Raw genomic sequence first — 52230 nt, forward strand, 5'->3', positions numbered from 1 at the left:
TGGCGCGACGGTGGGAACCGGAGCCCCTCGCCGCGTCGCTCAGCTTCTTGCCCTCCGTCCTGACCTGCACGTAGTCCCGATCCGTGGAAACGTCCCTGGACGGCTGGCGCGCGCCACGAAGGGCGACCTTGATGCGGTGGTGCTCGCTGCGGCAGGGTTGAACCGGCTGGACCTGATGCCCCAGGAGCACGAGGTGCTCGACCCGACGACCTTCCCTCCATCCCCGGGGCAGGGCGCGCTCGGCATCCAGGTCCGTGTCAACTCCCCGGCTGCCGAGGTGTTGGCGAAGGCCGGAGACCCGCTTGTCGACGTGTGTGTGAGGGCCGAGCGTGCCCTGCTGGCCGAGCTTCACGGCGGCTGCTCCGTGCCGGTGGGTGCGTGGGGGCGAATCGGTGCTGACGGCCTGCTGTACCTGACCGCCGCCGTGACGTCGCTGGACGGCACGAAGCAGGTCAGGGCCGACGGGGCAGGGCCCGCCGAGGACCCCGAGAAGCTCGGGGCCAGCATTGCGGCCGACCTCATCGTTCACGGTGCGGCCGGCATCCTGGCTGAGATCAGGAAGTCTTGAGGCCGCGGGCGATGTCCAGCGCGGCGTAGGTGATGATGCGGGTGGCTCCCACCCGCTTCAGGACCGTGTACGCCTCGACGAGGGGCTTGAAGTCGCGTTCCCCGTTGTCCCGGAGGTCGGTCAGGCGCAGGTATTCGCCGCTGACGGAGAAGGGGACGAGGGGAACGGGGATCTTGTCCTTGAGGTGCACGAGGGTGTCGACGGTGTGCAGGGCGGGTTCCGTGAGGATCATGTCCGCACCCTCGTCGACCATCTGGCGGGCCACGTGCACAGCCTGTTCGGGCTGGTTCGGCGCGATCTGGAAGGCGCGGACCCCTGAGCGCGGTGTGGCTCCCATGGAGGTCCTGAAGCCCTCGTAGAGCGACGAGGCGAAGATCAGGTGCGGCATGATGCCGACGTTGTGGTGCCCGGCGCGGTCGAGTTCCTGACGGACTCGGCGCACGGAGCCGGGGATCATCGCGGCCGGGCCGACGATGTCCGCACCGGCCTCCGCCTGCATGACGGCCTGGAAGCCCAAGGCTTCGATCGTCTCCTCCACGTCCATCCGGCCGCCATTGCCAGCGAGCCAGCATTCCCCGGTGTCGTTGTGCTGGCAGACGCACGTCTCCGTCATGACGAGCACCTTGGGGGCGGCCTTCTTGGCGGCGGTAATGGAGCGGGCCATCAGGCCGGTGGGGGAGGCGTGCTGCGATGCCCGCGCGTCCCTGAGCTTGGACCCGGCGAAGATCTTCACCGACGTGATGCCGGCCGATTCCAGGGCCTTGACCGCCTCGGGCAGCTCCTTGACCGTCATCGTGGGCATGGACCGAGACTTGGTGTCGTCCTCCTCGCGCATGAGAAGGACCATGGCGAGGTCGCCCGGGGTCAGGCCCGGATCTTTGAGAAACTCACGGACGGCTAAGCGGTGGGCGGGCATTGCTCCTCCTGCAAGATCAGACTGGATGACTGCGTGGGGGGCACGGCCCGCCCCGGCCGACGCTGCCCGCTCCGAGGGGGATGTGTAGCGGAGCGGGGTGGGCATGCCGGCCGGGGCGGGTGCTTGGGGTGGTGCTAGGCGGCGAGGATGTCGCGCGCGTCGAGCGGCTCCGCAGTGTCGCCGTCGCCCGGGTCGCCCGTTTCGGGGGTCTCGGGGGTCTCGGTGTCGGAGTCCACCTTCTCGACCTCGGGGGTGTCGGTCTCAACGGTTGCGGGCATGGAAGCCCCCCTCTCTTTCGTCGGTCCCGGCCCGGTTGGGCGCGGGGGCGCGTCCGTCGCCACGGACACGCCGCCGCCCTGGGTGGGCATCCGGCCGTGATGGAGTGCCGGTGCCCCGGGAAGTCCCCGCCAGGGCGGAAGCTCTGCGATGTGTGGCCTACCGGGGGATGACGGTGCCGAGGAACAGGGCGGCCAAGACGCCCATGACGGCCAGGTAGGTGTAGACGCCGTGGGCCAGGGCCGGGTGCTCCTCGCGGATGGCCCGCAAGGCGGCGAAGCCCGTCTTGCCGTGCGCCTGGGCCCGGAAACCGAACGCGCTGATCTCGACGTAGGTGACGTCAGGCGCACTGTCGGCGGCGCCCGCCTGCTCGAACGCGAGGTCCGCGATGTCGTAGGGCTCGAAGCGCCTCTGCATCTTCAGATAGGCGAGCAAGCGGCGCGGGGTCCAGAAGGCGGCCATGGCAAGTGTTCCTTTCGGTGGGGCTTACGCGGCCAGGTCTTCGACGTTGACGCGCGTGACGTCCGTCAGTTCGACGACCATGGCCGCGCTGATCAGCGCGTGGAGGCGGGTGTCTCCGTACGGGACCCAGGCGTCGCCCGGGTGGCAGTACCACCCGCCCTGCACGGGCCGGTACAAGGAGCCGACGGCCCCCCAGGCGCGCGGGTCGGGTGTGCGCACGGCGGCGAAGGTGGGCTCGTTGGCAAGGTGCGGGCACTCGGCGATCGAGCGCACCGCGCAGGGCTCGCACAGCGGCGGCATCTTGGTGAGGGACTTCTCCGGCCAGGTGGCTGGGGACCGCTTGGTGCGCCAGTCCAGGAACAGGACGCCGTCCTCGTTCTCGCTCGCGGGTTCCTGGCAGACCTGGCACAGGAGATCGAGCATGCACTCGTACTGCCGGCCGGGGTGCATCTCGTCGTACAGGGCCCGCCCCTGCTGGGGGGAGGAGGAGACCCGCCCGATGAGGACGCCATGAGGGTCTCGGTCCTCGGGTCGTTCATCCTTGTAGGCGATGTGGAGCTGCGGCCGGTGCCGCAGGACCAGATCGCTCTCAAGGCCGGGGATCTCGCTGTCCCACGCGGCGACGTACGGAACGACCGCCGGGCGGGCAAGCGGTCTGCTAGGCACCGACGGCCTCCTTCTCGGCCGCCTGCCAGCCCTCGCGCTCCAGCAGGGCGAGCAACTCGCAGGCCGTGACCGCCGCGTGTCGAGCGAGGCGCCTGTTCGACCAGACGGGGTTGGCGGTGGCAGTTCGCGCCCTCTCGATCATCTCGCGGACCACGATGCGCCCGGTGTCCAGGAAGCCGTCCGCAGCATCTGCGAGGGCGTCGAGGAATCCCTGCATGGTCAGGACAGTCGCGTGGAGATCCTCATCGCGGACCTCGTCAAGGTGGCTGCTCAGTACGTAGTTCGACGTCTGCCAGACTGCCTCGGGCGTGATCCGTAGAGGGCTATCCCCTTGATCCAAGACGACCTGCCGACGCAAGCCGTCCAGGAACCTGCGTAACGTGTCGTTGTCCTGAGAACCCTCGGTCAGGTCGCCGCGCTGGGATGTGTCCCAGATCCAGGACTCGCCCGGCGTTCGGCGCTCGGCGCCGACGCTCGAACCGGCAGTGCGGCGAAAGAGGGTGAAGGTGCGCGGCTTCGCGTGCTTGCCCATTACCCAGCCACCCCCAGCGTGCACCAAGTGCGGGTCCCGTCTCTGCCCCACTGGTCCGAGAAGGCGGCTACGAGGACAAGGCCGCGGCCCCCTTCCTCGTGTGGACCGGGGGTGCGCTTCTTGGGCTGCCCCTCTTCCGAGTGGTCGTCAACCTCGATGAGGACCAGGCCCGAAGGGCTCCAGGAGAGCAGGAAGTCGATGTTTTCAACTTCGGCTCCGGGCTTCCGGTGCTGAATTGCGTTGGTGACGAGTTCGCTGACGAGGAGCTGGACCGTCTGAATGGTGTCAGGTTCGATGCCGCCGACTCGGTTGAGGTGAGCCGCAGCGAGCCTGCGCATGTGCTCGACGCGCCTGGGCTCGGGGGCGAAGGTCGCGCTGAGCTGACTCGTCCGCGCGGGCGGGCGGAGGCCGGCATTGCGGACGGAGGGCGGCGTCATACATCTGCCCTCGTGACTTCGACGGCGCTGGGGGCGTCCTCGTCGGGCTCGTCGAGGTAGTTGGCGAACTTGGCGATGGTCGCGAGCCAGGCCCGGAACTCGGCCTGCTCGCCCGGCGTGCTCGCGATGTGCGCGACGGTGGGGGCGATGACGCCCTCGACGCTGTTCTCGCGGAGGAGCCTCGACGCCTCGAACCAACCAGGCCGTTCACGCCGGGAGCGGGTTACCGCGCCGGTCTCGATGATGACGGCGTTGTCGGGGACGATGAAGTCACGAGCTTCTGCGAACGCTCGCAGGCTGGCCGCCACGGGGGCGGTGTCCGCGCCCTCGGGCAGGTTGGCGTAGAGGAGTACGCGCGTGCGGTCGGGGAACCCGCTCGCAGCGTCAGCGATGTTGCGTCGGCGCTGTTGACTCGCGGTGGTCCGTCTCATGTACCAACGGTGTCGCAACCCCGAGGACTCGGGAAGTAACACCTCGTAGCACTAAGCGAAGTTGCGCAGCCCCCGGTGACACGAGCCGTATCACCGAGGGCAGTTGGGTGAAGAAAAGTGCTACGTGGCGTATCACTACGCCGAGTTCGGTGCAGGCATATGCCAGTCTACAGAGCCGTCTTGAGGGTCGCGGGCGCGTATCCGTCGGCGGCGACGGCCGGCACGCCGATGAGTTCGGAGACTCGGCGAAGACGGGACGTAGAGGCGCTACCGATCTTCTGGACGATCACGCCGGGCAGAGCTTGGTGTCGGGACCATTGCGGCGCGTCGTGGAGCACGCCCTCCAGCGTGTCGAGTGCCTTGTCGTAGAGCTTCGCGTCCGCCTGAGCCATCGCCACGTCGAGCTGATACCGGTTGCGGGCCGCATCGGCCAGGCCCTCCAGGTGGACGGGCTTCACCGACTCGATCAGCTTGAGAGCCTTCCCCGGCTTGCCGATGGTGACGTTGATGCCGACCGCCTGGGTCGTCGCGGTGTGCGGGCCGAACCGGGCGCCGTGGAAGTCGCGTTCGCGTCCGAGGCGGGCTCCCACTGCATGCAGGCGAGAGAGGTAGTCGCCAGTGCGGTCGGTGTCCTCCAGGCGTGCGGCTGTGACGGCGCAGTGGTTCAGCAGGTTGCCGTAGACGGTGAGTCGCTCCGGGCTCTGGTCCGAGTAGCGGGGCTCGATCTCGTCGGCGGCGACGGCCGCGACCTCCATCGAGCGCTGAAGCCGTCCGTCACGGAGGTAGACCCAGGACCGGGCGGAGTCGACCCGGGCGGTGCGCAGTGGATCACCCGCCGCCAGCGCGGCATTGCGTGCGTGCCCGATCGAGGAGTAGGCCAAGTCCCGTGCGCCGAAGAGGTTGGCCACACATGCAGCGATCTGGTAGCCGTCCGAGAGGTACCCGAGGACCGGGTGGGCGGCGTCTCCGTCGAGAGTCCGCGCGGTGATCGCCGCATCGCGAAGCAGCGGCCCCAGGATGGCGCCAAGCTCGCGGTAGTTACCGGCCCAGTAGAGAGTCCAGGCCCTGTCCGTCGCGCGCGACAGCTCGTCGACCAGCACTGGGTCGCAGTCCGCGGGGAGGAAACCCGCCGCCGTGTCGTGGACGCTGGACGAGATGTGGCGCAGGGTCGCTCGGTCGTCGTGTCCCATGGAGCGCCGAGGGGCCTGCTGGCCGAGGATGACGCTGGTGTCGACGCTGAGCGCATTGGCGATCTTGAGCAGTGTCGGGAGGGAAAGGCGACGGTTCTGCTCGGCGGCCCGGATCGTAGGGAGGGCCAGGCCCGTCTTGTTCGCGAGCTGCTCTTGCGACATCCCCTTGCCGCGCAGGATCTTGATCCGCTCGCCGTTGCTGTAGTCACTCCATTGGGGCATTCCCGACTCCAAGTCCGTTCAAGAACACGCGCCTGTATTTGAACGGTACCCGGATGGGAGGGGTGTACGGGCAGCCAAGCCCCCAGCCGTTGTGGAGGGCTGGGAACTTGGCTTCTGTGTTCGAATCCGGATAGGCGGTCAGCTAGCGCCGACGAGGGTGTCGTATCCGTCGACGTAAGGCTGGCCGTTGAGATGGGCAGCGAGCTTCCCGACGCCGCGTTCGATCCGGTACCGAACGGCGCGGTCCGTGATGGAGTCGCGAGCAGCAATCAGCTCGTCCGGCCAGTCCAAGGCGTACCGCAGGAACAGGGCCCGACGTTCGCCTCGGGAGAGGTCGCAGGCGTCCCACGCCTGCCGGATGTCGGCGAGGTGGGCGAAGAGCGTGCCGGCCGTCCTGGGGTCCGTGGTGCCCCTGGGCATGTCCGCGTCCGGTGCCGTGGGATTGCGGATGCCGTATGCGGCTGCCGCGTCCCACACGGCCGGGAGGAGGTGTTCGACGAGGCGCCGCTCGTACCCGCTCACACTCGCTCCCCGTCCGAGTCTGCGCGGGCGGCCTCGTAGGAGACGTGGCGTGCACGGTGTCGGGCCTGGGTCTTGATCTGGTCGGTGAGGTCCAGGACGAGCCGGTGGTGCAGGACGCCGGGTCCCAGCCCCGGGTCGGCGAGGCAGCCGCGCACCATGTCCGCCTTCGTCGCCAGGAGGAGAAGCGCCTCCTGGAACGCGTCGTCGTACTCCATCGTGAGCCGGGTCCCATATCCGTCCGCGACCCGGCGGGCAGCTCGGCCGGCAATCCCCTCGGTCTCGCGGGTGATGACGGACCAGTCCGCGGATTCGGTCACCGGACCACCTCCTTGACCGGGACCGCTCCGTCCTTGGTGACCATGACCATCAGGCCCGGGGCGCCACGGGTGCCGGTACGGTGCCGCCACCATGTGCTCTCGGACTCCAGGGCCGGTACCTGGATGAAAGTCCGGGGCCCGTCGGTGTCGACGAACTCATGATGGAGATGACCGGCCAGCAGGACATCGGCCTGGTGCATGGCGGAGGTCTTGTCGAAGGACTGCCCCTTCCACCACTCGAAGTGCTTGCCCGGCCTCCACTGATGTCCGTGGGCGTGGGCGATGACCGTCCCGGAGCACTCGACCACCACGGTCAGCTCGTCGTTGTCCGGCACGAAGACCTCGACGTGCTCGTAGTCCTCACCAGCCAGGGACAGGGCCTCCGCGACCGAGATCAGGGCGTCCGTGTCGTGGGAGTCGTCGTACCGCGTGACGCCGCGCCCGTTGGGGCGGACGGCCTCACCGTGGTTCCCTGGGACGGCAACGACGGTCAGGCGGGAGGCGTACGGGGCGAGCTTCAGGACGGCGTGCGCCATCAGGCGCCGGGTGAGGCGGATCTGCTCGGTCAGGGTCAGGCCGGTGCGCCAAGTGTTCGCGCCGTTCTGGCTGACGAAACCCTCGATATGGTCACCGAGCCAGCAGAGGTGGACGTGGTCGATGGTGAAGCGCAGCCGGTACTCGGACAGGAGGTCCGCGGCCTTGTCGATGCAGTCCATCGCCCGGCGGAGGGTGCCCTCGGGGCCGTCGCCGTCAACCTTGCCGAACTGCATGTCCCCGAGCGCGACCACGAACGTCCACTCGCCCTCGGTGTCCACAGCGGTGCGGACGGAGGGAGTGTGCTGGTCGAAGACGGCCAGCAACTCGTCGACATCGAGACGATGGGGCGGCGCGTGCTTCCTGCGGGTGAAGGAGAAGCGGGCGCTCACGCCGGGCTCGCCGTTCGGCATGGTCCACTCGCTCGACCGGAAGCCGGAGACCTCCCAGTCGCCGGGATCAAGGCGGTGAGCGCGCAGGACGTCGGCCGCCGATGAGTCGGGGTCCATCTCGGCCGGGCCGCGCACCGTGACCTCGGCGGAGTCTCCGGAGACCTCGATCCGTCGGGTGTAGTCGCGGTCGGGGTCGGCCTGGCGGGCGGATATCGCGGGTGGGGTGGGGGTGGTCAGAAGGTCGGCCAGCAGCGTGTCAGTCACAGGTTAACTAAACCTCCGTGAGGGATCGTCGGTAGGTGCGGATGGTGGAGGCGGACACGCGATGCCCGTGCTTGCGCAGGACCAGCGCGAGCCGCTCGGCCGATGAGCCGTCCAGCAGGCGGATCGCCACCGATTCCCGCTCTGCGGGCTCCAGCTCGTCGTAGATGCGCTGGAGGGTCGGGCCTGGGTTGCCGGGCAGGGCTTCGCTCACTCGCTCTCCTTGTCGAGGGACTCGACGGCCGCCACGGCGAGGGCAGCCAGGCGGACGAGTCCGCTGCGTACGTGCGCAGGGTCCCGCTCGGCCAGGGCGCCGAAGAGCCCGGCCAGCAGGGTGGAGTCCCAGCCGGGTACGCCGTCCAGGTCTCGGCTGATGTCGACGGAGCGCCACCGGTTCGCCTCGCGCTGGTGGTGATCGCGGCCCTTGTGTGGATGCCGGCCGCCGCCGACGGGGACGAGGCGGTCGTCGATCAGCTTCCGGGCGGCTCGGACGTCGGCCAGGATCGCGGTGACGGGTGCCGGCCGACGGGTCTTGGTCTGGGTCACGGCTGGCCCTCCTTGGCTATGTCGAGGAGGGTCTGAGCGCCTCCGTGCAGGTAGGTCTCGGTCACATCGCCGACCCGCAGGCGCATCGCCCTGGCGGAGCGGGGGAGGGCGCGGCAGACCTTCGCGGTGAAGTCGCTGCCCGCGTCGTCAGGGTCGCCCCACACGCGTACGACGTTGAAGCCCGCCAGCATGCGCCGATGGCGTGGGAGCCAGAGCGCGGCGCCGGGGATCGCCGTGGCGTACAGCCCGATCTTCCGCAGGACGATCCGGTCGAGTTCGCCTTCGGTGACGTCGATGGTGTCCGCGGCCTGGTGGATCGAGTCCACGCCGTACATGCGGGGCGGGTCGTCCTTGAGCGAGTTGTACTTGCCGTGGAAGTGGGCCCGGTGATCGTGCTCTTCGAGGCAGCGGAACCGGAGGGTAAGAGGGTGGCCGTCGTGGGCCAGGTACGGAATCGCGAGCATCCCGCGAAAACGCTCGTGCCCGGGGAAGGCGTCGTCACCTACGACGCCAAGCCGGTACGTATCCGCCTCGGCCTTTCCGATCCCGCGATTGAGAAGGTACCGCGCGGCGTCCGCCGTAAGTGCTGCCTGATAGGTGCTCGTCGCCTCCTCCAGCATCGCTCGTTGCGAGGCCGAGAGAGGCTGCAAGGGACTTGGCTCCGACAAAAGCTATCTCGTTCCCGTTGACGGTCGTCTCGTAGTGGATGATGAATTCGTAGCTGTCTCCGCTCGCCTGGCAGGAGTGGCATTTCCACAGCTGTCGGTCGAGGTTGTAGGAGAAGCTCGGCGTCCTGTCCTCATGGAAGGGGCAGGGGGCCATCCCCGTGGCCCGCTCGGGGTTGTAGTCGACGTCGTAGTGGCCGAAAACCGCTTCGAGGGCAGGTTTCTCCTCGCGGTCCCCGTCGTGACCTCGGTCGACTCGCCTGAAGTTCACGTCAGCATCCAATCCAGGTCTTCCATGGGGACCTCGAAGAACTCTTCGATCTCGAAGATCTCCTGGGCGTCGAATTCGTAGTCGCCCAAGCAATCGAGGAACGCTTCGAAGGCGCAAATCTCGAACTCGATCAAGCTATTCGCTCCCCTCGGAAGAATCCGCCGCCCGGGTCGAATCCGAGACTGGCCAGCCCGTCCGGGGCGGCGAACTCTTCGAAGAAGGACTCAAGTTCAGCTTGGAGTCTGACGAGTTCCGCCTTCTCCTCGTGGGTGATCACTCGGGGTCCAGGTCGAAATACTCCTCGACCGTGGTCAGCACGAACGCCTTCCTCCAGGACTTGCCGCGCCGCTTCACCACCACGACCGACTCGACGACGTCCAGGTCCAGGCCGCGGTGCTTGGCGAAGTTTTCGCGCTCCCGCATCGCCTCGTCGAGGAAAGGGCCGGGGGTGAACTTTGCGTTCTTCGCCTCGATGACGAGGTATTGGCCGTCGGACTCTCGGACGACAAGGTCTCCCTCGTCCTCGATGCCGGCCAGGCGGAGGCTCTCGACGTCTTCCCCGGCTGCCCGCAGCCCCTCGCGCAGGTCCGTCTCCCACTGGGCGCCCTTGCGCCGGTTCGCACGGTTGCGGTTCGCTATTTCAGTCACAGGTTAACATCCTCCCCTAAAAGAAACCCGCCTCTGCGGGTAGCTACAGGTTAACACGTTAGGCGTTTTCGAGCACCTTCGTTGGCGACCACGGCTGGACGGCCGAGGCCAGCGGTATTCGCCTCTCCAGCCGGGAGAACCGTGTCGACTCCGGATGGCAACGCATCGAGGCGTACCGCTTCGCCGTGGGGTCGCAGGGGCCCATCCTTTGCTTGATCACGGCCACCCGGTACTCCAGGCTCGTCGGGTCCAGAGCCACGGAGAGGGAAAGTTCCGGCTTCTCGCTCAGCCCGCCCTTGACCTGATCACGGGACGGCGGCGCCCACGGATCGGACTTCGCCTCCCACGACTTGTCGCTGGCGTGATGCAGGACCATCACCGTCGCACCCGTCGCGCGGGCCAACTCGGTGAGCCCGCTCATCACGGCCATCTGCTCGGTGTAGTCCGATTCCGCGGAGTCGAAATCCATGAGGTTGTCGAAGACGATGAGCTGGGGAAACGCGTCCCACAGCTCGATGAACGCCTCCAACTCCTCGTCCACGGCCTTCCAGGTGATCGGGCTGCCGAAGGCGAAGGTGATGCGGCTTCCGGCGAGGGCGGAGAGGTACTCCTGCCGATGCCGGCCGCCTGCGGCCATCCCGGCCTCGACCATCTCCGTGCTGTCGCCGGTCGCCATGCTGGCCAACCGTGACGACGCCGTGAAGGCGGACATGTCCGCGCTGAAGTACAACGTCGGCAAGTTCATCATCGCGGCCCAGTACAGGGCGAAGCCGCTTTTCTGAGTGCCGGAACGTCCGGCGATCATGATGACCTCGCCGTGGCGTGGCCGACAGCCGAGGCCGTACAGAGCCTCGAACGCCTCGACCCTCGGCAGCTCCTTCCCGGACTCGGCATGCAGGGCCAACGACCGTGCAGGGGTTAGCAATTCGCTTCTCCTTCCAGGGGCGAGGGGGCCGGTCCAACTTGACCGGCCCCCGTGCGGCGTGCGTCAGTCGAAGTCGGGCGCGGAGGCGACGGCGGCGCTCACCGCGGCCTCCCGCTTCGTGGCGTAGTCGATGACGGCCTGGCGGACCGTCGCGTCGTTCACCGGGCGCCACACCCACGCGGGATGGGCTCCGGGGCGCTTCGGGGGCACCTGCGTCACGGTGGCGATGGTGGCGCTGCCGACGACCGTCTCCAGATCACGGGCGAGAAGGGTCTGCTCCACGCGGGTGCCCATATTGACCTCGGGGGTCGCGCTGTCGAGCTGCTCGCGGGTCTTGAAGATCGCGATGTCGCAGAGCACCGAGTCCTTCGGGCCGTTCGGCGTCGGCCGCTGGCGGTCGAAGCTGTTGACCTCGATGAGGATGGCGACGGCGTCCTGGGCGTCCTTCGGCTTGAACCAGCCGCCGCCCTGGGTGGGGATGTCCTTGAAGGTCAGAGTCACTAAGTCTGTCTCCTGCTGTTCGGTTACTCGTTGATGTGCTGGGCGGGCGCCGGGCCCGCCTCGGTGTGGAGCGGCACCCCGTAGGGGGCGGCTATCCAGCTCCAGATGGACGCCGCGAGCAGCGCTGCGGCGACGGTGAGGACGAGGGCGGGGCGGCTCATGCTGCCTTCAGGGCGCGGCCCTTGGCCTTGTACGCGGCCATGACGCCCTCGTCGGAGAAGAAGGTCTGGTTGGCGGCCCAGAGCCGCTGGAGATCAGCGATCGAGGTCTGCTTGTCGATCTCGCCGAGAATCCAGCCGCTGGAGTCGTCCTTCTGTGCCGGCCGGTCGCTCTGCGCCTCGGCCCACGGGTCGCCCGCGCTCGTCGGTGCGGAGTCCACAGCGGCCTGGGGGATGATCCGGCCGCCGAGGAGTCCGGCGATGTTGCCCGCGCCGTGGGCCATGCTGGTCGCTTCCACCACCAGCTCGCTGAGGGTGAGACTCGTTACAGGTTCACTATCGAAGCCGAAATAGTCGATAATCTGTCCCCTGATGGCCGGAGGGGACCCCCGGAAGACGGCCCACGTGTCCTCGTAGCCTTTGCCGTACTTGATCGTGACGCTGATCGTGTTCTCGCTCGACTGACTCACTCCGTCCCTCTCGGTTCGTTGTTACAGGTTAACACCTTGGGTGCTGTTAAGCGGCCAGCACTTGCGTGATCCGGCTCACCCACGGTCGCATCGCGGTGCGTACGCCCCGCATCTGCCGGATGTCGCGCGCGAGCACGGCGGCCCGCCAGCCGATCTCCAGGTCCACCCAGTACAGCGTGCACTCGCCGGTCCCGGCGGGCAGGTGGATGATGATGCCCCAGCGCTGAGACACCTCCGGCAGCGGCCGGTACGCCTTCGCCGCTTCGGCGGCCGGCACGGCCGTGCGCTTCCATGAGGCCAGGGCCTTCTTGTCCGAGGCGTCCACGGGGTGCAGACCGTAGTCGTAGAACTCGCCCCGACTGTAGACAGCGAGCTGGGAAGCCATCTTCAGGGCTCCGTACTCGACGGACCCTGTCTTCAGGTCGCCGATGAACAGGCCCTCCAAGTGCTCGCCGTCCGGTCCGGGGCCGCTGTAGGAGAGCAGGCGATCGAAGGTGCCGCCGGTACCCAGCTCGGGCACCACGACGAACTGCTCGACCGCCCGCACGTCGAAGGCGGTCGTCTCGGCCATGTAGGCGGCCATATCGCGCACGTCGGATGGTGAGGCCGAGGGCGGTAGGGGCTCTCCGCGGTCGACGTACTCGGACAAGGTGTGTAGGTGTGTGCCCCGCTCACGTTTGTCGTGGGCGCCGGATAGGTCCACCGCGCGGTCGGCCAGGGCATTCAGGCGCCGCTTGTCCTCCGGGTCGTCGGGGTCCAGCTCGCGCGCCGCCTCCAGCAGAGACGGCCGCCGGGCCGTGCCCACCAGGGTCATGCGCCTGCCCCAGGCAGCGAGGGCCGTCTTGTCCTCGATCGCGTCAATGAACGTGGTCGTCCGGGTCAGCGCCTTCGGCTTGCCGCCCTCCTTCGGGATGACCAGGGGCCGGTCCCAGCCGTCACGCGGGACGTCCGGCGCGGCTCTGGGGATGTCTACGAACTGCACTCGCTGCTCTCCTCCTCGGGGTCGAACTCGAACCGGGCCAGCTCCATACGGATGCGCCCGTCTTCCAGGAAGAACGGCTCACCTTCGTCCTCGTCGAGCGGCTCCAGGCCCAGGGCCCGGATGGCTTCGAGGGCTGAGCGCACCCCTGCGGGTCTCACGTCCTGGTCGAGGGTCATGTGGTAGTCCCACGCCTCGTCGTTGACGTAGAGCGCGACGCCCTTGGCGACGCGCATGGTGTCCCCCCGGGACACAGTTGCGCTCATCAGGTAAGTCTCTCTGTGAACCTGTGACTCAGCTAGTTGTACGTCGGCTGTGAACCTGTGTCAACTTGCATCGTCACTCCCCGGGCAGCTCCCCTGACCTGCCCCCTAGGGGTGGTCTAAACCTAATGCGGAATGCGCGGTTCCAAACTCAGCCTGAAGAACGAGAAGCCCCCGTCGGTAGTCCGACGGGGGAATGATACGAACAGGCGTTCGAGTATGACTCAGTCCTGAGCCTTCCGGCCGGTGGCCACGGCGGGCGGGTGGATCAGCTCGTCATCGTCCTCGGTGCGGGGGAGCAGGAACCACCCGTCGGCCGTGTCCGGGTCGTAGTGAACAACGAGCCCCTGGGTGCGCAGCTCCTTCTTCCAGGAGGTCAGGCGCTTGGCGTCGGTCTCGGTCAGGTTCTTGCCGGCCCTCCGGCGCCCCTCGGCCCGGAGCATCATCACCGGGTACTCGTACCGGTGCTCCTCCTTGACCTTCCAGGGGATCAGCTCCGCGTTTCGAACGTTCCGGCGTGGCAGCTTCTTGCGACGGCGGAACGTGGACCACATCGCCTTAGTGGTCTCGGTGTTGTAGTGCTTCCTGTAGTACTCGATCATCCACGCGTAGGTCTTCCCTTCGAAGAACCACTGAATGACCTCGTCCTCGTCGACGATCTTCTTGGCGCCCATAATCCTCCTCCCGTCGCGCAACCTGTCATCCCTTGGGATGATCACTGACATTGGCCATGGTTGCGTAAGGTTCACTGAGCTGTCAAACTGTGACTGCTGCAAGATCGTCGGTGCTCGAACACCGGCCCCTAAAACGATGTGGCCCCGGTTGGCGCTCGAACGCTTCCCCAGGGCCACTGCCGAGGTGCTCGAACACTCTCGGCGTACACGAGGAGAGTGGACCTCCAAGTGCGTATTCAGCGTACTCCGCGGCGTGCCAATTTCACGATCGTGGGCAACGACGTGCTCCGCAACAGGAGCCTTTCCTTCACGGCCCGAGGAATCCTCGGCTACCTGCTCAGCCTGCCTGACGGGGCCGACGAGGACGTGCGCAAGCTCGCCGACAAGAACCCCGTCATCGGACGCGATGGCATCCGGGCCGCCGTGGATGAGCTGATCGAGGCGCGCTACTACTTCCGCCACACCTACCGGGACGCCCGGGGGCACATGCGGACTGCCGTCTACGTCTTCGACACCCCCCAGGACACCTTCACTCCGCTTCCCGTCCTGCCGGGAACCGGTGCGGCGACCCCTCGCCCGACGGGAACGCTCCCTTCGGTCGTTAAGGATCTCGGTTCTAAGAACGAGACCAAGACCCCTCCCTCCTCCCCTTCCGCCGCAGCCGAGCCCGGCATCGCGGGGGAGGGCGCTGGCGAGCTGGAACGTGCCGCCGCGCGGGTTCTCGACCGCCTCGCGTCCGTCGACAGCCGCCTGGCTCTGTCCGCCAAGCAGGCCGCCGCCTTGATCCCGCTCGCCGCGCAGTGGCTCCACCGTGGCGCGACGGTCGCGGAGATCACCGACGCCCTGACTCAGGGTCTGCCGCCGCGCGTCTACTCCGCGGCGAAGCTGATCGCTGACCGCCTGGGGCGCAAGCTGCCCGCACCCCGCCGTCAGTGGGAGACGTACGCGGACTGCGACGCCGATTGCGGACGACTCCTGCCCGCCGGACAGGAATCCGGCACCTGCCGTCACTGCGCCGAGGAAACCCTTGCTCGGGTCGCGGCCGTGCCCGACATCGGCGGCCCCAATGCCGCCTGGCACGCCGCCCGCGCCGCGATGCGCGCCGCCTGACGGCCCCCTCGACTCCTCCTCGCACCACCTTGAAAGGCACAGCTATGCCCCAGCACAACCGCCTGCCCTGGTACGCGTACGTCGTGGGCGCCGTCGTCCTCATCGTCGCCCTGGCCATGTCCGCCCCCGGCGAGTACCAGCTCGCCCGCACCGCCGGGTGGGGCGAGTGGGTAGCGGCCGGCATGCCCGTCTGCATGTCCGTCTACACGGCCTTCGCCGTGTGGTTCGTCGAGACCCGACGCAAGGGGGAGAAGGGCCGCGGAACCGCGATCGTCGGTGCTGTCCTGGCACTGGCGATGACCCTGTCCGGCCAGGTCGTCGCCCACTGGATCTCCGCCGGGTACATGGGCTCGTCGATGGCGCTGACGGCCGCCGTGTCCGCCGTACCCTCGATCGTCGTCGGCCACGTGGCCCACATGATCATTCGAGCCGCCCGCCCCGCCCCCGAGGCCGTGCAGCAGGCCGACCAGGCCGAGGGCCAAGAGCCGATACAGCCCACCCTCGACGGGGAGCTGCCGATCGACGAGGTCGCCGAGGCCCGCCAGCGCCGCAGCCCTGGCCGCCCCGGTCCCTCGATCGAGGACCTGAAGAATGCCGCTCGGACGATCAAGGCCGAGGGCAAGAAGGTCACGGGCCCCGCCCTGGCCAAGGCCATGGGCCGCGACCGCCGCCAGGGTTCGCGATACCTCCAGCGCCTCAACGAGGCGTCGACCGGCTGAGTCAAACCGCCCACCCCTCGCCGTACGGGACAATCCCGAAGTCGATGTCCCGTACGGCGAGGAGACACAAGAAGTGGAAGTACAGGTCACCGTGCTTGTCTGTGACGTATGCAAGAGGCGGGACGTGCCCGCAAAGAAGTACCTCCTGGCCGTCGGGGAGTCCGAGCCGAGACGGCGCGACCTGTGCGACGAGGACGCCGCACCCGTGCTCGCCGCGTTCGGCCTGCCGGCCGAGCAGCCGGAAACGGAGACGGCCCCCGAGCCCGAGCAGCCTGCGGCTCCGGCTGGACGTCGAAACGCCAGGGCCTCAGCGGCCAAGGCGGTGGCGACTCCCCCCGCCAGGAAGGCCGCAGCCAAGAAGGCAGTGAAGAAGACGACCGCCAAGAAGGCGACCGCCAAGAAGACCCTGGGCGCCCGGACGATGACACTGGCGGAGATCGAGGCCGAGAAGGCGAAGGCGGCGGGCGAGACGTCCTGAAACGCAAAGAGGCCCCCGCCGACCACGGAAGTCGGCGGGGGCCTGGTACTACTGCGGCTCCTCCTCGGAGCTGTCCTCGCTTGGCGCGACGACGCCGAGCGCGGTGAGTATCTGCACGATCACGGCCACCTCCGGGCTGTCGGCGTAGACGATGGACGCGATGCTGACGATCACACCCAAAGCGGCGAGGACCGCGCCGACGCGCGAGCGGTAGCGGACGGGGAGCAGGGCGACCAGACTGATCGGCTTGAAACCGGGGGTCTTCAGCTTGCTCATCGGCGGCCCGCCAGCTTCTGAAGGGCGACGAAGCCGCTCGGGCCGATCTTCGGGTCATGGGCGACGCCGACGGAGCGGTACCGCGGATTGGCGTCGTGGAAGCGGGCGACCGCCCGCTGGGTCTCCGGGCCGTAGAGGTCGGTGACCGCGCCCTTGATCGGGCCGAAGCCCGCCTTGATGAGGAGCTGCTGAAGCTCGCGGACCTGGGCGTGCCGGCCGCCGGGCTTCACGGCCGCCGACAGGGCCACGATGGTCGAGGCGGGCTTGGACGGCTCGTCGTTCTTGCCCTTGTAGGCCGGGTCGGCAGAGACGATCCCGGCGGCGAAGCGCGGGTACCCGTACCCGTACACGTAGGAGCTGCGGCGCTCGCGCTTCTTCAGGTAGACGCCATCGCCCTCGGCGCTCCCGTCGGCGTTGGTGTTGCCCTCGACGGTGTAGACGAACCGGTCGTCGTAGTCGTAGACGAGGCCGGTGTGGGTGCCACCGCCCTGGCCGAAGAAGACCTGGGCGCCGATCGCCGGGTAGGCGCTCCACCGGCCGCGCTGCTTGAACCAGGACACGCCGGTCGCGCAGGACGCAGTGCGCGGGTAGAGGTCGGCGAGTCCGGCCTTCAGCGCGCACCAGGACACGAAGGTCGCGCACCACGCCTGATTCTGGCTCCACTCCAGGCCGGGGACGGCCGGGCTGTACTTCTGCGAGTTGTTCCAGTGGCCACCGGACTTGCCCTCGTGGTAGCCGACTTCGCTCTTTGCGATCTTGATGATGGTCTGGACGTCACTCAAGGGGTGGGACTCCTTTGGGGCATGCGAAAGGCCCCGTCCGAATGGGCGGGGCCTGGGTCTTGGTGGTTGGGACTTAAGGGGTGGGGACAGAACTCGTCAGGTGCGCGTCGAGACGCTCGGCCACGGCGAGCCGCTCGATGCGCTCGTGAGACAGATCGGCCCGCAGGTCCCGGATGTCCCGGCTGTGGGCGGCCTGTCCCTCCAGGACGCGGTCGAGTCCCGAAATGACCCGGTCGACGTCATCGCGCAGGTTGGTGGAGTGGTCGTTGGAGACCTGGTCTCGGGCCTCCTGCGCGTGTGCGCGGACCTCGGCCAGGGCTGTCCCCTGGCGGCGGACCAGCTCCACGAGGACGCCGACCAGGGCCACGGTGACGGCCCCGCCAGCCGAGACGAAGGCGACCTGAACGGATGGCTCAAGAGGCACGGGCCAGCTCCTCGACGCGGGCCTCCAGCCGCGCGATACGGGCTGCCTGGTCTTGAACGACAGGGAGCAGGGCCACGCCCAGCAAGTCGTAGCGCAGGGCGTCGATACGGCCGTCCTCGTCGTACGTGACGATCTCGGGCAGCGTCTTCGCGACCTCTTCGGCGATCAAGCCGAATTCGTCCCGCCGAGCGTCCGGCTTCTCCTCGGTGGGCTTGCGGTCGTAGACCCGGGGACGCAATGCGAGAACGTCGTCGGGACGGATCTCGATGTCCCGGACGTTTTCCTTGTAGCGGATCGAGGACGTGTTGCGGCAGAACGTCCCGTCGCCCTCGACCCACACCGCGTACCAGGTCCCGGAGCCCGAAGCCGAGTTGGAGTGGGGCTTCTTCGACCCGTTGGCCCAGGAGATCGTGTCCCCGGCCTCCAGGTATCCGGAGTGCGAGTGGCTCGACGGTGGGAACGTGGTCGGCTTCGAGGTGACCGACGACCAGGAGTGCGAGTGCGTCGCGGGCGGATACGTGGACGGTGTCCCGGTGACGTCACTCCAGGCGTGCTTGTGCGCCGTCGGGGGCAGCGACGAAGGGCGGCCGGTGAGGTCGTCCCACGCGTGAGTGTGGGACGACGGAGGGAAGGCGCTCGGCTTGCCGGTCAGGCTTGACCAGGAGACCGATGCAACCAGCGGCACCCAGGCAGCGCCGTCCCAGAACTCCCACGTATCCGTGTCGTAGTTCAGCCCCAGCTTGCCGAAGCGTGGCGCGGTCGGACGGGTCCGGTTCACCCACGCCCCCACGGTGTTGCCGACGAACGCGCGCTCCTTGTCCACGGCCGCCGTGGTGATGGCGGTGACGTTGGCACCCACCGTGACGGTGGCGAGCGGGAGTTCGTAGACGCCAGTGTCCGTCTGGGACGGGGTCGGGATGGCTCCGCCCGCAGTCCCTTGGAGGACGGCCAGGACGATGCTGTTCGCGGCGGGGTCCAGGCGCAGGACGATGCGGTCGGACCGCGCCGACGTGCCGGCCGCTGCGATTGTGAGCGTCTCGACGGCCGTGGAGAGCACGGCGTGCCCGCGCAGGATGGCGAAGCCAGGCTGGACCTTGACGGTCATCGTGGCGCCGTCCGCGCTGACGCTGAAGGAGTTGGCGGTGCTGGAGGCGGCGACGCCGCTGTCTGCGGCCTCGCGGAAGAGCTGGGAGAACTGGGACTCGGTGACCGTCTGGCCGTCGAAGGGGTAAGACGTGATCGCCACGAGGGGCGGTCTCCTTTCAGAGGGACTGGTCTTCGGCGGCGCGCAGGAGCGGGAGCGCGGACTCCAGGTCGACCGGCAGGGCGCCGCGGACTGCCGTGACCGCAGCGCGCAGAATCGCCTCCCGCTCGGCGGACGTCAGGTCGGGGTAGGAGGCGTGGGGTTCGCTGATCGTCACCTCGACGGTGCCGAAGACCTTCTGTACTTCGCCGACGGGGTGCACCGGGATGGTGGCGGAGATGGGCTTCACGGGGGTCCTTCCTCCGTCACGCCACGGCGACCCAGAAGCGGTTGGCGCCGTTGAGCATGGACGAGACAGTGATTGAGGCGGGGGCGGTGGTGCCGCCCGAGGCGTAGTAGCCGAAGCGGCGCGTCGTGTTGAGCCCGAAGAAGTTGGGCGGCGCCCCGGCCGACGACTCGCTGGCCAGGAGCATCGGCCCGTCGCCAGCCGTGGTGTTGTACGTCATTCGCCAGGCGACGTAATAGATGCCGGGGGCCAGCGTGGCGGCAGAGGTGAGGGGCGAGCTGATGGCCGCCCCGCCGCCCGTGTGGACCTCGGCGGGCTCGTACGTTGCCGTGGACAGGTCCCCGGTCGCTCCGACGCGCGTTCCGGAGGCGTTGTAGATCGCCGCCCAGGACCCGGAGGTCAAGCCGCCCGCATAGCCGGTGGCGTGCCACACGATCTTGCTGACCTGGGTGGACTGCCGCAGTCGGACGGCGGTGACGCGGATGGGGCCAGATCCAGGGAACAGGCCGGTGCTGTTGGCCAGTGCCGGGTCGAACGCCCAGGCCGCCAACCCGTGGTCCTCCGGCCCCCACTCATCAGGTAGAAGGTCGGGAACCTGGGCGGCCGGCACGCGGCCGGAGGAGTCGAGGGAGGCGACACCGTTCACCGCGCCCCGGGTGCTGGAGGCGAGGGCGGCGACGTCAGCGGCCGTCAGGGTGACGGCGGGGCCGTCCTTGCCGTTGACGGAGGTCACCGTTCCTGTCGGCGCGCTGCCCGGTGTGATGACCGACCCGTCGCCTTGGCGGATCTTGAACACGCCGCCCTCGGAGTAGGCGATGACGCCGGTCGAGGTGGTGGTGCTCGTGGTCGGCACGGTGGCCGCGTCCTTGAGCGCCAGGACGCCGACGCCCCCGCCGGTATCGGCGTAGGCATCGCCGATGCGCAGGGACTTGTCTACGTACACGTTGCCGGTGGGGAACCGGAGGCTACCCGTCGCCCGGACTTCCATCAGGTTGGTCGTCTTGTCGGCCGCCTTGACGACCAACGGCATCTCGGACGACCCGGATGGCAGGCTGATGACGGCCGGGCCGGTGGCCGGTACGGCGTCGAGGTCGGCCGCGGTGAGGGTGAGCGCCGGACCGGCCTTGCCGTTGACGGACGTGACGCCGCCCGCGTCTCCCTTGGGGCCCTGCGGGCCGGTCGCGCCCTGCGGTCCGCGCAGGTTTCCGATGGCGCTGCCCCACCCGGTGGCGGAGCGCTGCCAGAGGTCTCCGGTGTCCGCGCGCAGGAGCATGTCGCCGGGCCGGGTGTCCGTGCTGGAGGTCGAGCCGGTGTTCACGTACCAGGCGGCACCCCGCACGTCCCCGGTGGCCTTCGTCCATGCGCCTGCGGACTTCGTCCAGTAGGTGACGGTGGCGCTGGTGACGCCGAGGAACGTGGTCGACGTGGCCTGTATGTAGAAGTCGCCGTCCCGGCCGAGTCCGGTCTCGGGGGCGGCCTGGCCGGTGAAGACGGCGCTGCCCGCGCTGCCTGTGGCTCCGGTGTCTCCGCGCGGTCCGGCGGGGCCTGCTGGCCCGGTGCTTCCGGCGGGCCCGGCGGGTCCGGTGGCGCCGGTCGGGCCGACGACGCCCTTGTCTTCCGGCGCGGGCCATACGGTGAGCCCCATCAGGCCACCTCCACGCCGCTGATGTGCACGAGTGCCTGCGCGGCGTTGCCCTGCACGTCGATCTTGTCGCCTTCCGCGAGCACCTGGCGGACGTCGAGGGAGAGGACGCCGCCGGGGGCGAGGCCGACGTTGGACAGCAGGGGGACGCCGCCGAGGCGGACGGTGATGCTGGCGGCGCTGGCGGCCGGGTTGGTGGCGACGATGTTGGTGATGATCGCGACGCCGGACGGCGGCACGGTGTAGACGGTGGTCATGCCGGTCGGGAGGGCGGACCGGTAGAACGCCTTGGGCGTGTTCGCCACTAGAAGACCCCCATGAGGCTGAGGAGTTGGCCGGCAGGGTCGGCGCCGCCTTCGGCGGTGCGCTCCAGCGCGGAGACGCGGCGCTCGGTGCTCTGCGCGTGCCGGGTGGATGCTGCGCGCGGGTTGAAGCCGGTCGGGTCGCCGAACAGGGCGCCGACCTGGAATCCCTGATCGCCCGCCTTGAGGACCAGGCCGGTTACGGGGGCGGTGAGTTCCTGGCCGCCCGCGATGACGCAGACGCGGTCTCCGAGCCCCCAGTCCTTGCCGAACTCCATGGCGCTGTCGGCCACCGGCACGGCTTGGACGGCGGTTCTGGTGAAGCCCTCGTCGGCCAGCAGCTCGTCGCCTGCCTGCTTCAGCTCGGCCTTGTCGTCGGTGTTGCGCTGGTCGACGAACCGCTCGATGCGGCGGCCCCAGTCCCCTTCGGCCTCCACTGAGGCGGCATTGTCGACGGGGACGAACGTGCGGTCGGCCTGCTCGCCCTGGCCTGCCACGATGACGCGGGTTGCGCCGGGGGTGGAGACCGCGACACGTTGACCGGCGAGGGTGCCGGCCAGCACGTCGAGCCGGACCTCGCGGGTTCGGTCGGCCACCTGGGTCGTCTCGAAGACGAGCTGCTTGCCGCGCTGCACGATCCGGAAGGCGAGGTCGGCGACGGTCGCGATTCCGGTGAGCAGCTCCCCCAGGGTCGGGAAGCGTGCGCTCTTGGACACGACTGGGCCGCGCGCGCCGTTCGGGCCCATGACCAGCCCTGCCCGACGTCGGGCCGCTGGGGCGGCGGGGCCGCAGTTGGCGTTGACGTACGCGTGCATGAGCGATTCCGCGGGGCCGCTGCGCTCGTCGTGGCCGGTCTTCTGGGTGGTGACGTCGGGGTTGGACGGCTCGGGCCAGGCGAGCATGTCGAGGAGGATCACCGAGTCCGAGACGCCCTCGAAGACGATGGAGCCGAAGCGGTCCTCGGGGCTGGCCGCGTACTCGGAAGAGGTGACCGGCCCCGACATCAGAACGTCGCCGGGGCCGGTGATGATGAGCCCCGAGCCGGGCAGGCGCAGGGTGTCGGCGAGCGGGTGCTCGGAGGGGAGCGTCAGCTTGAACGTGCCGACGTTGTTGAACGTGTCCTCGACGTCGAGGGAGAGATCCTCGGGGCGAATCAGGCCGATGCGGGTGAGGGTGCGGTCGCGCACCTCAACCGTGAGGTCCGTGAGCTTCAGGTCAGATCACCATCCAGCGGCGCGGGCGCCAGGAGCAGACGACGCGGGAGGCCGCAGTGGTGTCGAGGAGACGGACGGCAGCTGTGGACACGCCGGGCGGGACCGTCCAAAAGCGCGGCGCGGTGTCGAGGAGCGCGTACCTGTTCGCGCCCTTGCCGTCCCTTACGGTGCCCGTGCGGGTGTCGACGGTGAGCTTCTCGGTGCTCGACAGGGAGCCGGTCCAGCGCAGCGTCTCGCCGGTCGGGGAGACGACCGTCAGGTCACGGCCGGGGCCGTAGACCTCCCACACCGGGTAGGCCGGCACGTCGCCTGTGTTGTCGAGCTGGATCTCGCCGATGGCCTGCGACGCCGCGAGGGGGAGGGAGACGATGCTCGACAGGAACGGCGTAGTGCCCACGTCGCCCCCGACCCGCTGTGACGAGACGGTGCTCGCCGTGAAGTACGGGTCGGGGGCGCGGAACGAGATCGTTGTCTGGACATCGTTGGTGCCTGCGAGGTCGATCTCGCCGCCGCCGGTCCGGTAGACGGGCGTCGACCAGCGCACCCCCGCGTCGTCGACCAGGACGAGGGAGCACTCCTGCGCGACCGCGCGCGCCAGGCGCGAGATCAGGCTGCTCAGGTGTCGGCGGCTGCGGCCGACGATGTCCAGGGGCAGGTCGACATCGCGAGACAGAACCCGCTGTCCCCGGAAGCGGGAGCCGTCTCCGGCTCCCTCCAGCCACTGCGCCGAGACGGACGGAAGACCGAACCCGGTGGCTCCGACCGTGGCCTGGAAGCCGTATCCAGTGCTGGCCACCTCGTTGAGGTCGAGCGCGTCGCGCTCGGTTTCCAGTAGGAGTGCAGTCACTCACCACCCCACCATTCGTGCACGGTGAGCCGCCGCGAACAGTTCCTCGTGGGAGCTGAGCGAACTGCCCGCCGCTGCGTAGTAGTTGAGAACCTTGGTCGTGCCGCCCCCGGCGGCGGAGATGCCGCCCGTGATGGCGGCGGTGGCCGCTCGCGCGGCGTGGGCGTAGTCCGCGGAGCCGGGACGCGCCGTGATGGCGTCGACCGCCTTCGCCACGCGGTCCGCCTGGCCTTCGATGCCCTGGGCGAAGCCCTGGCCGACGTAGCCGCCGAGCTTGGCGAACACCCTGCTCGGGCTGTGGATGCCGAGGCTCTTCTTGATCGCCGCCACCATCGCGTCGGCGATCTTGAGCATCTGCCGCTCGATCGCCTTCTGGTTGGCTTCGAGGCCCTTGACGATGCCTTCGGCCACGGCGATGCCGTTGGCGTACATCGCGTCCGACGCCGTCTTCCCGGCCTGCTGCGCGTACTTGGCAAGCTCGGCCTGGAGGCGGTTGATCTCGTCGATGCCGTCCTTGCCGGCCGCCGCGATCGACTCGGCCGCAGCGAGTCCGGCCTCGGGGCCCGCGCTCGCGATCTGGTCGATAGCGGTCTGGCTCAGGCCCTTCGACTTCAGGACCGCCAGCGCCTTGGCGAATCGTTTCGCCTGATCGACCGCCGCCTTGAGGTCGGTGACGATCCCGCCGAAGGAGGAGTCCTTCGCCTTCGTCACGTCGCCCGTGGCGATGATCCGGTCAGCGACCCGGCCGGCATAGTCGGCAGCCTCGTCGCGCAGCTTGTCGAGCTTGTCGCGCGCGGCTTCGAGGCGCTTGGCGCCCGCGTCCCACTGCGCGGTGAGCTTCAGCAGCTCGCTGCGGTCCCGGTTGACGCGGTCCTTCAGGCCCTTCGAGGCGGTGGAAGGGATCTTCGCCGTGAGGTCCGTGAGCGACTTCTTGACGTTGTCGTACTCGGACTCCAGGCCCTTGATCAGGCCCTTGATGATCAGCTTGCCCGCGTCGTAGAGAAGGACCGCGTCCTTCTTCGGCGGGCCCTTCCACGAGGTGAGCTTGTCGGTCAGGTTGCCGAGGGTCTCCTTGACACCGCCGAACATCGAGGTGATGCCCTTGATGAAGCCCTTGATCAGTTCCTTGCCCGCGCTCAGCAGGGTGGAGCCGAGGTCGGAGAGGGCCGACTTAGCCTTGCTGGGCAGCTCCTTGACGAACTTGATCGACTGATCGACGCCATCCTTGATGGCCTGCCAGAGTGCCTTGGCTCCCTCGACCGCCTTGGTCTTGATCGCGTTCCAGGCGTCGATGAAGAACTGCTTGACCGCGTTCCAGCCCGAGGACCAGGTGGAGCGGACACTGCGAAGTCCGTCGTCGATGTAGCCCTTGATGGCCGTCCACGCGACGCCGAGCCCACCGCGGATCGCGTTCCAGATGCCCGTGAAGAATGTGCGGATTCCGGACCAGCCGAACTCCCAGACGCCCTTGACGAGCGCCATCCCCTTCTTCAGGACTCCGAAGATCCCGATGTTGATGATGATCTTGAAGGCGCCGACGATGATGTCCCAGATCCCGGAGAAGATCTGCTTGACACCGTTCCAGGCGCGGGACCAGTCGCCCGTGAAAACGCCTGCGAAGACTTCCCAGACGCCCATGATCACGTCGAGGACGCCGGTGATGACGTCCACGATGCCGTCGAGCGCCATCGCCAGCGCGCCGATGATGAAGTCAGCGACGAACTGCAACGCCGGTACCAGGACCGGCATGATGAAGTTGACGACCTGGATCAGCGCCTGGAGGAAGGGCTGAAGGGCCTCCGAGACGCGGTTGAACGCGTCGACCAGCGGCGGCAGGCACGCGGCGACGATGTACTCGAAGAGCGGGATCAGCGGCGTGATGACCGCCGCGAAGAGCTGCGTCAGCAGCTCCACGACCGGAGTGACGGCCGTGATGATCGCCGAGAAGGCCGTCGCGAGGAGCGGCAGGATCGGGGCCAGGCCCTCGATCAGCGACGCGGCGAGCGGTGCGACCGCCGCCAGGATCGTCGTGAACAGCTCCGCGATGGGCGGCAGGATCGTGCTGAGCGCCGAGAACGCGGTGCCGAGCGCTGCCCCGACGACCGGGACGAGCTGGGCGAAGATCGGCGCGACTTGCCCGATCGCCTCCGTGAGGGCTCCGCCCAGCAGGGCGATGATCGGGATGACCGCCGGGGCCAGGGCGGTGAAGGCGTTGGCCAGGGGGACGAGCGCGGCGGCGACGAGCGGGCCGAGCATCGTCGCGAAGGCGCCGACGACCTCCATCAGGGCGCCGAACGCCTGGCCCAGCGGGGCCATGGCGGGGGCGAGCGCGCCAACGGCATTCTGGATGCCGTTGAACATGGCGACGACGCCACTGAAGACCGCAGGCTGAGCCAGCGCGCCAGCGACCGCCGCGAGGGCCTGGCCGATGGTCGCGCCGACCTGCGGCAGGATCGCCGTGAGCAGGTGACCGAAGGTCGTGAAGAACTGCTCGACCGCCGGACCGGAGACGGTCGCGATCTGCTGCATCGCGGCGTGCGCCGCCGCGAAGACGTTGGTCAACCCCTGCTGAAAACCAGGAGAGTCGACCGTGGTGTGAATCCGCTCAAGGGTGCCGGCCAGCATCCCGAGCGAGGAGCCACCTGCGGCCTCTGCCGCGCGGGCGATACCGGCGAGGATGCCGCCCGTGTGCTGAAGGACGGAGCCGAGATCCTGAAGGGCTCCGATACCCTCGTCGATCTCCTGCTTGAGTCCGTCCTCGCCCTTGCGCTTGAGGAAGTTGTCGAAGCGCTCGCTGATCTGGACGAACCAGTTGGCCAGCGAGGGGAGGTAGCTGGTGCCGACCTTGCCCAGCGTCGCGATGATCGACGCGAAGGTGTCCGTGCCGGCCGAGGCGTTCGCGATGGACTCGGACAGGTCCGAGAACATCTGGTCGAGCGCCGGGGAAAGCGAAGTCCCCAGGTTGGTTGCGAAGCTCCCGAAGAAGCCGCCCAGCTCGGTCGCGGTCTGAGAGACGCCGTCGCGGAAGCGCGGCAGCAGGTCGTCGACGACCGTGCGGATGGGCTCGGCAGCCTTGGCCCAGAAGTTCTCCGAGATCGTGTCCTGGAGGCCCGAAAGGGCCCCCTTGACCTCGGGGAGAACCTTGTTGAAGTCGCGGAAGGCCGCGATGGTGACGCCGAGGCCGACGGCCATCCCGCCGAAGAGGCCGGGCAGGAGCAGGCCGGTGTAGCCGATCTGCGCCAGGCTTGCCGACAGCGCGGCGAGGTTGGAGGCCGCGGTGAGGCCCCAGCCTGCGAGACCGGCGACGGCCAGGCTCAGGGACCCGATGATCGGAACGCTCTTGTCGAGGTTCCGCAGCGTGCGGCCGAGCTTCTCGAACATCGAGTTCAACACGCGGGCGCCGGACAGCGCAGCCAGGGCCGCACCGACCTTGGCGACGGCCCCGTTGTCCAGGTCCGGGATGATCGGGACCGTGCGCGGCCGGGTGAGGACCTGAAGGCGGGTTGAGATCGCGAGGCCGGAGCCGTGCGCGAAGTCGGGTTCGACCTTGACCTTCAGCGGGCTGATGTCGTCAGCCCAGTCCTTGAGCTTGCGCTTGACTCGGTCGGCGGACTGCTGGTCGAGTTCCAGCTCGACCTTGCCGGCCGCCTTGAGGTTGTCGACCTTGAACGAGACGCGCTCGCGGTTCGCCCGCTGCTGAAGCTCGCGGGCCGCGTTGCGGACGGCCGTCGCCATGCCGTCGGTGGAGATCGTCGTGTAGAAGCGGATCTTGCGAGCGTCGCTCTGCTTGTTCCGCTTGTTGATCTTCCGCAGCTCTTCGAGGAACTCCCGGCTCGCGCCGCTCATGTCGATCCGCGTCGACACCTTGAGCTTTTCGAGCTGCTGCTCGATGCGGTCGAGCTGCTTCTCGGCATCCCGCTTGAAGTCGCGGGTGTCGGGGGACACCTTGACGGCGACGCGGCCGATGATCTGGCCCGCTGACAAGGGCTACCTCCGCTGAAAGTGCTGGTAGAGCTGGGCCACGGTGGTGGGCCGCTTGGCCGCCTTCTTCGCTGCCTTCGCCTTGGGGCGGGGGAACGGCGGGATCTTGGGGGCCTTGTTCTTGGCCCACTGGCCAGTGGCCCGGGTGTTGGCGTTGAGGGCGTCGAAGAGATCGGCAGCCAAGTGCCGATCCGCGCCCCAGCCGAAGTGCTGCCTGCCGCCCGCTGCCAGGGCGACGGTCAAGGAGGTGTCAGGCAGCCTCGCCACGAGGAGGAGGACGAGAGCGGGCGAGGGCCCCCGGCCCGCGATCACGTCGGCGAGGTCAACGCCGTAGTAGTGCCGCAGGTCCCCGTACAGGCCCTCGCCGTAGTCGTCGATCAGTCGCGCGAGGCCGAGGCTTCCCCCACCTGGGCGCCCCGGCCGTACCGGTCGAAGACCTCGGCCAGGACGGCGAGGTCACCGGACACGGCAGTCAGGAGGCGTTCCGCGGCCTTCGGGTGCTCGGCGACCAGGCGGATCGCCTCGGACAGAAGCTCCTCCTGGTCGGCGTCGTCGGCGCCCATCCGGTCCTGGAGGTCGGAGAGCGCGGTGCGGGACGCCTTCGGCAGGCGCAGAGGGTTGAGCAGGCGAATCGTTTCCTCGCCCAACTCGATGTCGGTGGAGCCGTACTTCGCCTCGGCGGCGGTGCGGATGCTGTCGAGCGTGAAAGAAGCCATGGGGTGCGGACCTCCAGGTATCGGGGGTGGGGCGGACCGGGGGGAAGAGCCCGGCGCGAGCGGGTCCGCGCGCTCGCGCCGGGAGGAGAGGGAGGGAGGGAGGGTCAGGCCGCCTTGCCGGCCGCCCACGCGGTGCCGTTCCAGAACGCCGTCGAGGAGTCCGCGAGATCGACGTACTGGCCGGTGGTCCACTTCGCGGTGGGGGTGGCGATCACCGAGGCGAGGGCGGCGAGATCCGCAGGGGCCACGGCGCCGGTCGGCGTGAAGGAGCCGGGCGTGCCTGCCGAAGCGCCCGTGGCGACAGTGCCGCCGAGCGGGGTCACTGCGTAGGTCCAGACGTTGTTGCCGTAGACCATGGGCTTCACGGCCAGGGGCAGACCGGCGAGGGACTCCGTGTCGCCAATGGCCATGTCGTCCGCGCGGTAGATCTCTGCCTTCGGGGCGTAGACCGCAAAGTGCGACTCGCCATCGACGAAGACCGCGAGAAAGGCCGACTGGGTCGGCTGGGGGTCGGCCGGCACACCAACCGAACCGTCCGGAAGGAGTGGTGCGTTGGCGCCGAAGTAGAGCCGGAGCGCAGCCGTGTCGAACTGGTTCAGGGTGAAGGTGATCGACTCGGTCCGGGCCGAATACTTCGTCCGGAGGCTCTTGTTCTGAAGCGTGCCGATCGTGGTGGCTTCGCCGCCCTCGGATGTGATTCCGAAGACATCCTCAAGTGAGGTGTGGCCGACGTTCTGCCAGGGGGAAACCGGCACGAGAAGGTCATCGGGCATGGAAGTTCCGACGGGGGCCGTCAGATAGTTTCCGTTGCCGACAACGAGAGTTGCGTTGTCGTTGAGCGCCAAGAAGGAACGTCTCCTATTTCGCGCACGCCAGAGACCCCGCCGAAACAGCGGGGCGCGTGCGGGTTGGACTAAGGGAGGGGGAAAGGGCGCTGCCGGGGCTTGCGAATCTGGATGTCGAAAACCGACTCGTATCTCCACACGCCCGTGGGCAGATCCGCGTATTGCACGGGCCCGGTCGCGGTGGCCCAGTCGCTCGCCCTGCGAGGGGAGGAGTTCATGTCCACGCGGGTGATGTGGCCCCTGCCGGGGATCACTTCGTGGTTGAGCCAGGAGTCGCGCAGGACGACGCGCACGGCCTCGGAGAGGATCGCGGCATCGGAATCGCCGTCGGGGTCCTCGGCGAAGCAATTCACCACGACCCGGGCGGCGTCGGTGAACCGGGTGTCTGCCGCCCACTGTCCGAATGTCGGGTCGCGGCGTACCAGGACGAGCGGGAATGTCTCGTGTCGGTCGATGAGCGATTTCACGCGAACGCCCGGGAGTCCCTTGCGGAGGACGGCCAGCAATAGGTCTTCAACCGGCGAGAGTTCGGCGAGTGCCTTGATGTGATCAGGGATGCCGGCCACTAGTCGAGCTTCACCTTCCCCTTGCGCTTCTTGGGGAGATTCGAAGCAGTGGCGAGAATGTAGAGACCGTCCATTGCGGGGAGTACGTCGAGGTACTTCCGGCCGTGCTTGTCTTCCCGGACGATGACGGACTCTTCGCGGCCGTATTCGATACTGAGCGCGGCCTTCTGTCCGCGATCGTCGGAGAGGATCACGTACCGGTTGTTGTCGCCCGCCTCGATGTCGATTTCGGCGTGGCCGTCCGCGCGGTGCGAGATCAGGATCTCCTCGGCTCGTACGCCGATTTCGAATGCGCGGCGCGTCAGCTCGGCCTGGACGCCGTCGTGTACGGCGATTGCCTTTGCGAGGCTTCGGGCACCGATTGTCGGGTAGACCTGTGCCATCAGGGCCGCTCCCGGATGTCGATGGACCAGTGACGCGTGCGGCGGGACCCGTGGTGGTAGGCGGGAGGGGAGACGATGTCCCACTGGCGGCCCGCGTACTCGACGCGGGACCAGAGCGAGACGCCTTCCAGGTGAGCGTCCACGACCATCCGTGTCACGTTGATCTGCTGCTGGCCGGGGACCTCGGCACGGGCTGAGCGCTGGGGGATGAACGCGGCCCGGACTTCGACGGGGCCTTTGGGGTCGGGCATGGTGACCTGGTTGCCGCGCGAGTCGGTAACCTCGATGGTCCGCCAGACCCGGGCCTTCTGGCCGCGTCTGCGCTGGAGGCTCACCAGGGCCCCCGGTCAGAGGAGAACATCGGGAACCGGGCCCCGTCGTAGTCGACGGGCACAAGGCCGCCCACGCCGGGGCGGATGGTCGTGTCCCAGGAGCTGACGACCACGCTGACCAGGCCGGGCCGGGTGCCGGCCAGCCCCTCCAGGAGGCGCTTCTCCTCGGTGGTGAAGTGCACGGTGCCCGCGTCGTGGCCGAGGTCGGACCAGGCGAGGGTCTCGTCTCCCGCCCGGCTCTGGGTGTAGCCGCCGGGGTTGCTCATGTAGCGTGCCGCCGCCTTGAGGACGAGGGTGCGAACGAGCTGGGGAGCCCGGTCTGCCGGCCAGTCACGCCCGTAGGCCGCAGCGAGCGCCGAGGCGTCTTCCAGGGCTCCCGCTGCGATGCGCAGCTCATCGTCGTCTGGCTCCCAGTCGAGACGGCCCAGCAGGTCGTCGAGTGTGGCGTACGCCAAGCTGACTCCTTCGGTCAGGCCCGACGGCCGTGCGTCCCTTGTTACAGGTTCACACGGCCGTCATGGCTCGATCAGGCGTTGGCCGGGTCGCCCTCGGGGACGCGGCCGGTCGGGGTCCAGACCTTCGCGTCGCTGATTCCCGTGATCTTGGCCAGCTCGGACGCCGCCTCGGGGTAGTCCGACTTGCCGTCGAGCGTCAGCTTGATGCCGCGCACGAAGTGCTGGTCGGTGGAGATGACCTCCTTCTCCTTCACCGAGTCCCATCCGACGAGGGTGTCCTCGACCGAGCGGAAGCCCTGATAGCAGTTCACGATCGAACGGTCCTGGAAGAACTCGCTGTCGTAGTCGCGAAGCCAGCGGAGGGCCAGGCCCTCGAAGCTCGTGGTCGCGCCGAAGGGAACCGACTGCGGGACGGACGGGGCCGCCGAAGCGAAGATGAAGCCGCTCTGGGCGAACGCGTAGGCACTATCCGCCGGAATCGTCTGGTCGACGATGAAGCGGAAGCCGTACCGGTTGCCCAGCGTGGCGTTCACGAGGGCGGACTCTGCCTGGCTGTCGCCGACGTTGGACGCCAGGTTCAGGTCCGGGTCGGACAGCAGGACGGTCTCGAAGTCGGAACCGACGACCATGTAGCGATTGCCCTCGGGCACGTTGAACTTGTTGAGCACGCGCCGGGCCTCGATGATCGCCTTGCGCATGGCCTGTTCGGTGTTGCCGATGGTCACCGCGTAGGGCTGGTCAACCAGGGTCTTCGTCGCCCGTCGTGCGAGGCCGCGGGCGATGGCCTTGACCTGGGGCCGCAGGAGCTTGCCCCACTGCGGGATGTCGAAATCGGCCTGCTCGTCGGTGAGCTTGACACCGTTGTAGACGTTGCCGCCGAAGGTGACCGGGATCGTCCGCTCCGCGTACTCGTCGAACACGACGCGCTGACGGGTGCCCGGGGTCGAGCTGCCGGCCGAGCCGGAGCGCCACTCGTAGTCGTGGAAGGGCAGGACGCCTTCGACGGTGACGTTGATCGTGTCGTTCTTGGCGCCCTTGAACTTGTCGACGCCCTCCTTGGTGAAGAGGTTCGGAACGACGAGTTCCTGCTCCAGCATTCCGATGGCCGTAGCGATGAGCTTTTCCGGCTTCACCACCATGTGTTCGGCTGTCACTTAGCCTCCTGGGGCATAAAAAGAGCCCCCGGGAGACCGGAGGCGTGGAAACGGAGTCGGGAGGCTGTCCGTTACAGGTTAACAGCCTGGGTGTGAATCAACGGCGGGTGAGGCGCGCGAGCTTGCGCGGGTCCATCTCGCCGTCGTCCTCGTCGGCGGGGTTCAGCCCGCCGGAGAGAGTGGGGGGCATGGGAGGGGCGACGAGCGCCTGGAGGGCCTTGGCGTGCGCCTCCAGCTCCTCGTGGGTGTCGCCCTTCAGGGCGTCGGCCAGGATCTCGGGCAGCTCGAACTTTCCCGCGACGCGGGTCACCAGGAGCGAGCGCTCCAGGGCGGCGTTCTGCTGCTTCACCTCGGTCAGGGCGGCCTCGAACTCTTCGGGCGACTTGGCCTGGGAGAGCTTCGTCTCGGCGTCGCGCAGCCGGGTGCGGTATCCGGCCGCCTCGTTGCGGACCTTCACCAGCTCCTTGCGCGCCCACTCGGGGAGGCCGTCCTCGGCCGTCTCGGCGCTGGCCTCCGCAGAGGGGGTCTCCTCCTCGCTCGGCGTGCCGGGCTTCTCGTCGTCCTGGACGGGCTCGTTGGGGGTGTCTTCGGGCACGTCACGCCTCCTGGGCTGTGGTCGTGGTCTGCCGCGCCTCCAGGGCTGCGGCTCGCTGCTTCTGGCGGATGAACCGGCGCCAGACGCTGATCGCGTCTTTGCCGGTGTGCCCCTTGGTGACCTTCGGCCACAGGGCTTCGTACTGCCGTGAGAGCGCTGTGAGTTCGCTGGACTGGTACTGATCTCGGGACCAGACCGGCATGGCGTAACACGCGCAGTTGTCGTGGTACTTGTCGCCGTCGTTGAACGTGGCGGACTGGCGGCTCTTGTAGACCGGCCCCCGGCTGATGAGCATGGCGCACCAGCCGCATGGGGTACCTGACCTGGATAGACGCACATAGCCGAGCGCCCGTCCGTCCTTGCGCATGTGGCGCCAGGTGCTCGACCGCCCGCCGTTCATGGCGACGCGGCTGGCTGCGGCGGCCTGCCGTGCTCCGGCCTGCCGGTGCGCGTGCGCGCGGGCAGCGTCGGCGTCCCTCGCGGGTTGCTCGTCGTCGACCTCGGCCAGACGCCGGTTCAGGTTCCGAGTGCCAAGAGCGTCGAGCGCGGAACGGAGTTCCTCCTCTGCCTCGCGCTCGGCCCGCTCTTCCTCTTCACGCAGCCCGTCGAGTTCCTCGACGGTGATCTGCTCCCAGTCGTCGTCATCGTCATCGTCATCGTCGTCGCGGCGGGGCCGGTCGGCTTCGTCCTCGGCCTGGTCGTCGGGCGGGGTGGAGGAGGCTTCCCCGGGCTCGCCGGTCGCGGCCTCCTCTGCCCCCGAAGTCGCAGGCCGGTACGTGCCGGCCAGAGCCCCGAACTCCCGGCGAAGATCCCCGAGCGTGATGTGCTCGGGCTCCGGGTGGTACGGGTCGGCGACGGTCGTCCCGGTCTGGAGTGCTCGGGCCAGCCGGTAGTACGCGCGGGCCAGGTCGCGGGCCTGGCGCCTACGGCTCATCACCATCGTGATGGCCTTGCGGAGCCAGCCGCCCGCCGTGGCCGCGCGGAGGTCGGCCGGCACGTCCGCCCACAGGGACAGGGCCTCGACCGTGGTCTGGGCGCCGATCTCCACGAGCGCCGCGTGGAAGGCCGCGGATGCCTCGTCCGTCTCGGACTGCCGGGCGGGACGACTCACGCAGCCACCTGCTGAACGCCGGTCTCCTGCTCGGGAGTTGCCCGCGTGAGGGCGCCCGCGAGCTGTGCCACGGAGTCGTCGTCCTCACGCATCTGCTCCCAGTCCTCAAGCTCGGTCTGGGTGACGCCGGGGACCCTGCGCCACAGTCCGCGCTCGGGGATGCCGAGCTGCGTGCGCAGCTTGCCGAGGGCGTCTGCGGCCTGGCCCAGGCTGCGCGACTCCATGTCGCGCCAGACGACCTCGCCCTTGTAGTCCTCGGCGGCCGAGGCGTTGCCGGCCAGCTCGGCCGCGAGCCGGAAGACCCTCTCCCAGGACTCGCCGAAGCTCGTACGGAACTCAGCGATCTTCCTGCTCAGGGCCACCTCGGCGGCCTGGAGGGCCTCGGCGCTCAGGTTGGCGATCTGCCCAAGTAGGTGATGCGGCGGCACCTGCGCGAGGGCGCTCAGGTGGCGGATACTCATGTCGATCGAGTCGATGAAGCCCTGCAACGGGGTTTCGTCCAGCGAGCCGAAGCGAACGTCCGGGTCCTCGGCGAACAAAAATCGCCTGCTGTTGTGGTTGATCCGGAGCGGGATCGGATTGCCGTCCGTGTCGAGGACGGGCTCGCCAGTCTCAGGGTTGCGCTGGACCGGCGGGGCCATGCCGGTGACCGTCCGTACCTTGGTGCTGCCGTAGCTCTGCGCCAGCAGAAGATCGAAAACGGTCTGGTTGATGCGGTCTTGGAGGGCGATCATCGGCTCGATGACGCCCAGGGTGCGACCTTCCAGGTCGACGTAGGCGGAGAACCGGGTGACCGGGCACTCCGCGGCTCCGTGCGGGCGCCGGGCCTGCACGCGGATCGACTTCTCGTCGTTCAGTGCGAGGAAGCTCACGGCGTACTCGCGTCGGGCATCCCACAGCCGGGCTTCGCCCGGCTGCTCACCCTGCGGCCAGGCCGTCACCGTGAGGGCCGCCGCCGGGGTGTCGTCGTTGGCCGCGTCCTCGAACAGCGCCGCCGTCTTGAGGGCGGACAGGCCCCGCGTGACGACCTCCCCGGCCTGGTTGCGCTCCGTCACGGTGAAGCTGTGCCCGTAGGCCAGGGCGCCCCGGTAGATGGCGGCCTGACGTGCGTCGAGTCGAGATGCCTGCCAGTGCTCCCACTCGGGAGTTGTCGAGTCGGGGCCGCTGGCCTCGCCCGACCCGCCACCCTGGCGGTGACCGTCCACGTAGAGGGCCTGCGCGGGCGTTCCGACGAGCAAGGGCATCCAGTTCGAGACTGCACGCCGGGCCAGCAGGCGGTACTCGTCGTCCGCCTGGGGCGGCATGTACGGGTCCGCGTGCCGGCCGTGGAGGTAGGCGTCGATGTGACGCAGCCGGTCGCCGTCCCGGTGCAGGATGCCCAGAAGCTGTCGCGCGAGCGACAGGGGAGAAGGGCTGGCCATGGATCACCGCCCTTTGTTACAGGTTAAGAGGTTGGTCAGAGGAAGTAGCCGCGTCCCGTGCGCTTGCGCGCCCGCTTGCCCCGAGCCCGAAGGTCCACCAAGGCTTCGTGCGCCAACATGAGCGCCGCGTAGGCGTCGACCTTCCGCGGGGACTCCCGGCTTTCCTTGCCGAAGGAGAGGCCGAAGTTGTTGCTCCTGCGCCTGGCGTTGAGCACATGGCGGCGCAGGCGCCGGTCGCCGTCGTGGACGATCTTTCGGTCAAGCACCGACCGCACGAGGCGCTCGTGCGCCATGGTCGATGCCTTCAGGCTGGTCCTCATGTCCCAGCCGATCGCGTCCTTCCCCGGGGCCTTCACGGCCAGGCCCTCGCCGTACAGCGCGGACCACTCGGAGATGTAGCTCTCCCAAAGGGCTACGTCGGCGTACATGCCCTGCACATTGAACGTGCTGAAGGCTTCGTGGACGGCGCTGTCGACCTGCTCGCGGGAGACCTCCCAGTCCTTGCCGGCCGGGCCGTCGGGCTTCTCCCAGAGGCCGAGGATGCTGGCGTAGCCGTCGCTCACGCGGAGGGCTGCCAGGCAGGTGCTGTCGTCTCGGAGGCCGCCGTCGAAGCCGATCACGATCTCGTCACCGGGCTGAAGCACCCGGGCGTCGTCCCGCAGGACGTCCCAGTCGGCGGGGGAGTACACCGCGTCCTCGGACGCGACGATCTGGTTCAGCCACATTCGACGGCTGCGACTCGGCGCGATCGTCGTATCGAGAATCGACTGAAGGATTGTCTCGACCCGCAGCCAAACGGCGTCGCCGCGAATCTTCGGGAGAACAATCCGAATCGCTTCCGGCGTCAGCGGAGTCGCGGGATGCGCCTCTACGCTGTCGTACATGAAGCCGATGTCGGCAGCCCGGCCTTCGAGAATCTTCTCGAAAGCCTCACGCATTCGCTCGGCAACGCTGTCCTCGCCGGGCAGATATGCGTTGGTGATCGCTAGGTAGCGCGAATCCTTTTTCGTAGCATTACCGTCGATGGTGGCGTACATCTTGTCGCCGTTATTGCCCTCGACCCAGTGATGCGTTTCGTTAAGAACAACGAAAGTGGATCGCTAAAGACCGCGCCCCTTCCAGGGCGCGATAACTACTTGTCACCGCCTCAAGGCGCTGTCGGCCACCGTTTGCACGGATTAGCTCGGCTCCGGCCTTGATGCCGTACGTCTCAATGAGTTTGTCGCTCATGAGGCCCGGCATCACGGTCATGGTGTTGCGCGTCTGGTCGCGCGAGACGGCCGCGATCTGGACCCACGCCTGGGGGTGGGGGATGCCGACCGGCTGCCCGTTCTGCCAGTGCGAGAAGCGGGAGGGGCCGACGAACTCGACCAGGGAGACCACGGCCAAGAGCGGGTCCTTGCCCCAGCCCTTGAGGCGCTGCAAGACGCCCTTGCGGTAGGTGAAGCGGCCGTTCTCATCGACGGCGTACCACCAGAGCACCCAGCGGAGCTGCTCACGGGTGAAGCGCCAGGGCCCGCCATCGTCGGCCCGCAAGAACTCGGCGCACCAGCCTGCGATCTGCCACCCGAGCGTGTGCTCGGGGAGCTTCCACGAGCCGTCCGGCCCGCGTAGCCACGTGGGCCCGAGGAAGCTCGGTTCGAGGGCGTCGATCTCCTCCTCGGTGAGCTGCGGGGGAGCCTTCACCATGTGGGCTCACCTCCCCGGAGCTACTCGGCGAGTCCGAGATCCTTCTTGTAGTCGGCGATGGCGAGCACGGCTGCGGACTGCTCCTCCGGCTCGGGCTCGTGGAGTTCGATGCGCACGCGGCGTCTGTCGCCTTCGGTGACGAGGAGCCGCTCGAAGGTGCTGTAGATGGTCTGGAGCATCTGGCCGCTGCGCTTGCCGGCCTGCTTGTAGTGGGAGAGGTCTTCACAGAGTGAGAAGGCCATGGCCCAGTCGCTGGCCTGGTAGTAGTCGGCCTGACCGGATTCCTTGAGGGAGTCCCAGAGCCGCTTGGCGATGGGGTGCCAGCTCCGGTCGCCGTTGGGGATTTTCGTGGGGCGCGCGATTCCGCGGGTGACCGCCTGGACGTCGCCGCCCTTGCGCTCGCGCGGGCGGGCGAGGTCGGACTCGCGTGCCGGTACGGGGCCGGGCATGGGCTCACCTCCTAACCAACCAGGCCGGGGTGAGCCTCCGTCCGCCGGAACCTGTTTCTCATGCGCCGTCGCCTGGCGGCCTGAGCCGCCGCGCCCTCACGCGATGACTTGACCTGGTGATGAAAACCGCAGAGCGCTCGAAGGTTGATCTCTCGATGGTCATCACCAGGAAGAATGTGGTCGACATCCGTTGCGATCTCAGGGCAGCGGTCTCCGTACTGGTTTCGCGCCGTGCAGCGGTGTCCGTCTCGCCGAAGTACCCTCTTGCGAATCTGGGGCCAGTCCGGCGGTAGCTCTGATCGCCTGCTGGAGCCGTTCCAGTTAGGAATTCGAAACTCCAGCCTGCGAAGTACGTACATACGTACTTCGTCTTCATCAGGCGAGCCCCGATAGGGGCTCAAGCCTTGCGACTTACGTACTTACACTTATGAGTCGCTAAAAGATCTTGTTTTCGGAAACGACTAGCCGCGTGATCGTGCTCACACTTACGTGAAGCGGCGGCGGCGAAGGGCAGTGGCGCCCGAAGGGCGCACAGCGAGAAGGCGGAAGGGCCGCCCGGAGGGCGGCGCAGAGCGAAGACGCCCTACGTACATGCGCTGGCGCGGCAGCGTGGCGGCCGATCCTCGTGGCGCAATGAGTACCGTTTCGGCCTGACGCCGCCCCGGGTAGCTTGCGGCCATGACGAGCGACGAGCGCCCTTCAGCGCACAGTGGGGGCGACCAGCTCGCCCAGGCGCACGCAGAAGTGATGGCCGAGGTAACCCGGACAGACGGCAAGGCGTCCGCGTTGCTCACGGCGCTCGGCATCCCGCTGGCCGTCCTGGTAGCCGTTCTGCCAGGCCGGGAGCTTCCAGCCGCCGGTACGGTCCTTGCCGGGTTCGCGGTAGCGGGAATGGTCGCAGCGATGCTGTGCACCCTGCGTGTCCTGCTGCCCCACATCGGCAACGCGACCCAGGGCTCCTTCCTGCACTGGGCGGACTGCACGCCGGACGAGGCGATGGCCGATCTCGCGGTGGACCGCCGCAAGGCGCAGCTCGTCGTCCGCTCTCAGATTGCCCGCCGGAAGTTCGCCATGCTCCGGGTCGCCATCCACGTCACCGCGGCTTCTGTGGTGGTCCTCGCGCTTGCGCTCCTGGTCGGCCTGGCTGCCTAGGGTTCGTTCCCGTGCAGTGCCGGCGCGGGGTCGCAGGGCGCATTTATGGCTTCTGAGCTGCGGATACGCCGGGCGCGACGCAGGGAGCAGGAGGCTCTCGTCGACCTTGGAACCGTGGCAGAATCCGAGCTGCTATGACAGGGCGGTCCGCGCGCGTGCGCACCGGGGATCATCCCCCACCCCTACCGGCCGCCGCTGCACATGCGTACGCGCGCGACGCGCGGAGCTGAGGAACGCGCGCACCTTCCGCCCTTGAGCTGCCTCGGAACGGCTGAGAGCGGGCCCTAAACAGCCTCTGACCTGCACGATTGGACATGCTGTGAACCTGTGACTAATGTTCTCGGTGTCGCAACGACGCAGGCCGCAAGGCAGGCAAGGGGCGACGGGCAGGGCGAAGTCACAGGTTGACACTCGCCGGGCCAGCCGCCTAGAGTGGGGCTCACCGCAAGGTCGACGAGAACGGGGCTCACGAGAGTCGCCGCCGTAGACCAGCGGGAATCGCCCACCACGGGCACTCGGTTCGACAGCAGGTGTTAACCTGTGACAGGATCGAATCGCCGGGCCACACGGCCCAGCACACCAACGTTGCAAGGACGCTCGATCCGGCCCCTGTCCCGCAAGCGGGACGCCGGATGTCGCAGCCGGGTCTCTCCGGTGTGGATCGAGCGCAAGAGCGGAAGGCCGTCCTCGGACGGTCCAGGCTCGCTGACCCTTCGGGGTCTGAGGAATCATCGCCCGGCCAAGGGGCGTGAAAGGTCTAGCAGGGTGACCCTGCGCGGTACGGACTGGAAGCGTTCTGGACTGTTCGGGTACGAGGTTCGGGTACAGACGACTGAGTGAACGCAACTGCCGTACCGGCTGGGGACTATCCACCCCAGCGTAACGGGAGCGCTCTAACCGGCTGAACCCATGCTGACCTGCGGAGGGCACCCGATGCAGGTTCGGTATGGGGTCGGGGACGGGCGTGAGGTAGGGGCCTGATTGGTCGCCCAGGGCTCACCGTCCATCGGACGGCCGGAAACGGACCGAACGGGAGGGAAACCACCCGGAAGGAACGCCACCGGCACGATGACGGACGGTGAGACGGGCGCTTGAGTGAGCGTCCGTCCCGTCAAGCGAAATCACTCGATCTGTTCTACCGGCTAGCGCAAGCGGCCGGGGTCGCTCACCGCAAGGTGAGTGGCCGCGAAGCCCCCCACAGGGTCAAACCTCTGGGGGGTACGGACTCCCCCCCGCCTTCGGGCGGGGGTGAGTCGGGCTTCTGCCCAATTTCACGCTGGTTCTGTTAACCTGTAACTGAAAGGTAAGGTCACATGGCCGTCTCCCTGATCAAGGACAACCCGCTCGCCTACTCCGGCCGCTCCCTCCTGGAGGTCGCCATGGAGTCTTCCGCCAACCTGAGTGAGCGCACCTTCCAGCTCGGCCGCGAACTCGATGAAACCCGCCGCGAACTCGACGCTGCCACGTTCGTGGCCGAGTTGTTCCACGAGGCCGGGCGTCAGCTCGCCATCGACCTGGAGATGGCGGACCTCACGATCGAACTGCTCCGCGAGTCCCTTGATGAGACGCGTCGGCTGCGCGATGAGCGCGAGCGCGTCCTGCGTGACGAGCTGGCCTACTACAAGGCCCTCGCAGACGCCCACTGACGTTCATATCGTTAACCTGTGACTGGCCTGCCCTCGTGAGCGAGGGCGGCCGGTCCATACCGAGAACGAGGACGCATGTCGCCCTACAGGCTCGATCCGGCGTCGGACGAGACGCTGGTGAAGTACGCCGAGAGGCTCGAAGACGACCACGCGGCATGGCCCACCTGGCGCACTGGAACCTACGCCCATGACGACGTTCCCACCCACGTGGAGATGTTCACCTGGCACGACGACCGTGGCGGCTGGGTTGGGGACAAGTCGAACTTCGAGGTCGCCCGCGACCTGATCCGCTCCGCGGCCGATGCCGGCCGGGAGGACACCTCGGTGTCCGACGGGCAGGTCTACGAGTGCGGAGGAGGTTCCTCAGCCTGGGACGTCGCCCAGCTCTTCGTGCAGGTCTACGAGGGCGGCTGCCCCGAGGGCTGCCTCGGCACACACACCTCGGAGTGCCGTCCGGGCTGTGACCCGTACGCCGACTTCTGCCACGGCCAGGAGTGCGAGGGGGACTGTCACGGCACCCGTGCGTACACCCCGGCCTTCCGTGAGGCCGTCGCCTTGGCTGAGTTCGTCAAGAACGACCACCCCTTCATCAACGAGGACGACTACTACGAGCAGCGGATCGAGCAGTTCGAGAAGAACCTCGCCGAAGCCCTCGACGACATCAAGCTGAACTACCCGTACGACACCGAAGCCGACCACAAGGGCATCGTCGAGCACGCCTCCGACGGCCTGTGGGAGCTGTCGCACTGGGACCCGGACGGCCTCGTGGACTGGAACGGCGCAGGCGAGGCGTACGTCAAGGGCCGCACCAAGCACTTCCTTGAACTCGGGCGCGAGGTCATGCGCAACGAGATCCCTGGTCAGCTCGCCATTGCCGCGTCCTGACCCCCTGAGCCGCCACCCCTCCCTGTGTCCCCTCCCGGGGAGGGGTGGCTTCTACCTGAAGACGAGGACACATGCGCACCATCGCCCGCCCCTACGAAGTACGCGTCTGGAACGAGGCCGCCGACCTTCTCGGCCTGTGGGAGGTCGAGCGGATCAAGCGGGGCCGGTACGTCGTCACCCACGACCACCGCGAGGAGACCCCCTTCGCCAGCGAGGAGGACGCGCTGTCCTTCGCCCGCTTCGGCGCCAAGGCCCTCGTGGAGACCTCGCGCCGGGACTGCCCGTGCGAAGACGACCCCGAGTGCGGGGTGTGGGAGCCCCACGGGATCTCGGTCCAGGAGGTCGAAGGAGACCTCGCGCTGATCACCCCGCCCCTCCTCTGCCTGTAGACACCCACCACCAGGAGCAGCACACCATGAACGCCTTCAAGCGCCTCGCCCCCTTCACGGCCGCCAAGTCCCTGGTTGGCCACATGCCGGCCGTCTGGGCCCGGCTGCGTCCCGTCCTCAATCCGTGGGGAGCCCTGCGTGCAGAGCGGCGGGCCGCCATCGAGTGCGTGACGCTCGCCTACGAGATCGTCAGGCTCTCCGAGGCAGAGCGGAGCGGTTACCGCCTGGCCGCAGAAGACCTCGCCACGCTCTTCGACGACGGGATGCTCGCCGACCACCTTGGGAGCGGGTTCACCTGCTCCGAGATCGAGGGCATCGCCTCGTTCTTCCGCGCCGTCAATTACCCGGCCGTCGCTGACCTGTGGCTGGAGTGCCACGCCGGAGGCGACGACGAGGGCGACCTCCACTACAAGGCCCCCGCGGACTCCGCTGAGCTGACCCTCGCGGCCTAGGCGAGACGGAGTCGATCCCGTGAACAGCTGCGACTTCTGCACCATGCCCACCGCCCGCTGGCTCTACATCCCCCAGGTCCGAGCCCTCGCGGCGCTGATGACCGACGAGGGCGTGGTGGTCCCGCTCCCCAACGACGGCCGCTGGAAGGCGTGCGATCTGTGCTCCGACCTCGTCGACACCGATGACATGGAGCGCCTGATCGCCCGTGCCCTCACCACCATGCGCACCCTCGGCGTACCTCTGCCGGACGGCGGGCCTGACCTTGAGTTCATGGCCACGGTCGTCATGACCAACTTCGCCACCGTGCTGGCCGGTGCGCCTACCAAGCAACCGCTGTGACCTCTTAGTGAACCTGTAACAAGGCTGCCCCCGCCCCGTGCGGGGGCAGCCGGAACCGGAGACAACATGACCACGCCCAGCACCCCCGAAGCCGAGAAGGCCGCCCGCGAAGTCGTCGACCGCCTCGTCCGTGAAGGGCAGATGCGCCGCTCGGAAGGGGCGCGGCTCCTGCGCGACGGCCTGCCGATCATCCTTCAGGGCTTCGCCCTCGGTCGGCTCAGGGGGAAGTCCGAGGACGCCATCACCGCGGACCTGGAGGACGAGCGCGACAAGGCCGAGCAGCGCCATGCCTCCGCCCGGACCATCACGGCCCGCCGCGCCGCGCTCCTGAGCCTGACCACGGCTGAGTTCGCCATCGCCGCGTGGGAGGGCGTGCAGCGCGATCTCGCGGCCCACCTCGCCGCCACCTCCTGACGACGCAAAGGCGAAACCTCCGAAGGGAGGTCGGCGGGAGGCGGTCCCTCCCCCCTGACGATGCCAGCCCGCATCGCGCAACAGGAGTGTGCATGAACACCAGCACCCTTAACGCCCTCATCAAGGGCGTCGCCGCAGTCGCCGTGGCGAACGCCGGATGGGTCCTCTCCGGGAGTGACCCGAACACGTGGGAGTTCGCAGGGTCGGCAGTCGCCGCCCTCGTCGCCCTGGAGGCGTCCATCGAGTTCCGAAACCGTCGGGCGCTGAAGAGCCAGGCCGCCCAGAACTGACCCCCAGCCGCCGGGCTGGGCGACCGGCCCGGCGGCCCACGTGAGGAGCAACATGTCCGCCCTGTCCAACACCGTCCAGCCGACCGTCTGGATCGGCTGCCTGGCCTGCTACAACGCGGGCCGACTCGTCGGCGAGTGGTACGACGCCGACACCGCAGACCTCGTCACCCCCGAAGACCTCCACGGCCGGCCGACCCAGCACGAGGAGTTGTGGGTCATGGACCACGACGACTTCTGCGGAGCCCTTGAGGGGGAGTGCTCGCCCTCCGAGGCCGCAGCGATAGCCGAGGCCCTGGCCGGGCTGACCCACGACGAGGCCGCAGCGTTCTCCGTCTGGGTGCGCGAGTGGGGCGAGTCCGACGACCGCTCAGGGTGGGTCGACCGCTTCCGCAGTGAGTACCGCGGATTCCACCAGAGCGAAGGGCACTTCGCCCAGGACTGGGCCGAGGACACCTGCGAGTCCGAGGACAAGGCCCGGATGACCACCTGGCCGTTCAACGCCATCGACTGGGACTACGCCGCAGCCGAGCTGTTCAGCGGCGGCTTCCAGTCCGAGGAAGTCCTCGGCGGTGTCCACGTCTTCTGCCCCCGATGAACACCGAACCCTGCGTCGAGTGCGGCTTCGTGCCCGAGCTGCTCGACGAAGACCTGACCTGTGCTTTCTGCCGAATCAGCCTGTACCTGAAGGACACCCTTATGAACATGACCGTGAGGTTCCCGGTCGAGATCGTCACCCACGGGGACATCGAGATCGACCTCGACGTGCCGGAAGAGTTCCTCGACGAGGACGGCGAACTCCGCGACGAGGACGGTCTCCGTGACTGGCTCAACGACAACGAGGACGAGTGGTACGAGCTGGTCCCCGCCTTCGAGGAGATCCAGTCGAAGGAAGTCATCGAGATCGCCAACGCGTACTGATGACGACGAACATCCCGCTGAGCGACCGGATCAAGCACCTCGTCACCGAGCTGGACGAGGCCGTCACCACCATGCGCCAAGAGCCCGACGAGGGCGACAGCCCCTGGTCCTGGGACGACGAACACGCGGCAGGGCTGAACCTCGCCGACGCCGCCGAGGCCCTGATCCTCGCGCTCCCCGCCGATCTCTGGCCGCCGTCCTGGTTCAAGAACGAGCCCCAGCAGGCCCACGCGCTCACCCCCGAGGACAACCGCCTCGTCGACGAGCTGCTCGAACAGCTCGGTTCCTGATCACCCCACCACGTTGACGGCGCCCGCCTCCGTGTGGGCGCCGTCCGAAGGATGCCCATGAGTGCCATGCAGTGCCGCGAGTGCGACCTCGCACCGTACGCCGTCCACCCCGACGCCCACCTCGAATGCGACGAGTGCGGTCACCGCCTCGACATCCACGACTTCTACCTCGACCCGGACGAGGTCTGGTCCGTGGACGAGACCGGAACCGTGCACGTCTTCCTCGCCCCGGCCGCCTGCCTGAAGTGGCTCGACGACATCGCCGCCCTGCACACCGGTGACTGGGCGGCGGCGCATCAAGCCCTCTGGCAGTACCGCAACGCCACCGCCGCGCTCGTCGAGTCCCTCCGTGCCGGCCTGCCCCTCCCCGCCTGAATCACCCCAAGGAACGATCATGACCCACGACGCCAAGTACGAGTTCCCCGAGGGCGAGCTGTACGTCACCATCCTCCCGGCGGTCACCAAGCACGAGCGGTGGGGCTACCAAGACCTGACGCTCCCCGAAGCGCGCCTTGGGGTCAGCTCCTCGCGCGACGAGAACGACGAGCCGGGATTCGTGAAGATCCGCGGCCGGTCGTACCGCGTCGCCTCCCGCCGAGAGCGGGCTCACGCTCGCCGCGAGACCCTGCTGCGCCGCAACGACAGGGACGCGTCCCTGTGGATCTACCAGAGCCCCCTTCGGCGCTACGAGTTCACGAACGACCGCGACCAGGAACTGAACCACGGCACGGCCGCCCGGGAGCGCCTCAAGGCCATGGTCAGCGAGGCCGCCGACCGCTTCGAGGCCGAGCACCCCGGGTGGCAGCTCATCAGCGAGCGCCTGGAGCTGGAGGCCGACCTCCGCAATGCCGAAGTCGGCGTGGCCACCGCCCGTGACGGCTTGGCGAAGGCCGAGGCCCGCGTCGCATACGTGGCCGCCCGCCTCACCGCCCTCGCCGCCTAGGGCCGCCGCTGTGATCACCCTGACTCCGCCCACCAACGTCGTGCGCTGCGTGCACTGCACCGGCCCCATCCGTCACATCGACCGCAAGCCGTACGAGTGCGCCGACTGCGGCCGGCACGTCTACATGAGCGACGGCCTGATCCGGCCCGGCTACCACTGGGAGATCGTCAGCGACTGGCTGACCAGTGTCGAGACCGTGGACGTGGACTGATGTCCCTGATACGCCTCGACACCGCTGGCGCCCTCGGCACCCCTGAAGAGCTGGACCTGACGGGCAAGACCCCGGAAGAGCTGGCCGAGATCGCCGCCCCCTGGCCCGTCGACTGGCTCTTCCCCCCGCGTCCCGGGGCCCCCGATCGCGTCATCAACCTGTTCGCCGGGCCCGGCGGCTGGGACGTCGGCGTGCGCGACGTGCTGGAGCACGAACTCGACACTGTCGGCGTCGAGATGCACAAGGACGCCTCCGCGACCGCCAGGGCGGCGGGCTTCCAACGCATCACCGCGGACGTCCGCTCCCTCGACCCCAAGCACCCCGCCCTGCGCTGGGTCGTCGGCCTCGTCGTCTCGGCCCCGTGCCAGTGCTGGTCTCCGGCCGGCAAAAGGGCCGGGCAGGACCCGCGCAATCAGGAACTCCTTCTGGACGTGTTCACCATGGCCTTCGAGGCCACCTTCGGGCACTGGCACGACAGCGGAGAATGCGGCGCCTGCGAGTTCGCCGACATCTGCCTGATCTGTAGCGACCCCGACTGGGACGGCTACGCCGGATTCACCGGCCCCCTGCTCACCCTGGACGAGGTCCGGGCCCCAATCGCGCAGATGACTGACGAGCGCATCGGCCTCGTCGCCGAGGTACTGATCTGGGCACTCACCCTGACCGCGCAGTGGGACAACCTCCGCTGGCTGGCCATGGAGCAGTCCAGCGCGATGCCTGAGCTGGTCCTCGACGGCCTCCGCGAGGAGCTGTGGTCGGCGGACTGGTGCAGTGCGGAGTACCGAGTGCTCGACGCCGTCGACTACGGCCTCGCCTCCCGAAGGAAGAGGGTCTTCCTCATGGCGGCCCGCCACTCCTACGTGGACATGGACGCACTCACCCCCACCGAGCCGATGCCGGCCACCACGGCCGCCAAGGCCCTTGGCTGGCCGGAGGGGATCAGCGTCAACACCAGAGGCGTCCGCAAGACAGCGGGCGGCAACTGCTGGTCGGCCGACAAGCCCGCGACCGGCATCACCTCGAAGATCCGTGGGTGGTACTGGGAGCACGACAAGGACCGGAAGTTCTCCCTCGACGAGGCGGCGCTGCTCGTCGGCTTCCGCAACGGCTACCCCTGGACCGGCGCCCGGTCGAGCTGCACCCAGCAGATCGGCGATGTCGTCGCCCCGCCCATGAGCGCAGTTGTCATCGGCAGCCTCCTACGCCGGTCCTGGGAGAAGCCGCTGCGGCGATACCTCGCAGAGATCTACAACTACGCCACTCCCGAGCCCGAGCACGTGCTCGCCGCCTGACCGAACGAGAGACCATGCGCGCAAACCTCCTGCTCATGCACTACGCCCGCACGCCCCTGGACTGCGCGGTGTGCGAGGCCGACCGCCTCACCTCCATGGCCGACGCCCGCGCCGGCATCTGCATCGCGGCCGGGGTCGCCATCGACGACATCGACCCCGCCAGCGGCTACGACCACTCCCGTCGCGGCTACAACCTCGTCCGCGCCTCCTGGGTCGACCTGATCCGCCAGCACGGCGCCTCGGAGTTCCACGAGATACCGGACATCGCGGAGGTCCGCGCGTCCTGGGCCGAGAAGCGCCCGGAGTTCGTCGAGGGCGACGACTGGCTGGCCGAAGCCTCCGCGGCTCACCGCGAGTTCATCGACTCCCTCGGCGCGCCCTGCCGCCGAACGACCTGCGTTATCCACTACCCCATCCACAGCCTGTGAAGACGAGGAAGACCATGAGCGAGACCATCTCCACCAGCACCGACGGACGTCTCCGTGTCCGCCTTGTCCACGACGAGTACGCCACGAATCCGCGGGAGGACTTCGACCACCTGGCGCACGTGATCACCATCGACACCCACCTCGGGCACTACGCCCCCGTCGACCAGGACGGCGGCCCCCTGGCCGAAGCCTGGGACCGCGTGAGCTGGAACCGCTGGCAGGGCGTCGACATCTTCACCCGCTGGGCCCGGATCTTCCATGGCGCGATCGTCATCGAGTCCCGGCCGGCACGTGGCTCGGTGTCCCTCTGGTATCTCATGCCCGACGACGCCGAAGACCTCGGCATGCTGCCCGAGGCGTACCTCGACGCCGAGCGTGCGGAGTACGAAGCGTGGGCCGAAGGGGATGTCTACGGCTACATCGTCGAAGAGGCCGTCGACTGGGTCCGCACCGACGACCAGGGCGCCGCCATGACCACCTGGGAAGAGATCGACGCGTGCTGGGGCCACTACGGCTTCTCCTGGGCCGCCGCCGAGGCCGAGCGGGCTCTCATCCGCCACGCCAGCCGACGGTTGGTGGCGGCATGACGGCCCGGGACTACGTCTGGTGCGGCCCCTGCGGCCGTGGCCGCCTGTACGCCGTCCCGAGCGGGGAGTTCGCCTGCTCCCGCTGTGGATCAGACATCGACGCCGACCTCGATCTGTGGCTGGACCCCGGCCATGTGTGGGGTGTCGACTCCGACGGCCGACTGTACGGCCAGCCCGGCCCCCAATACCGACCGTGAGGACGACATGATCACCCACACCGAGACCATCACCCTGTCCAACGGCGCCAAGCTCCGGGTCCGCATCGAGCGCGGACTGACGAACGGGGTCGTGCTGCACGAACAGAACGACCTCAACCCCTTCGGCGGCGGCCGGATCTACTGGCTGGGCCAGGCGCTCTTCCTGATGTTCGGCGATGAACTGCTGCGCATGCAGAACGCCCGGTACGAATTCGCCGAGACCGCGTCCGAGGCCGCGGAGAAGGCCCTCGCGTTCTTCTCGGAGTGTGCCGAGACCTGCATCCAGCACGCCAAGGCCGAAGGCGTCGATGTCGAGACCTGCTACACGTAAATGGTTAACCTGTGACCGCTCACACTCTGCGGATGCGGCCCGAGGGGCGGCTTCAGTGCACACGATGCCGAGCCGCCTTCCTCGACCGCGACAACGCTGCCCGCCGCCGCTTCACCTGTCCCGGCGAGCCCCTGGCCCATGGCCTGATCGGCCGCCGGGAGCACGTCCTCTACCCGACGTGGAGCAAGGACCGCTCCTGCTCCTCCTGGGGGTGCCCCGGGCCAGACCCCAGCCATGCATGGCACGGCCCGGACCCCTTCTGTGACGAGACAACCTGTTCCCTCTGCCTGCACGACTGCGACTGCGACGTGTGCGAGGGCCTCGTGCACGCGCCCGGCCTCTACCGCCTCGTGGACAGCCGCGAGGTGTGACCGAAGGAGAAGACAATATGAAGCCCACCCTGATCGGACTCGCGGGCGCCGCGAGGTCCGGCAAGGACACCACCGCCTCGTTCCTTGTGGACATGGGCTGGCAGCGCAAGGCGTTCGCCGACCCCATCAGGGAGTTCCTCTACCGCATGGACCTCTGGCTTGCCGACGGCGAGGGCGGATCTCTGCCGCTCAACGCCACCGTGGACGAGCGCGGCTGGGAGGCGGCCAAGGAGGAACACTTCGAGGTGCGAGGGCTCCTCCAGCGCTGCGGCACTGAAGCCGGGCGGGAACTGCTGGGCCCGGACGTCTGGGTGGATGCCCTCTTCAGGGACCTCCGACCCGGCGTGCCCACCGTCATCTCGGACGTACGGTTCCCGAACGAGGCGCGGGCCATCAAGGAGCGTGGGGGCCTGGTTGTGCAGGTGTGCCGGCCGAAGCAGGTACTCATCGACGGTGCGTCTCACATCAGCGAGAACGCCCTTGCCGATTGGGACTTCGACGTCGTCCTGCTGAATGTCGGCACCCTGGACGACCTCCACCTCTCCGCGGAATGCCTCACACGCGAGCTGTGAACCTGTGACCGATGTGTTAACGTGTAGCAAGAACGGAAGGGCAAACCAGATGCACCCGAACCCCGGCGTCACCGACCAGATCGCGCAGATCGTCGCCGACATAGACGCCCTCTACGAGCAGCAGAGGACGACCCTCACGAAGCAGTGGGGCGAAGAGGTGGACGTCCCCACCGAAGAACTCTCCGAGTACGACGAGATCACCTACAACCAGCTCGTCGAGGACGCAGACCTGCTCGGAGCCATCAGGCGACGCCTCGTCGCCCTCCTCGAACCGGCTCCCGCGTGAGGATCACCCCCCGCAAGGAGGAGGTGGCCGCGATCGTGGCGCTCCTGGAGGACCCGACCTTCGAGAGCGCCAATCACCTGGCGAAAGCCGTGATCAAGGAAGTCGGCGAGATCCTCCAGATGCGCGACTGGGTCGCCCTGGTCCACACCTGGAGTGACGGGAGCCGCGGCCTGAACTTCGCCCCCTTCGCGAGCGAGGCCGAGGCGAAGTCCTTCGCTTCGAAGATGGCCTTCGGCGGCTCCGGACGCCTGGTGAAGCTCAACTCGCCGGGCGTGATGCTCGCCAACCACGACGGCAAGAAGTGGAAGGGCTACTGCCAGGACGAGCAGTGCACCCACGCCCCCTTCACTCATTCCGCTGCCAGCTCCGCGCGCGGGGCCTGCCAGATCCCCACGTGCCCCTGCGCCAAATTCCGGCCCACGTAGAACAGAAAGATCACCAGCATGAAGCCTGTCGAGTGGCAGACCTGCGAGTGCAGCCATAAGCGCGCCTTCGCCGACCGCCGCGCCGCCGAGAAGGCCCTCGGCAGGGCGCAGGCGAAACGAGACCGCCACGCAGAGCGCCACGGCGCCCGCCGTGGAATCGCCCGCGAGCACCGCATCTACCGATGCGACCACGACCGCTACCACCTCACCAAGCAGAGCCGACGCGACTACCACGGAGCCGCCGCATGAAGCCCAGCCAGAAAGCCCTCGACAACGGCTGGGGGTGGGTGCTCGGCGTCAGCGGCGAAGAGTGCCGCGTCCGATCGCGGCCGAAGGTCGACCACGCCGCGCTCCTCCAGGAGGTCGCCGAGTTGCTCGGCGTGAGCGATCCGGCCGCCGTGCCGGCCGCCGTGCAGCAGCTCCGCAGGGAACACCGACAGGCACTCACCTCGGCGGCAACTGCCTGGTCCGCCGTGCACAACTTCGTCCGCCTCGACGGCGCCACCCCGGAGTACCGAGGTTGAGCCAAGGCGGCAGTAACCGGCTCCTAACGCCGGAAGAGGTGGCCTCGTGGCTGAAGGTCAGCGAGACCACCGTCAAGAACAAGTACCGGACGTGGGGGTTGAAGGCCCAGAAGGTGGGCCGCCTCCTGCGATTCCGCGAGCGCGACATCGTCGCCTACCTCGACGACCACTACGGGTAACGGGACCGCCCTGCCCCAGCAAGAGAGAGGGGCCCATGGCTACCGTTTTTCAGAGATGCAAGACCGACAAGCGCAGTCCGCTGTACCCCTGCGAGAAGGTGCGGTGCGGCCACGACTGGACGGTCAGGTACAGAGAGCCCGGCGGGCGCACGGCTCGCCAGCGCGAAGAGTCGTTCACCAAGAAGACGGCGGCGGACAACTTCGCCAGCAAGATGGAGAACGACAAGAGCGTAGGGACGTACATCGACCCCAACGCCGGAAAGATCACCGTGCGGGCCTACGTGGAGGACTGGCTAAGCCGCCGCGTGATCGGCGACTCCACGTTCTCGAACTACCGTGGATTCATCGACAACCACCTGATACCCCGACTCGGCCGCAAGACGATGGCCGGAGTCGCCAAGCGGGACATCGAGCACTTCAAGGCGGCCATCAGCAAGGAACTCGCCGCCAGCACGGTGTACGACCGCATGAAGATGGTCAAGCACATCTTCTGGTCCGCCAAGGAAGAGAAGGTCATCCAGGAGGACCCCTCCAAGGAGGTGAAGAACGCTCCTGGGTCGCGCGCGGTCGACGAGGACGAGATCCCCACCCTCGACGAGGTCCGCCTCCTGCACAAGCACATGTCGCCGCAGTACAAGCTCACCGTCTGGCTCCAGGCGGGAGCCGGGCTGCGAGTCAGCGAAGCCCTCGCCTTTCACACGGGCTGCCTCCGCAACGACGTCATCCGCGTGCGCTGGCAGATCAGCTCGAAGGCCCACCGCGAGGACTGCAAGACCCGCCTCGTGCCTCTCAAGCACCGCGAAGAGGGCGAGTACCGCGACGTGCCGGCCGCGCCGTTCGTCTGCGACGAGATCGACGCCCACGTGGAGGAGTGGGACCCGATCCCGCTCACCTTCCAGAACGCGGCAGGCAAGGCCCGGCAGGTTGAGGTGTTCTTCGCGCCACGCGAGCGCGGCAAGGGGATCATGCCGACCGCGAATACCTACAGCTACCACTTCAGGAAGGCGTGCAGGCTGGCCGGGCTGGTGGACGCCGACGGCAAGCCGAAGTACCACCCGCACTCGCTTCGTCACTTCTTCGCCTCGACCGCCCTGGCGGCCGGCATCCCGATTCATGAGGTCTCGCGCTGGCTCGGCCACAAGTCGATCAAGACCACGGTCGACATCTACGGTCACCTCGTCCCCGAGGCGTGGGACCGCTGCCGGGCCATCATGCAGAAGGCCATGGGTCCGGTTACCGTTGAGGTCCCCAGCGAGGCCGCGGAGGAGCGCTCCGAGTACAGCCCGGTGGCCTGATGTGCTGGATGTGCTGGATAGGTTTCTACCGTGCTGGATCTGTGCTGGATGCGATCACGAGAAGGAACGTTTCCGCAGGTGGGAGCGCTGTACTACAGATTCCGCTTCAACGTCTAATACGTTCGGCGAAAGGCCGTCTGACCTGCGACGGAGCGGGTTGGGCGGCCTTTGTGGTCCGCACAGAGTCCGCAGCGTGCTGACTTCGGTCAGCGCGCGGGGGAGCGGCTACGCCGCTTCGTCGACCTGCGGCTGGGCATCGGCGGACCGGTCCGCGTACGCCTTGTCGACGGCGGCCCGGGTCCGCTCCTCGGAGTCGGGCCACAGGTGGGTGTAGATGTTCAGCGTCATGGCCGCATTGGTGTGGCCGAGGCGCTCGGAGACCGTCTTCACGGACTCGCCGTGCTTGATCAGCAGGCTGGCGTAGTGGTGCCGGAGGGCGTGAGGTCCGGTGCCCTTCGCTATGCCGGCCTTCGCGCAGGCGGGCCGCCAGGACCCGTCCATGAAGTGCGTGTAGACCACGGGTCCGCCCTGCGGCGCCGTGAAGATCCAGCCCTCGGGCCCATCGGCGGGGAAGTCCCGCAGGTGGGCCTTCGTCGCGTCCACCGCCATGCGGGGGAGCGGGACCGTGCGGTGCGAGCGAGCGGTCTTGGGCGGGCAGACGTATACGCCGTGCTTGGCGGTCTGCTGGATCTGCTGCTCGACCGAGACGGTCGCGTGCAGCAGGTCCACGTGCCGGAGCTGGAGGCCGAAGAGCTCGCCGGGGCGGAGCCCGGTGGCCGCGCCGAGCAGCACGAGGCCCTTGTAGCGGGCGGGTATTTCCTCTGACAGCGTCCGTACCTGCTCGACGGCCAAGGGCACGATCTTCTTCCGGGGCACCGAGGGCAGTTTCGCCTCGGCGCAAGGGTTATGGGGGATCATCCGGTCACGGACGGCCGCCCGGAAGACGGCGTTGACCGTGTTGAAGACCGTCCGTGAGGTACTGGCGGCCAGCCCGTGCGTGGTGGTC

At 68.3% G+C, this 52230-nt stretch carries 80 protein-coding genes and 1 other RNA gene (2 of these 81 only partly in view); 32 read left to right on the plus strand and 49 right to left on the minus strand.

What is annotated here, in order from left to right:
• On the plus strand, positions 1 to 568 hold the 3' portion of the coding sequence (gene hemC / locus ACZ6K0_RS04720) for a hydroxymethylbilane synthase (RefSeq protein WP_469575046.1). Its footprint begins 365 nt before the window's first position; the window shows 568 of its 933 coding nt (coding positions 366-933); the start codon falls outside the window, past its left edge; its stop codon occupies positions 566 to 568.
• Here the strand turns inward: hemC and ACZ6K0_RS04725 are convergent.
• The 24 genes from ACZ6K0_RS04725 to ACZ6K0_RS04840 all read right to left on the minus strand — a co-directional run bounded on the left by ACZ6K0_RS04725 (position 555) and on the right by ACZ6K0_RS04840 (position 13877).
• Complete coding sequence (locus ACZ6K0_RS04725; protein ID WP_469575049.1) at positions 555 to 1589, minus strand: hypothetical protein; 1035 nt, start codon at positions 1587 to 1589, stop codon at positions 555 to 557. The two genes, hemC and ACZ6K0_RS04725, sit on opposite strands and share 14 nt — an antisense overlap.
• A gap of 29 nt (positions 1590 to 1618) precedes the next feature.
• Positions 1619 to 1762, minus strand: a complete 144-nt coding sequence (locus tag ACZ6K0_RS04730; RefSeq protein ID WP_469575051.1) for a hypothetical protein — start codon at positions 1760 to 1762, stop codon at positions 1619 to 1621.
• A 157-nt stretch (positions 1763 to 1919) separates the two neighbouring features.
• Entirely contained in the window at positions 1920 to 2222 is a 303-nt protein-coding gene (locus ACZ6K0_RS04735) for a hypothetical protein (protein ID WP_469575053.1), read from the minus strand.
• A gap of 24 nt (positions 2223 to 2246) precedes the next feature.
• The gene (locus ACZ6K0_RS04740; protein WP_469575055.1) at positions 2247 to 2888 is read right to left on the minus strand and encodes a hypothetical protein; all 642 of its coding nucleotides are present in this window, start codon (positions 2886 to 2888) and stop codon (positions 2247 to 2249) included.
• Positions 2881 to 3420 carry a hypothetical protein gene (locus tag ACZ6K0_RS04745; RefSeq protein ID WP_469575057.1) on the minus strand — a complete coding sequence of 180 codons (540 nt, stop codon included), beginning with the start codon at positions 3418 to 3420 and terminating at the stop codon, positions 2881 to 2883. Before ACZ6K0_RS04745 ends, ACZ6K0_RS04740 begins: the two co-directional genes overlap by 8 nt.
• The gene (locus tag ACZ6K0_RS04750; protein ID WP_469575059.1) at positions 3420 to 3857 is read right to left on the minus strand and encodes an ATP-binding protein; all 438 of its coding nucleotides are present in this window, start codon (positions 3855 to 3857) and stop codon (positions 3420 to 3422) included. Before ACZ6K0_RS04750 ends, ACZ6K0_RS04745 begins: the two co-directional genes overlap by 1 nt.
• On the minus strand, positions 3854 to 4288 hold the full coding sequence (locus tag ACZ6K0_RS04755) for a hypothetical protein (RefSeq protein ID WP_469575061.1): 435 nt from the start codon (positions 4286 to 4288) through the stop codon (positions 3854 to 3856). The genes ACZ6K0_RS04750 and ACZ6K0_RS04755 overlap by 4 nt, the downstream gene beginning before the upstream one ends.
• Before the next feature lie 167 nt (positions 4289 to 4455).
• Complete coding sequence (locus ACZ6K0_RS04760; protein ID WP_469575063.1) at positions 4456 to 5700, minus strand: helix-turn-helix domain-containing protein; 1245 nt, start codon at positions 5698 to 5700, stop codon at positions 4456 to 4458.
• A 138-nt stretch (positions 5701 to 5838) separates the two neighbouring features.
• Entirely contained in the window at positions 5839 to 6222 is a 384-nt protein-coding gene (locus tag ACZ6K0_RS04765; RefSeq protein ID WP_469575065.1) for an RNA polymerase sigma factor sigma-70 region 4 domain-containing protein, read from the minus strand.
• On the minus strand, positions 6219 to 6539 hold the full coding sequence (locus ACZ6K0_RS04770) for a hypothetical protein (protein WP_469575067.1): 321 nt from the start codon (positions 6537 to 6539) through the stop codon (positions 6219 to 6221). Before ACZ6K0_RS04770 ends, ACZ6K0_RS04765 begins: the two co-directional genes overlap by 4 nt.
• On the minus strand, positions 6536 to 7729 hold the full coding sequence (locus ACZ6K0_RS04775; protein ID WP_469575069.1) for a hypothetical protein: 1194 nt from the start codon (positions 7727 to 7729) through the stop codon (positions 6536 to 6538). The genes ACZ6K0_RS04770 and ACZ6K0_RS04775 overlap by 4 nt, the downstream gene beginning before the upstream one ends.
• Positions 7730 to 7736: 7 nt before the next feature.
• Entirely contained in the window at positions 7737 to 7940 is a 204-nt protein-coding gene (locus tag ACZ6K0_RS04780) for a hypothetical protein (protein WP_469575072.1), read from the minus strand.
• Positions 7937 to 8272 (minus strand): hypothetical protein, encoded by a 336-nt coding sequence (locus ACZ6K0_RS04785; protein WP_469575074.1) that lies wholly within the window; start codon positions 8270 to 8272, stop codon positions 7937 to 7939. The genes ACZ6K0_RS04780 and ACZ6K0_RS04785 overlap by 4 nt, the downstream gene beginning before the upstream one ends.
• Positions 8269 to 8736 carry a toprim domain-containing protein gene (locus tag ACZ6K0_RS04790; protein WP_469575076.1) on the minus strand — a complete coding sequence of 156 codons (468 nt, stop codon included), beginning with the start codon at positions 8734 to 8736 and terminating at the stop codon, positions 8269 to 8271. The genes ACZ6K0_RS04785 and ACZ6K0_RS04790 overlap by 4 nt, the downstream gene beginning before the upstream one ends.
• Before the next feature lie 34 nt (positions 8737 to 8770).
• Positions 8771 to 9220, minus strand: coding sequence for a CHC2 zinc finger domain-containing protein (locus ACZ6K0_RS04795; protein WP_469575079.1), 450 nt, complete (start codon positions 9218 to 9220; stop codon positions 8771 to 8773).
• Positions 9205 to 9342 carry a hypothetical protein gene (locus tag ACZ6K0_RS04800; protein ID WP_469575082.1) on the minus strand — a complete coding sequence of 46 codons (138 nt, stop codon included), beginning with the start codon at positions 9340 to 9342 and terminating at the stop codon, positions 9205 to 9207. The genes ACZ6K0_RS04795 and ACZ6K0_RS04800 overlap by 16 nt, the downstream gene beginning before the upstream one ends.
• A 139-nt stretch (positions 9343 to 9481) precedes the next feature.
• Complete coding sequence (locus tag ACZ6K0_RS04805) at positions 9482 to 9856, minus strand: hypothetical protein (RefSeq protein ID WP_469575084.1); 375 nt, start codon at positions 9854 to 9856, stop codon at positions 9482 to 9484.
• Positions 9857 to 9914: 58 nt separating this feature from the next.
• Positions 9915 to 10781: an AAA family ATPase gene (locus ACZ6K0_RS04810; protein WP_469575087.1), complete on the minus strand. Its 867-nt coding sequence runs from the start codon at positions 10779 to 10781 to the stop codon at positions 9915 to 9917.
• Between the two features lie 63 nt (positions 10782 to 10844).
• Positions 10845 to 11282, minus strand: a complete 438-nt coding sequence (locus ACZ6K0_RS04815; RefSeq protein ID WP_469575089.1) for a hypothetical protein — start codon at positions 11280 to 11282, stop codon at positions 10845 to 10847.
• 23 nt (positions 11283 to 11305) lie between these two features.
• Entirely contained in the window at positions 11306 to 11443 is a 138-nt protein-coding gene (locus ACZ6K0_RS04820) for a hypothetical protein (RefSeq protein ID WP_469575092.1), read from the minus strand.
• Positions 11440 to 11739, minus strand: a complete 300-nt coding sequence (locus tag ACZ6K0_RS04825) for a hypothetical protein (protein ID WP_469575095.1) — start codon at positions 11737 to 11739, stop codon at positions 11440 to 11442. Before ACZ6K0_RS04825 ends, ACZ6K0_RS04820 begins: the two co-directional genes overlap by 4 nt.
• Before the next feature lie 217 nt (positions 11740 to 11956).
• The gene (locus tag ACZ6K0_RS04830; RefSeq protein WP_469575097.1) at positions 11957 to 12892 is read right to left on the minus strand and encodes a hypothetical protein; all 936 of its coding nucleotides are present in this window, start codon (positions 12890 to 12892) and stop codon (positions 11957 to 11959) included.
• Positions 12880 to 13155, minus strand: coding sequence for a hypothetical protein (locus tag ACZ6K0_RS04835; protein WP_469575099.1), 276 nt, complete (start codon positions 13153 to 13155; stop codon positions 12880 to 12882). The genes ACZ6K0_RS04830 and ACZ6K0_RS04835 overlap by 13 nt, the downstream gene beginning before the upstream one ends.
• A 221-nt stretch (positions 13156 to 13376) precedes the next feature.
• A complete protein-coding gene (locus ACZ6K0_RS04840) occupies positions 13377 to 13877 on the minus strand; it encodes a hypothetical protein (protein ID WP_469575101.1) in 501 nt (166 codons plus the stop codon).
• A 219-nt stretch (positions 13878 to 14096) separates the two neighbouring features.
• On the opposite strand from ACZ6K0_RS04840, the gene ACZ6K0_RS04845 reads away from it, so the two are divergent.
• The 3 genes from ACZ6K0_RS04845 to ACZ6K0_RS04855 all read left to right on the plus strand — a co-directional run bounded on the left by ACZ6K0_RS04845 (position 14097) and on the right by ACZ6K0_RS04855 (position 16133).
• Positions 14097 to 14936 carry a hypothetical protein gene (locus ACZ6K0_RS04845; protein WP_469575104.1) on the plus strand — a complete coding sequence of 280 codons (840 nt, stop codon included), beginning with the start codon at positions 14097 to 14099 and terminating at the stop codon, positions 14934 to 14936.
• A 44-nt stretch (positions 14937 to 14980) separates the two neighbouring features.
• Positions 14981 to 15655 (plus strand): hypothetical protein, encoded by a 675-nt coding sequence (locus ACZ6K0_RS04850; RefSeq protein ID WP_469575107.1) that lies wholly within the window; start codon positions 14981 to 14983, stop codon positions 15653 to 15655.
• Between the two features lie 124 nt (positions 15656 to 15779).
• The gene (locus ACZ6K0_RS04855; RefSeq protein ID WP_469575109.1) at positions 15780 to 16133 is read left to right on the plus strand and encodes a hypothetical protein; all 354 of its coding nucleotides are present in this window, start codon (positions 15780 to 15782) and stop codon (positions 16131 to 16133) included.
• 48 nt (positions 16134 to 16181) lie between these two features.
• Here the strand turns inward: ACZ6K0_RS04855 and ACZ6K0_RS04860 are convergent, their stop codons facing one another.
• From ACZ6K0_RS04860 to ACZ6K0_RS04975, 24 genes are all read right to left on the minus strand, one after another.
• Complete coding sequence (locus tag ACZ6K0_RS04860) at positions 16182 to 16409, minus strand: DUF7439 family protein (protein WP_469575111.1); 228 nt, start codon at positions 16407 to 16409, stop codon at positions 16182 to 16184.
• Positions 16406 to 17191: a C40 family peptidase gene (locus ACZ6K0_RS04865; RefSeq protein ID WP_469575114.1), complete on the minus strand. Its 786-nt coding sequence runs from the start codon at positions 17189 to 17191 to the stop codon at positions 16406 to 16408. Before ACZ6K0_RS04865 ends, ACZ6K0_RS04860 begins: the two co-directional genes overlap by 4 nt.
• Positions 17192 to 17264: 73 nt before the next feature.
• Positions 17265 to 17615: a DUF2746 domain-containing protein gene (locus tag ACZ6K0_RS04870; protein ID WP_469575117.1), complete on the minus strand. Its 351-nt coding sequence runs from the start codon at positions 17613 to 17615 to the stop codon at positions 17265 to 17267.
• Positions 17605 to 18861: a tail fiber domain-containing protein gene (locus tag ACZ6K0_RS04875; protein WP_469575119.1), complete on the minus strand. Its 1257-nt coding sequence runs from the start codon at positions 18859 to 18861 to the stop codon at positions 17605 to 17607. Before ACZ6K0_RS04875 ends, ACZ6K0_RS04870 begins: the two co-directional genes overlap by 11 nt.
• Before the next feature lie 16 nt (positions 18862 to 18877).
• Positions 18878 to 19108, minus strand: a complete 231-nt coding sequence (locus ACZ6K0_RS04880; RefSeq protein ID WP_469575122.1) for a hypothetical protein — start codon at positions 19106 to 19108, stop codon at positions 18878 to 18880.
• A 16-nt stretch (positions 19109 to 19124) separates the two neighbouring features.
• Complete coding sequence (locus ACZ6K0_RS04885) at positions 19125 to 20750, minus strand: hypothetical protein (RefSeq protein WP_469575124.1); 1626 nt, start codon at positions 20748 to 20750, stop codon at positions 19125 to 19127.
• Complete coding sequence (locus tag ACZ6K0_RS04890; RefSeq protein ID WP_469575125.1) at positions 20750 to 21052, minus strand: hypothetical protein; 303 nt, start codon at positions 21050 to 21052, stop codon at positions 20750 to 20752. The genes ACZ6K0_RS04885 and ACZ6K0_RS04890 overlap by 1 nt, the downstream gene beginning before the upstream one ends.
• Positions 21052 to 22236, minus strand: coding sequence for a siphovirus ReqiPepy6 Gp37-like family protein (locus tag ACZ6K0_RS04895; protein ID WP_469575127.1), 1185 nt, complete (start codon positions 22234 to 22236; stop codon positions 21052 to 21054). The genes ACZ6K0_RS04890 and ACZ6K0_RS04895 overlap by 1 nt, the downstream gene beginning before the upstream one ends.
• A 28-nt stretch (positions 22237 to 22264) precedes the next feature.
• Positions 22265 to 23110 carry a phage distal tail protein gene (locus tag ACZ6K0_RS04900; RefSeq protein ID WP_469575129.1) on the minus strand — a complete coding sequence of 282 codons (846 nt, stop codon included), beginning with the start codon at positions 23108 to 23110 and terminating at the stop codon, positions 22265 to 22267.
• Complete coding sequence (locus ACZ6K0_RS04905; protein ID WP_469575132.1) at positions 23111 to 27094, minus strand: phage tail protein; 3984 nt, start codon at positions 27092 to 27094, stop codon at positions 23111 to 23113. It lies immediately after the preceding gene.
• Between the two features lie 3 nt (positions 27095 to 27097).
• A complete protein-coding gene (locus ACZ6K0_RS04910; RefSeq protein ID WP_469575134.1) occupies positions 27098 to 27358 on the minus strand; it encodes a hypothetical protein in 261 nt (86 codons plus the stop codon).
• Positions 27359 to 27468: 110 nt separating this feature from the next.
• Positions 27469 to 27807 (minus strand): phage tail assembly protein, encoded by a 339-nt coding sequence (locus tag ACZ6K0_RS04915; protein WP_469575136.1) that lies wholly within the window; start codon positions 27805 to 27807, stop codon positions 27469 to 27471.
• Positions 27808 to 27911: 104 nt separating this feature from the next.
• Entirely contained in the window at positions 27912 to 28652 is a 741-nt protein-coding gene (locus ACZ6K0_RS04920) for a phage tail tube protein (protein WP_469575138.1), read from the minus strand.
• 68 nt (positions 28653 to 28720) lie between these two features.
• On the minus strand, positions 28721 to 29218 hold the full coding sequence (locus tag ACZ6K0_RS04925) for a hypothetical protein (RefSeq protein ID WP_469575140.1): 498 nt from the start codon (positions 29216 to 29218) through the stop codon (positions 28721 to 28723).
• Positions 29218 to 29601, minus strand: coding sequence for a DUF5403 family protein (locus ACZ6K0_RS04930; RefSeq protein ID WP_469575142.1), 384 nt, complete (start codon positions 29599 to 29601; stop codon positions 29218 to 29220). Before ACZ6K0_RS04930 ends, ACZ6K0_RS04925 begins: the two co-directional genes overlap by 1 nt.
• Positions 29601 to 29936, minus strand: coding sequence for a phage head-tail adapter protein (locus ACZ6K0_RS04935; RefSeq protein ID WP_469575144.1), 336 nt, complete (start codon positions 29934 to 29936; stop codon positions 29601 to 29603). The genes ACZ6K0_RS04930 and ACZ6K0_RS04935 overlap by 1 nt, the downstream gene beginning before the upstream one ends.
• The gene (locus ACZ6K0_RS04940) at positions 29933 to 30388 is read right to left on the minus strand and encodes a hypothetical protein (RefSeq protein WP_469575147.1); all 456 of its coding nucleotides are present in this window, start codon (positions 30386 to 30388) and stop codon (positions 29933 to 29935) included. Before ACZ6K0_RS04940 ends, ACZ6K0_RS04935 begins: the two co-directional genes overlap by 4 nt.
• Positions 30389 to 30459: 71 nt before the next feature.
• Positions 30460 to 31542 carry a hypothetical protein gene (locus ACZ6K0_RS04945; protein ID WP_469575149.1) on the minus strand — a complete coding sequence of 361 codons (1083 nt, stop codon included), beginning with the start codon at positions 31540 to 31542 and terminating at the stop codon, positions 30460 to 30462.
• A 97-nt stretch (positions 31543 to 31639) separates the two neighbouring features.
• Positions 31640 to 32137 (minus strand): hypothetical protein, encoded by a 498-nt coding sequence (locus ACZ6K0_RS04950; protein WP_469575151.1) that lies wholly within the window; start codon positions 32135 to 32137, stop codon positions 31640 to 31642.
• Position 32138: 1 nt separating this feature from the next.
• On the minus strand, positions 32139 to 33248 hold the full coding sequence (locus tag ACZ6K0_RS04955) for a VG15 protein (RefSeq protein ID WP_469575153.1): 1110 nt from the start codon (positions 33246 to 33248) through the stop codon (positions 32139 to 32141).
• On the minus strand, positions 33245 to 34669 hold the full coding sequence (locus tag ACZ6K0_RS04960; protein ID WP_469575155.1) for a phage portal protein: 1425 nt from the start codon (positions 34667 to 34669) through the stop codon (positions 33245 to 33247). Before ACZ6K0_RS04960 ends, ACZ6K0_RS04955 begins: the two co-directional genes overlap by 4 nt.
• A 35-nt stretch (positions 34670 to 34704) precedes the next feature.
• The gene (locus ACZ6K0_RS04965; RefSeq protein WP_469575158.1) at positions 34705 to 35706 is read right to left on the minus strand and encodes a terminase; all 1002 of its coding nucleotides are present in this window, start codon (positions 35704 to 35706) and stop codon (positions 34705 to 34707) included.
• 40 nt (positions 35707 to 35746) lie between these two features.
• The gene (locus ACZ6K0_RS04970) at positions 35747 to 36358 is read right to left on the minus strand and encodes a hypothetical protein (RefSeq protein WP_365333500.1); all 612 of its coding nucleotides are present in this window, start codon (positions 36356 to 36358) and stop codon (positions 35747 to 35749) included.
• A 20-nt stretch (positions 36359 to 36378) separates the two neighbouring features.
• Positions 36379 to 36807, minus strand: a complete 429-nt coding sequence (locus ACZ6K0_RS04975; protein ID WP_365333498.1) for a phage terminase small subunit — start codon at positions 36805 to 36807, stop codon at positions 36379 to 36381.
• A 678-nt stretch (positions 36808 to 37485) separates the two neighbouring features.
• Between ACZ6K0_RS04975 and ACZ6K0_RS04980 the strand changes: the two genes are divergently transcribed.
• From ACZ6K0_RS04980 to ACZ6K0_RS05115, 28 genes are all read left to right on the plus strand, one after another.
• Positions 37486 to 37959, plus strand: coding sequence for a Pycsar system effector family protein (locus ACZ6K0_RS04980; RefSeq protein ID WP_365333496.1), 474 nt, complete (start codon positions 37486 to 37488; stop codon positions 37957 to 37959).
• A gap of 1313 nt (positions 37960 to 39272) precedes the next feature.
• Positions 39273 to 39605 carry a hypothetical protein gene (locus ACZ6K0_RS04985; protein ID WP_469575161.1) on the plus strand — a complete coding sequence of 111 codons (333 nt, stop codon included), beginning with the start codon at positions 39273 to 39275 and terminating at the stop codon, positions 39603 to 39605.
• Positions 39606 to 39680: 75 nt separating this feature from the next.
• The gene (locus ACZ6K0_RS04990) at positions 39681 to 40490 is read left to right on the plus strand and encodes a hypothetical protein (protein ID WP_469575164.1); all 810 of its coding nucleotides are present in this window, start codon (positions 39681 to 39683) and stop codon (positions 40488 to 40490) included.
• 71 nt (positions 40491 to 40561) lie between these two features.
• Complete coding sequence (locus tag ACZ6K0_RS04995; RefSeq protein ID WP_469575166.1) at positions 40562 to 40879, plus strand: hypothetical protein; 318 nt, start codon at positions 40562 to 40564, stop codon at positions 40877 to 40879.
• Between the two features lie 26 nt (positions 40880 to 40905).
• Positions 40906 to 41331, plus strand: a complete 426-nt coding sequence (locus ACZ6K0_RS05000) for a hypothetical protein (protein WP_469575168.1) — start codon at positions 40906 to 40908, stop codon at positions 41329 to 41331.
• Positions 41332 to 41350: 19 nt separating this feature from the next.
• A complete protein-coding gene (locus ACZ6K0_RS05005) occupies positions 41351 to 41671 on the plus strand; it encodes a hypothetical protein (protein ID WP_365333485.1) in 321 nt (106 codons plus the stop codon).
• A 66-nt stretch (positions 41672 to 41737) separates the two neighbouring features.
• A complete protein-coding gene (locus tag ACZ6K0_RS05010) occupies positions 41738 to 42085 on the plus strand; it encodes a hypothetical protein (RefSeq protein WP_365333484.1) in 348 nt (115 codons plus the stop codon).
• 8 nt (positions 42086 to 42093) lie between these two features.
• An RNA gene (locus tag ACZ6K0_RS05015) (hammerhead ribozyme type II) lies at positions 42094 to 42158 on the plus strand.
• Positions 42159 to 42177: 19 nt separating this feature from the next.
• Positions 42178 to 42375: a hypothetical protein gene (locus ACZ6K0_RS05020; protein WP_365333482.1), complete on the plus strand. Its 198-nt coding sequence runs from the start codon at positions 42178 to 42180 to the stop codon at positions 42373 to 42375.
• A gap of 52 nt (positions 42376 to 42427) precedes the next feature.
• Entirely contained in the window at positions 42428 to 42970 is a 543-nt protein-coding gene (locus tag ACZ6K0_RS05025) for an antirestriction protein ArdA (protein WP_365333480.1), read from the plus strand.
• A complete protein-coding gene (locus tag ACZ6K0_RS05030; protein ID WP_469575172.1) occupies positions 42967 to 43293 on the plus strand; it encodes a hypothetical protein in 327 nt (108 codons plus the stop codon). The genes ACZ6K0_RS05025 and ACZ6K0_RS05030 overlap by 4 nt, the downstream gene beginning before the upstream one ends.
• A complete protein-coding gene (locus tag ACZ6K0_RS05035; protein ID WP_469575174.1) occupies positions 43293 to 43583 on the plus strand; it encodes a hypothetical protein in 291 nt (96 codons plus the stop codon). Before ACZ6K0_RS05030 ends, ACZ6K0_RS05035 begins: the two co-directional genes overlap by 1 nt.
• Positions 43584 to 43640: 57 nt before the next feature.
• A complete protein-coding gene (locus ACZ6K0_RS05040; RefSeq protein ID WP_469575177.1) occupies positions 43641 to 43958 on the plus strand; it encodes a hypothetical protein in 318 nt (105 codons plus the stop codon).
• 19 nt (positions 43959 to 43977) lie between these two features.
• Positions 43978 to 44526 (plus strand): hypothetical protein, encoded by a 549-nt coding sequence (locus ACZ6K0_RS05045; RefSeq protein ID WP_469575179.1) that lies wholly within the window; start codon positions 43978 to 43980, stop codon positions 44524 to 44526.
• 10 nt (positions 44527 to 44536) lie between these two features.
• A complete protein-coding gene (locus tag ACZ6K0_RS05050; RefSeq protein WP_469575181.1) occupies positions 44537 to 44737 on the plus strand; it encodes a hypothetical protein in 201 nt (66 codons plus the stop codon).
• Complete coding sequence (locus ACZ6K0_RS05055; RefSeq protein ID WP_469575184.1) at positions 44737 to 46029, plus strand: DNA cytosine methyltransferase; 1293 nt, start codon at positions 44737 to 44739, stop codon at positions 46027 to 46029. Before ACZ6K0_RS05050 ends, ACZ6K0_RS05055 begins: the two co-directional genes overlap by 1 nt.
• 14 nt (positions 46030 to 46043) lie before the next feature.
• Positions 46044 to 46457 (plus strand): hypothetical protein, encoded by a 414-nt coding sequence (locus tag ACZ6K0_RS05060; RefSeq protein ID WP_469575187.1) that lies wholly within the window; start codon positions 46044 to 46046, stop codon positions 46455 to 46457.
• A 14-nt stretch (positions 46458 to 46471) separates the two neighbouring features.
• Positions 46472 to 47044 (plus strand): hypothetical protein, encoded by a 573-nt coding sequence (locus ACZ6K0_RS05065; protein ID WP_469575189.1) that lies wholly within the window; start codon positions 46472 to 46474, stop codon positions 47042 to 47044.
• Complete coding sequence (locus ACZ6K0_RS05070; protein WP_469575192.1) at positions 47041 to 47241, plus strand: hypothetical protein; 201 nt, start codon at positions 47041 to 47043, stop codon at positions 47239 to 47241. Before ACZ6K0_RS05065 ends, ACZ6K0_RS05070 begins: the two co-directional genes overlap by 4 nt.
• A gap of 7 nt (positions 47242 to 47248) precedes the next feature.
• Positions 47249 to 47572: a hypothetical protein gene (locus ACZ6K0_RS05075; RefSeq protein WP_469575194.1), complete on the plus strand. Its 324-nt coding sequence runs from the start codon at positions 47249 to 47251 to the stop codon at positions 47570 to 47572.
• An 11-nt stretch (positions 47573 to 47583) separates the two neighbouring features.
• On the plus strand, positions 47584 to 47943 hold the full coding sequence (locus ACZ6K0_RS05080) for a hypothetical protein (protein ID WP_469575196.1): 360 nt from the start codon (positions 47584 to 47586) through the stop codon (positions 47941 to 47943).
• Between the two features lie 17 nt (positions 47944 to 47960).
• Positions 47961 to 48515, plus strand: coding sequence for a deoxynucleotide monophosphate kinase family protein (locus tag ACZ6K0_RS05085; RefSeq protein ID WP_469575199.1), 555 nt, complete (start codon positions 47961 to 47963; stop codon positions 48513 to 48515).
• 49 nt (positions 48516 to 48564) lie between these two features.
• Positions 48565 to 48801, plus strand: coding sequence for a hypothetical protein (locus ACZ6K0_RS05090; protein WP_469575202.1), 237 nt, complete (start codon positions 48565 to 48567; stop codon positions 48799 to 48801).
• The gene (locus ACZ6K0_RS05095) at positions 48798 to 49226 is read left to right on the plus strand and encodes a hypothetical protein (RefSeq protein ID WP_469575204.1); all 429 of its coding nucleotides are present in this window, start codon (positions 48798 to 48800) and stop codon (positions 49224 to 49226) included. The genes ACZ6K0_RS05090 and ACZ6K0_RS05095 overlap by 4 nt, the downstream gene beginning before the upstream one ends.
• A gap of 18 nt (positions 49227 to 49244) precedes the next feature.
• Complete coding sequence (locus tag ACZ6K0_RS05100; protein WP_469575207.1) at positions 49245 to 49475, plus strand: hypothetical protein; 231 nt, start codon at positions 49245 to 49247, stop codon at positions 49473 to 49475.
• Positions 49472 to 49750, plus strand: coding sequence for a hypothetical protein (locus ACZ6K0_RS05105; protein ID WP_469575209.1), 279 nt, complete (start codon positions 49472 to 49474; stop codon positions 49748 to 49750). The genes ACZ6K0_RS05100 and ACZ6K0_RS05105 overlap by 4 nt, the downstream gene beginning before the upstream one ends.
• A complete protein-coding gene (locus tag ACZ6K0_RS05110; RefSeq protein WP_469575211.1) occupies positions 49747 to 49929 on the plus strand; it encodes a helix-turn-helix domain-containing protein in 183 nt (60 codons plus the stop codon). The genes ACZ6K0_RS05105 and ACZ6K0_RS05110 overlap by 4 nt, the downstream gene beginning before the upstream one ends.
• Before the next feature lie 35 nt (positions 49930 to 49964).
• On the plus strand, positions 49965 to 51224 hold the full coding sequence (locus ACZ6K0_RS05115) for a tyrosine-type recombinase/integrase (protein WP_469575213.1): 1260 nt from the start codon (positions 49965 to 49967) through the stop codon (positions 51222 to 51224).
• A gap of 225 nt (positions 51225 to 51449) precedes the next feature.
• Here ACZ6K0_RS05115 and ACZ6K0_RS05120 read toward each other — a convergent pair whose 3' ends face one another.
• On the minus strand, positions 51450 to 52230 hold the 3' portion of the coding sequence (locus ACZ6K0_RS05120) for a tyrosine-type recombinase/integrase (RefSeq protein WP_469227852.1). It continues 338 nt past the right edge of the window; the window shows 781 of its 1119 coding nt (coding positions 339-1119); its start codon lies off the right edge, out of view; it ends in the stop codon at positions 51450 to 51452.

The organism is Streptomyces sp. NPDC042346 (genome assembly GCF_055581845.1).

Bases quoted from the DNA above. Each gene is read 5' to 3' on its own strand.
- ACZ6K0_RS04965 (WP_469575158.1), bottom strand. From the start codon at position 35,706: ATGTACGCCACCATCGACGGTAATGCTACGAAAAAGGATTCGCGCTAC.
- ACZ6K0_RS05085 (WP_469575199.1), top strand. From the start codon at position 47,961: ATGAAGCCCACCCTGATCGGACTCGCGGGCGCCGCGAGGTCCGGCAAG.
- ACZ6K0_RS04725 (WP_469575049.1), bottom strand. From the start codon at position 1,589: ATGCCCACCCCGCTCCGCTACACATCCCCCTCGGAGCGGGCAGCGTCG.
- ACZ6K0_RS05040 (WP_469575177.1), top strand. From the start codon at position 43,641: ATGAGTGCCATGCAGTGCCGCGAGTGCGACCTCGCACCGTACGCCGTC.
- ACZ6K0_RS04980 (WP_365333496.1), top strand. From the start codon at position 37,486: ATGACGAGCGACGAGCGCCCTTCAGCGCACAGTGGGGGCGACCAGCTC.
- ACZ6K0_RS04915 (WP_469575136.1), bottom strand. From the start codon at position 27,807: ATGGCTTCTTTCACGCTCGACAGCATCCGCACCGCCGCCGAGGCGAAG.
- ACZ6K0_RS05105 (WP_469575209.1), top strand. From the start codon at position 49,472: ATGAAGCCCAGCCAGAAAGCCCTCGACAACGGCTGGGGGTGGGTGCTC.
- ACZ6K0_RS04750 (WP_469575059.1), bottom strand. From the start codon at position 3,857: ATGACGCCGCCCTCCGTCCGCAATGCCGGCCTCCGCCCGCCCGCGCGG.
- ACZ6K0_RS04820 (WP_469575092.1), bottom strand. From the start codon at position 11,443: ATGAGCCGCCCCGCCCTCGTCCTCACCGTCGCCGCAGCGCTGCTCGCG.
- ACZ6K0_RS05010 (WP_365333484.1), top strand. From the start codon at position 41,738: ATGACCACGCCCAGCACCCCCGAAGCCGAGAAGGCCGCCCGCGAAGTC.
- ACZ6K0_RS04745 (WP_469575057.1), bottom strand. From the start codon at position 3,420: ATGGGCAAGCACGCGAAGCCGCGCACCTTCACCCTCTTTCGCCGCACT.
- ACZ6K0_RS05060 (WP_469575187.1), top strand. From the start codon at position 46,044: ATGCGCGCAAACCTCCTGCTCATGCACTACGCCCGCACGCCCCTGGAC.
- ACZ6K0_RS05030 (WP_469575172.1), top strand. From the start codon at position 42,967: ATGAACACCGAACCCTGCGTCGAGTGCGGCTTCGTGCCCGAGCTGCTC.
- ACZ6K0_RS05100 (WP_469575207.1), top strand. From the start codon at position 49,245: ATGAAGCCTGTCGAGTGGCAGACCTGCGAGTGCAGCCATAAGCGCGCC.
- ACZ6K0_RS05020 (WP_365333482.1), top strand. From the start codon at position 42,178: ATGAACACCAGCACCCTTAACGCCCTCATCAAGGGCGTCGCCGCAGTC.
- ACZ6K0_RS04735 (WP_469575053.1), bottom strand. From the start codon at position 2,222: ATGGCCGCCTTCTGGACCCCGCGCCGCTTGCTCGCCTATCTGAAGATG.
- ACZ6K0_RS05065 (WP_469575189.1), top strand. From the start codon at position 46,472: ATGAGCGAGACCATCTCCACCAGCACCGACGGACGTCTCCGTGTCCGC.
- ACZ6K0_RS05090 (WP_469575202.1), top strand. From the start codon at position 48,565: ATGCACCCGAACCCCGGCGTCACCGACCAGATCGCGCAGATCGTCGCC.
- ACZ6K0_RS04760 (WP_469575063.1), bottom strand. From the start codon at position 5,700: ATGCCCCAATGGAGTGACTACAGCAACGGCGAGCGGATCAAGATCCTG.
- ACZ6K0_RS04755 (WP_469575061.1), bottom strand. From the start codon at position 4,288: ATGAGACGGACCACCGCGAGTCAACAGCGCCGACGCAACATCGCTGAC.
- ACZ6K0_RS04990 (WP_469575164.1), top strand. From the start codon at position 39,681: ATGTCGCCCTACAGGCTCGATCCGGCGTCGGACGAGACGCTGGTGAAG.
- ACZ6K0_RS04730 (WP_469575051.1), bottom strand. From the start codon at position 1,762: ATGCCCGCAACCGTTGAGACCGACACCCCCGAGGTCGAGAAGGTGGAC.
- ACZ6K0_RS04835 (WP_469575099.1), bottom strand. From the start codon at position 13,155: ATGAGCGCAACTGTGTCCCGGGGGGACACCATGCGCGTCGCCAAGGGC.
- ACZ6K0_RS05070 (WP_469575192.1), top strand. From the start codon at position 47,041: ATGACGGCCCGGGACTACGTCTGGTGCGGCCCCTGCGGCCGTGGCCGC.
- ACZ6K0_RS04970 (WP_365333500.1), bottom strand. From the start codon at position 36,358: ATGGTGAAGGCTCCCCCGCAGCTCACCGAGGAGGAGATCGACGCCCTC.
- ACZ6K0_RS04850 (WP_469575107.1), top strand. From the start codon at position 14,981: ATGCCCCAGCACAACCGCCTGCCCTGGTACGCGTACGTCGTGGGCGCC.
- ACZ6K0_RS05000 (WP_469575168.1), top strand. From the start codon at position 40,906: ATGAACGCCTTCAAGCGCCTCGCCCCCTTCACGGCCGCCAAGTCCCTG.
- ACZ6K0_RS05075 (WP_469575194.1), top strand. From the start codon at position 47,249: ATGATCACCCACACCGAGACCATCACCCTGTCCAACGGCGCCAAGCTC.
- ACZ6K0_RS04860 (WP_469575111.1), bottom strand. From the start codon at position 16,409: ATGAGCAAGCTGAAGACCCCCGGTTTCAAGCCGATCAGTCTGGTCGCC.
- ACZ6K0_RS05045 (WP_469575179.1), top strand. From the start codon at position 43,978: ATGACCCACGACGCCAAGTACGAGTTCCCCGAGGGCGAGCTGTACGTC.
- ACZ6K0_RS05115 (WP_469575213.1), top strand. From the start codon at position 49,965: ATGGCTACCGTTTTTCAGAGATGCAAGACCGACAAGCGCAGTCCGCTG.
- ACZ6K0_RS04995 (WP_469575166.1), top strand. From the start codon at position 40,562: ATGCGCACCATCGCCCGCCCCTACGAAGTACGCGTCTGGAACGAGGCC.
- ACZ6K0_RS04840 (WP_469575101.1), bottom strand. From the start codon at position 13,877: ATGTCAGTGATCATCCCAAGGGATGACAGGTTGCGCGACGGGAGGAGG.
- ACZ6K0_RS05055 (WP_469575184.1), top strand. From the start codon at position 44,737: ATGTCCCTGATACGCCTCGACACCGCTGGCGCCCTCGGCACCCCTGAA.
- ACZ6K0_RS04930 (WP_469575142.1), bottom strand. From the start codon at position 29,601: ATGGCACAGGTCTACCCGACAATCGGTGCCCGAAGCCTCGCAAAGGCA.
- ACZ6K0_RS04985 (WP_469575161.1), top strand. From the start codon at position 39,273: ATGGCCGTCTCCCTGATCAAGGACAACCCGCTCGCCTACTCCGGCCGC.
- ACZ6K0_RS04885 (WP_469575124.1), bottom strand. From the start codon at position 20,750: ATGGGGCTCACCGTATGGCCCGCGCCGGAAGACAAGGGCGTCGTCGGC.
- ACZ6K0_RS04960 (WP_469575155.1), bottom strand. From the start codon at position 34,669: ATGGCCAGCCCTTCTCCCCTGTCGCTCGCGCGACAGCTTCTGGGCATC.
- ACZ6K0_RS05035 (WP_469575174.1), top strand. From the start codon at position 43,293: ATGACGACGAACATCCCGCTGAGCGACCGGATCAAGCACCTCGTCACC.
- ACZ6K0_RS04790 (WP_469575076.1), bottom strand. From the start codon at position 8,736: ATGCTCGCGATTCCGTACCTGGCCCACGACGGCCACCCTCTTACCCTC.
- ACZ6K0_RS04975 (WP_365333498.1), bottom strand. From the start codon at position 36,807: ATGCCCGGCCCCGTACCGGCACGCGAGTCCGACCTCGCCCGCCCGCGC.
- ACZ6K0_RS05025 (WP_365333480.1), top strand. From the start codon at position 42,428: ATGTCCGCCCTGTCCAACACCGTCCAGCCGACCGTCTGGATCGGCTGC.